Here is a 56,026-nt window from a genome sequence, read left to right as displayed (position 1 = left end):
TAAAGGCGGCGTTGTCGTCGTTGGCGTGCATGGCCTCGTGCTGCGCCTCGAGCAAGGTGCGAGCCGGCGTCTCTTGGCCGGCGCCGACGAGGGCCATCATTGCGTGGGCATCGTTGAAGGCATAGTTGCCGGCGCTGGCCTTGGCCCAGTTGGCGGCGAGTGCCGCCCAGCGGCCGCCGACATCGACGCCGCCGAGATGCAGCCGCCACAGGATAGACGAAGCATCGACCATGTTGAGCGCCAGCGTCGAGCGTTCGCCGTAGATTGGGCCGTCATAGAGCGCCAACGCCTCGTCGGTCTCGCCGAGATCGTAGTGGAACAGCGCCAGATGCCACCAATTATGCACTTTCAGGAAGCTTTCACGCGTCCACGCGTCGGGGTTGGCGCGCATCCAAGCGATGCCATCCCTTTGCCGGCTCTGCATTTCCATGACATGGGCGACGGCGTGCTGCGCCCAGCCGTCGCGCGGCTCGATGTCGACTGCCATGCGGCCAAGCTTTTCGGCGCGCGCATAGTCGCCCATTTCCTCCAGCCCGAACGCCTGCATGCCGAGTATGGCGTGGTAGCCCGGCATGCCGCTCTGCCACGACGGCAGCGCGCGGCCGATGCGGTCGCGCAGCATGCGGGCATTGCCGGTGAAGAAATCGATCTGGTGCCCGGTCTGCAGCGCCAGCGCATCGAGCGGAAACTCGATGGCGATATCCTCGAGCAGACGAGCGGCTTCATGCCAGCGTCCTGCGGCAAGATGGCCAAGTGCTGCGACATGCGCCTGCTCGCGCGGCGTGGCGGCAAGCGGCAGTGCCGCCTCGTGGCATGTCCTGGCCACGGCTGCCGCCTCGCGCTCGGTGGCGAGGCCGAAGAGATAGCCCTTGAACACATGCGCCATGACGAAGCCGGGATCCTCGGCGATGGCGCGATCGACCGAGCCGACCGGGTCGCCGATGAAGCATTGCAGTTCGCGCACGGCCTGGCTGTAAGGCGAGAACCCGGCCTCCGTCGCGCCAGAAAATGTCAGCCCGAATGCGTCCCTGACTGCCACGTCATGTCCTCAATTGCCCGAGCGCATCGCCACTGTGGCGATGCCGGCGCCGACCAGCAGCGTGCCGCCGGTGCGGTTGAAGATGCGGATCGCCTTCGGGTTGCGAACGACGTTGCGTGCCCTTGCGGCGATCAGCGCGTAACCGAAGGCATTGGCGAAGGCGAGCGCCAGGAAAGTCGTCTCGAAGATCACCATCTGCGTCCAGAAATCGGCATGCCGGTCGAGGAACTGCGGCAGGAAGGCGACGAAGAAGGTGATGCTTTTCGGATTGAGCGCGGTGACGAGCCAGGCATGCGCCATCATCTTGGCCGAGGACACCGCGTCCAGGCGCGGCTCGGCCTTGAGCGTGCCGCCGGCGCGAAACAGCTTTATGCCGAGATAGATCAGATAGCCGGCGCCGACCACCTTCAGCACCGTGAACACGGTGGCCGACGCCGCCAGCAGCGCGCCGATGCCCAGCATCGACAGCGTCATCGCCGTAAAATCGCCAAATGCCACGCCAACCGCCATCGGCAGCGCGGTGCGCCAGCCCTGGCCGAGCGCATAGGATACGACCAGAAGGATGGTCGGGCCGGGAATGACAAGAAGGATCGTCGAGGCGGCGGCAAAGGCGGCCCAGTTTTCGAAGGACATGTTCGTCTCCTTGAGCTCAAAGAAGAGGATAAATCCTTGGGCTCACAAAGATGTAAAGGGGCAAAAATCGAAAATGCCCCTGGTTAACATCAGGCGACGGTTCTTCACGCTTTTTCAACCATGATTGGTGAAAATGCACTCTATCCGGCCGGACCGTGTTTCCCGCCGACAGCGTAGGGTTTGGGTAGATGCGCGAGTTGCCGCAAGGTCTGACGCCGCCGCACAATGGCGACGAAATCGAAATTTCCGAAATCCAGCTTTCCCGCCGCGCAGTGTTGTCCGGCGCCGGTGCGCTGGGGCTGCTCGGCGTCGCCGGCTGCAGCCAGACGCTCGACCTGTCGGCGCTGCAACTCGACGGCGTCACCACCGGCGCGATCACCCCTGTCCGCCCGAGCATCAGCGTCGACAAGAACATCACCAGCCCTGGTGTGATGTATGCCTCCGTCACCGACGGCGGCTTCACGCTGCCGGAAGTGCCCTACCTCAAGGTCAAGCCGGAGTTCCGCCGCCAGATCGTCGTCGACCCGACTGGCGAGCAGCCCGGCACCATCGTCGTCCATTCGCAGGAGCGGCTGCTCTACTTGGTGCAGCCCGGCGGTGACGCTATCCGTTACGGCGTCGGTATCGGCAAGGAAGGCTTTCGCTGGTCCGGCCGCGCCAACATCCAGTACGGCAAGGAATGGCCGACCTGGAGGCCGCCGGCCGAGATGATCGCCCGCAAGCCGGAACTGGTGAAATGGCAGGCCGGGCAGCCCGGCGGCCTCGACAACCCGCTCGGCGCGCGTGCGCTGTACATCTACCAGAACGGCCAGGACACCGGCTACCGCATCCACGGTTCGCCCGAATGGTGGAGCATCGGCCAGGCGATGTCGTCGGGCTGCGTTCGCCTGATCAACCAGGACATCATCGACCTCTACAGCCGCGTCTCCAGGAAGAACCCGGTCGTCGTCGTCTGACCCTCCCGGTCATCGTCTGAACTCGAGGCGGCTGACGCGGCCGCTCGACTCTCCCGTTGCGCGATCTCGCAAGACAGGCGAATGTGACTTGCAAAGCCACTGCTCGGGAGACGTGAAGCATGTCCGGAACTTTTGTCATCGCGCAAGGCGGCGGCCCGACCGCCGTCATCAACCAGACGGTGGTGGGCGCCGCGCTCGAGATCCGCAAGCGGCATCCCGGCGCCAAGGTGTTGGGCTCCATCCATGGCGTGCGCGGCATCCGCGACGGCAACTATGTCGATCTTTCGGCTATCCCTGAGGACCGGTTGCGGTTGATTGCGGCGACGCCGAGCGCCGCGCTTGGCTCGACGCGCGACAAGCCGGACGAGGCCTATTGCGAGATCATCCTCAACGGCCTGAAGAAGGCGGGCGCCGATGCCTTCATCTACATCGGCGGCAACGACACGTCCGGCACGCAGCAGATCCTGACCGACGCCGCCGGCGGCAAGATGGCTTTCGTCCATGCGCCGAAAACCATCGACAACGATCTCGAGGAGAACGACCACACGCCGGGCTTCATTTCGGCAGCCGAGTTCGTCGCCGGCGCTTTTCTCTCAGTCGACCTCGATTTCCGTGCTCTGCCGGGCATCTATGTCGGCATCGTCATGGGCCGGCACGCCGGTTTCCTCACCGCCGCCGCCGCCGCATGGCAGCTTGATCCCGACAGCGGCCCGCATCTCGTTTATGTGCCGGAGCGTCCGTTCTCGGCTGCAGCCTTCATCGACGACGTGCGCGCCACGCTCGATCGCCACAAGCGCTGCATCGTCGCAGTCTCCGAAGGCGTCAGCACCGCCGACGGCAAGGCGCTGGTCGAAAGTCTTGTCCCGCCGGACAAACTGGAGCGCGATGCGCATGGCAACGTCAAGCTGTCGGGCAGCGACCTGCCGGCCGCCCTCGAGCGCGCGCTGGCCGAAGGATTGCCGGGCAAGCGGGCGCGCGTCGATGCGCTCGGCTACATGCCGCGCGGCTATGTCGGCGCCATCAACCCCGTCGATGCGCAGGAAGCCTTCGATGCCGGCGTCTTTGCGGTCGCTGTCGCCGAACAGGGCGGCGGCTCGGTGGCACTGCAATATGACGGCGAGAAAACCGTGCTGAAGAAGGTGCCGCTGAAAAACGTTGCCGGCAAGACCCGTCACATGCCCGACGATTTCATGCTGCCGGATACCAACCAGCTCTCCGACGCAGGAATGGCCTATCTGAAGCGGCTGGTTCCCGAAAAGTACAAGGTCGGAAAGCCGTTCGTCTGATGCCGGCTTTTGCCTGATGCTTGACTGGTTCAGCAGAACAGCAGTTGACGCCGCTACAACAATGCTGACCGAGCCGTTCGTGCATGATTTCGTGCGCGCCAACATTTGGCATTTGCGCGGCCGCGACGTCGACCTGCTTGTCGACACCGGCATGGGGATTTGCCCGCTGGCGCCGGAGATCGACACACCTGATGGCAAGCCGCTGCTCGTCGTCGCCACCCACATCCACCTCGACCATGTCGGTTCGCTGCACGAATTCCCGCTGCGGGCGGGACCGAGGATGAGTGCCGCGCAATTCGACAGCATGGACGACGCCGTCACCTACGCCCACATGTTTCATGATCTCGACGGCGCCGTCTCGAAGCTGCCGGCGCCGGGCTGGAAAGCGGCCGAATACAGAATCCCGCCAGCGCCGCTGACGCGGACGCTTGACGAGGGCGATCTGGTCGACCTTGGCGACCGGCAATTCCGCGTGCTGCATCTGCCCGGCCATTCGCCGGATTCGATCGCGCTGTTCGATGAGGCCGACGGCCTGTTCTTCGCCGGCGACGCCATCTACGACGCCATGCTGATCGACGACCTGCCGGACTCCGACCGATCAGCCTATCGCCGAACAATGCAGCGGCTGCTCGATCTGCCTGTCAGCATCGGCCATGGCGGCCATGGACCAAGCTTCGACGGCAACCGGATGCGCGAGATCGCCACCGGTTATCTCAGGCGAACAGACGGCGCATAAGCCAAGAATCTGGTTGCCCGCCAGAATATCTTTGACAACATTGGTGAAGGCCGACAGGCGGCCTGATGCAAACGGATTGTCTCGATGATCACCCGCGGCTTCTCTTCAGGACGAAAGCCCCCGACGGATGCGGATGCGCGTATCCCGCCGGGGCAGTATCTCGAGCAAGGGTTTCCGGTGCTGTCGGCCGGGCCGACGCCGCGTGTGCGTACCGAGGACTGGTCGTTCACGCTCAAGCACGGACCGCGGCCGATCAAGACGTGGAACTGGACAGAGTTCAACGCGCTGCCTTTGACCAAGATGACGCGCGACATCCATTGCGTCACCGCGTGGACCAAGTTCGACACGGCGTGGCAGGGTGTGCTGGTCGACGATATTCTGGCGGATGCCGGCATCGAGCCACCGACGGCCTTCACGCTGGCGCTGTCCTTCGACGGCTATACAACCAACGTGCCGACGCAGGATCTCACTGCCGGCAAGGCGATGGTGGCGTTGCTTTACGAAGGCAGGCCGATCACGCCGGACCACGGGGGCCCGGCGCGGCTGCTGGTTCCGCATCTCTATTTCTGGAAGTCGGCCAAATGGCTGAATGGGCTGCAGTTCACCGAGCGTGACGAGCCCGGCTTCTGGGAGCTGCGCGGCTATCACATCTATGGCGACCCGTGGCGCGAGCAGCGCTATACGGGCGATCCATGAGCGACGGGCCGGCGGCGCAGTCGCCCTGGCAGACGGTGACCATCGCCCGCATCGAAAAGCGCACGCCGCGCGTCACCAGCTTTTTCCTCCAGCCGTCGCGGCCCTTCGCCTATCGTGCCGGGCAGCACGTCGATGTCAGGCTGACGGCGCCGGACGGCTATCAGGCGCGCCGCTCCTACTCCATCGCCTCGGCGCCGGAAGCCGGCGAGACGATCGAACTGGCGATCGAAAGGCTCGATGATGGCGAGGTCTCCCCCTTCTTCCACGATATCGCGGCGGTCGGCGACGAGGTCGAGTTGCGCGGACCGCTCGGCGGCCACTTCGTCTGGTCCGACAGCGACGGCGGCCCGCTTCTGCTGGTCGGCGGCGGGTCCGGCGTGGTGCCGCTGATGGCGATGATCCGCCATCGTGCCGCACGCAAATCGGTGGTGCCCGCGGCGTTGGTGTTTTCTTCAAGGGTTTGGGACGAGGTGATCTTTCGCGATGAGCTGATCGACTTCCACGATCGCCGGGACGGCTTCGATCTGGTGCTGACGCTGACCCGCGAGCCCGCCCGGCGCCCGGCGGACTATTCACGGCGGATCGACGTTGCGATGATGGAGCAATCGATGGTGCGGCTGCCCGCACCGCCAAGGTTCGCCTTTGTCTGCGGCTCGAATGCCTTCGTGTCGGCCGCCGCCCAGGCGCTGATCGATGCCGGCGTTCCGGCAAGCCTCATCCGCACCGAGCGCTACGGGGTTTAAGCTCCCCGGTCAGGCGTCGATCTCGAGCGCCGTCAGCGGCTTCGAACAGCAGGCCAGGATGAAGCCGTCGTCGATCTCGTGATCGAGGATGCCGCCATTGTGGCTCATCTCGACTGTGCCCGAGACCTTTTTCACCTTGCAGGTTCCGCACAGGCCGAACTCGCAGGCTGCGGGAATTCGTACGCCCGAAGCGCGCGCCGTCTGCAGCACGGTCTGGCCGGCAACGCAGTCGGCATCGATATCCGAAAGCGAAAAGCGGATCGGCGTTGCGGCCTCGGCAGGTACCTCGACCCCACCCTTTGCCGGCCCACCCTCTGGCGGCGAACCGAACGGGGCCGGTATTTCCTCCACCGCCGGGGCCGCAAAGCTCTCCTGATGGTAGTTGGCCATGTCGAAGCCGGCCGCCTCCAGCATCTGCCGCACGGCGCGCATGAACGGGTCGGGGCCGCAGCAGAAAATTTCGCGCTCGCGAAAATCGGGCGCCAGCAGCGGCAGCCTTATCGCGTCGATCCGGCCCATATGGCCGAACCAGCCCTCACGGCTGGACCGCTCCTCGATCATGAAGCCGAGCGTCAGGCCCGGCATGCGGCTGCCGAGCAGCTCGAGTTCCTTGCGGAAGATGATCTCCTCGGGCTTTCGCGCGCAGTTGACGAAGCCGACATCGGTCCATGGCGCGCAGTCGTTCAGCCAGCGCAGCATCGACATCATCGGCGTCACGCCGGAGCCGGCCGAAATGAACAGATACTTGGCCGCGGGATGGCTGTGCAGCGAAAAGTCGCCCGCCGGCCCATAGGCCTTCACGTGAACGCCGGGCTTCAGATTGTCGAACATCCAGCGGGTGCCGAGGCTGCCGGCCTGCGCTTTCACCGTCACCGCGATCGAGAACGGCCGCGACGGCGAGGACGACAGCGTATAGGTCCGCATCAGCGGGCCCTCGGTGGTCGGCAGTTCCAGCGTCACGAACTGCCCCGGTCTGTAGCGGAACCAGGTCTGGTTGTCAGAGCGGAAGGTGAAGGTCTTCACGTCAGGCGCCTCGTCGCTGACGCCGATGACTTCCAGCACCTGGAGCCTGTCGTTCCAGGGCGCCATCTCGTCGAGATGGCGGTAGAGGCCAAGGTCCGTCATCGCATTCATCCCCTTGACCCCGTTCAGGCGACGCTGCGCAGCGCCGGCCGCCCGGCCTCGGCAAGGCGCGGCCCGATGAAGGAGGCGTACCATTCGACGAACTGGATGACGCCGCCCTCATGCAGTTCCGAATAGGGGCCGGGCTCATAGGCCGGCGACAGGATGCCGAAGGCGTTTTCCTCGACGATGCGACGGTCCTGGTCGTTGGTCTCGGTCCAGACATGGGTGAGTTCGGCGAGGTCGTAATCGACGCCTTCGACCGCGTCCTTGTGGACAAGCCATTTGGTGGTGACGGCCGTTTCCGTGGCACTGATCGGCAGCACGCGGAAGGTGACGGCATGATCGCCGAGGATATGGTTCCAGGTCGTCGGATAGTGATAGAGCAGCAGCGAGCCGATACGGTCGGTGGAAACGCTGTCGGAAAGGTTCTTCTTCACCGCGCGTCTTCCCGTCATCGTGTAGCTGACGGCGTCGCGCAGCAGCGGCGCGCGGGTGGCGCGATACTGCCCGGCCGGATCGATGCGGAACTTGCTCGGCAGGCCTGCCGCCTCGCATTTCGCCCAGTGCGCGAGCATCTCCGGATCGCTGTCGGCGCCCTGCACGCCGGTGACGGTCGGCGCTTCCGGGAATGTCTTGCAGAGTTCCGGATGGTTGCCGGCGCAATGATAGCACTCGCGGTTGTTCTCCCAGACGAGCTTCCAGTTGCCCTTCTCGACGATGGTCGATTCGAAGGCGATTTTTGCCTCGCGCAGCCGGTGCGGCAGGAGGTAAGGCTCGATCATGGCGCGCATCGGCGCGAAGTCGGCCGGCTCGTTGGCCAGGCAGATGAAGATGTAGCCGCCAACGCTTTCGCACGCCACCGGCTTCAGGCTGAACTGGCTCTTGTCGAAGCCGTCTGCCATCTGGCGAGCAAACAACAGCCGGCCGTCCAGCTCGTAGGTCCACTGGTGATAGGGGCAGACCAGCTTCGCCGCAGTGCCCTTGTCGGCATTGCAGACACGGCTGCCGCGATGCCGGCAGGAATTGTGGAAGGCATTGATCTTGCCTTGCTGGTCGCGGACCAGCACGACCGGATAGTCGCCGATCTGGGCGGTGATATAGCTGCCAGCTTTCGGCAACTCGCAATCGTGGCCGATGAACAGCCAGTCGCGATACCAGATCAGCTCCATGTCGAGCTTGAAGAAATCTGGATCGGTGTAGAAGGGCTGCTCGAGCGAATAGCCTTGCCTGCGGCCGTGCAAGAGCCTCAGCATGTCGTTGCGCGCGTCCATGTCCTGTCCTCGTGTAAGGACTGAACTGGTGGTGATGGAGGGAGGACCGTTTGCACGCCGGCAAAAGGGCCGGACGTGCATCATCCACCTCTTGACCGCCCACCGCGATCAGTCGAGTCTGAAAATCTCGGGCTGGTTTCCGGGCTCTGGAGTGTCCTTGCGGACTCGTCGCGACACCTTCCCAGGCTTGTGGCCCAGTGGTCTCCCGTTGCGACTTGAACTCCACCACCGTTGCGGGGGCAGCGCCGGGTTCTGACCGGCTTCCCAATTCTCCGCTTCGTCGTCACCAAGCGGCACCTGAGATGGCGTGATCTAATCATGCCGGCCGGCTGACTGCCGGCATGAAAGCGACATCGTATCCATGCGGCGCGACACCGCCGGCGAAACCTGCAGGTTTATATCTGCAGGGCTGAAACCCGCTTTGTCGGCGGCCATTGTCGGCTGCCGTGACATCGAATCCGACCCGCGGCGGAGACCAGGAAGGTTAACAGTTTACAAAAGTGACTATTAGCCGCTTCTAAAATCGAACCGAACGGTTCGTTTCTGTTGACAATGCGTGCAGCACGCAGTGAACGCAGATCCGCCAATCCGTCAAATCGTCGAGCGGCAAATTTGGCATAAGATATTGAAAACGAACCATAAAACCATAGTGGTAGATGCCTCTGGTACAATTTCAAGGTGTAGATTCTTGGTCCACACGGAACAACTTCGTGATTGGAATCCGCCGAATGGCCTTCCCACATCGGGGCTATCCGAACGACGCGCGCATCCTCCCAAGACACGCCGCTAGACGGACTGAAGACCAAGATACTGGAGTACTAAAATGAAAAAGATCGCTCTTACTGCCGCCGCCGCTCTGGCCATCACCGGCAGCGCCTTTGCCGGCAGCGACCATTATGGGTCCAACGCCGCCAACCAGCCGGCCGTCGCGGTCGACAGCTCGTATACGGCCTCTGTCCAGATGCCGGCTCACGCTGAAAAGCAGCCCGTTGGCCAGGGCGCCGACCGCAACCTTTTCGGCAACAATTAACAGCTGGTCCCAAACAGCAAAGTGGCGGTCCGCCGCTCGGGATCTGAGGAACTCAGGAGTATTTGAAATGAAGAAGCTCATTCTTGCCACCGCCGCCATTGTGGCCATCTCCGGCAGCGCTTTTGCCGGCAGCGACAACTTTGGATCGAACGGCGCCAACCAGCCGGCCGCTGCGGTCGACAGCAACTCGTACACGGCTTCGATTCGGAATTCGGCTTCGGCGCAGAATCCGGTTCCGGCTGACGAGAAACCCGTCAACGGCAGCGACCGTAACCTGTTCGGCAACAACTAACAGTTCGTTCCAACAGCGGCGGCGGCATTTGCCCGCCGGGCTGGCGGAACCAAGAAAATCCAGGAGTTTTGAAAATGAAGAAGATCGTTCTTACCGCCGCCGCGCTTTTGATTGCTGCGGGCGGCGCTTTTGCCGGTAGCGACAACTTTGGCAGAACCGACATCAACAAGCAGGCGACCATCAACGTCGACAACACGCAGACTTCTTCGGTACGCAATACCGGCTCGCCGGTCTACAAGCTGCTCAACTCGTCGGGCGACGTACAGAAGTCCGCCCCGCAGGGCAGCGACCGGAACCTGTTCGGCCGCTAGCGCATCGGCCCGAAAATCGGTTCCGATTTTCGGAAAGCACGATGTGCAGGGTTAAAGTGTTGGAGCGTACCTTTGTGCGTCCACTTGGACGCACGTCGCTCTAACAGCGACCGGAACGCACAAGAGTGGCGGCTTTGCCCGCCGCTCTCGTTTTTGGGTCACCAAACATCCATCAGTTCGGCTGCTGCTCTCAGGCTGCCTTTGCTTCCGCTTTGTGGAGCGTGAATGAATGTCCGTCGGCATCGAAAATATGCAGGTCGCCGGCATCGGCATTCAACCGCAGCGCAGCGCCGCGCTTGACCCCGACATTGCCTGGCAGCTTGGTGACCAGCGGCAGGTCGGCGCGGCCGATGTCGACATAGACGAGCTGGACCTCGCCGAGTTGCTCGACATAATCCACCGTTCCCTCGAAAAGATAATCCGCACCGGTGGCGATCGTCAGATCTTCCGGCCGCACGCCGAAGCTCACCGAAGCGCCCTTCACCGACGCCGGCGTGGCGATCGGCACCGTCGCCTTGCGCCCGCCGACATGACTGACGATGGTCGGGTCGCCTGATTTGTCGATCGTCGCCGGCAGGATGTTCATGGCCGGCGAGCCGATGAACTGGGCGACGAACAGATTGCCGGGTCTCTTGTAGAGCTCCATCGGCGTGCCGACCTGCTCGATATGGCCCTCCTTGAGCACCACGATGCGGTCGGCCAGCGTCATCGCCTCGACCTGGTCGTGGGTGACGTAGATCATCGTTGTAGCAGGCATCGATTCCTTGAGCTTGGCGATCTCGATGCGGGTGGCGACGCGCAGCGCCGCGTCGAGGTTCGACAGCGGCTCGTCGAACAGGAAGACCTTGGGGTTGCGCACGATGGCGCGGCCGATGGCGACGCGCTGGCGCTGGCCGCCCGACATCGCCTTGGGCAGGCGGTCGAGATATTTGGTCAGCTGCAGGATTTCCGCCGCCTGGCGCACCCGCTTGTCGATCTCGGCCTTGCTCTCCTTGCCGATCTTCATCGAGAACGCCATGTTGTCGTAGACAGTCATGTGCGGATAGAGCGCATAGGACTGGAACACCATGGCGATGCCGCGCTTCGACGGCGGCACGTCGTTCACCACCTCGCCGTCGATCTTGAGCTCGCCGGAGGTGATTTCCTCAAGCCCAGCGATCGACCGCAGCAAGGTCGACTTGCCACAGCCCGAAGGGCCGACGAAGACGATGAACTCGCCCGACTTTATGTCGAGGTCGATGCCATGGAGAATGTTGAGATTGCCGTATGATTTCTTCACTTGCCTTAGCGTGACATCGGCCATGGGTTCCCTCCAGTGAATTGCAAATTCAGTCGATACGCCCGAACCAGGCGCCGTAGCCGCCGAGGCGGATAAAGCCGGCGTCAGTCTGTCCCGAAAACCCGTGCCCCGGCAAGGGCTGCAGCGAGCGTCCGCCGAGATTGACTTCGGCCGGTCGGCTGCCGAGATTGAAGGCGCAGACGATCTGCTCATTGCCCTCGCGGCGCGTGAAGGCGACCGTATCGCCCTGGCTTTCGATGAACTCGATCTCGCCCTTGGCCAGCGCCGGATACAGGTGGCGGAAAGCGAGAAAGCGCCGGTAGTGTTCGAGCAGCGAGTTGTCGTCGCCCTGCTGCACATCGACCGCCTGCGAAAGGTGCTTGGCAGGCACGGGCAGCCAGGGCTTTGCCGTGGAGAAGCCGCCATTGCCGTCGGCGCCATTCCAGACCATCGGCGTGCGGCAGCCGTCGCGGCCCTTGAATTCCGGCCAGAACCGGATGCCGTAGGGGTCCTGCAGATCCTCGAATTGCAATTCCGCTTCGCCAAGACCGAGTTCCTCGCCCTGGTAGATGCAGACCGAGCCGCGCAGCGACATCAGCAGCGCCGAGATCACCTTGAGATAAGCGGTCTGGTCGGCCTCGCCGGCCGCCCAGCGCGAGGCAGTGCGCATCACGTCGTGGTTGGAGAAGGCCCAACACGACCAGCCGTCGCTGGCGACCTCGCCAAAGGCTTCCAGCACCGAACGCACCTTTGCCGCGCTGATCTTTTCGGGCGCCAGGAAGTCGAATGAATAGCACATGTGCACGCGCTTGCTGCCGGCGGTATAGGCCGCCACCACCTCCAGTCCGCGCTGCGAATCGCCGACTTCGCCAACCGCCGCCGTCGCCGGATATTCGTCGAGCAGGGCGCGGAAGCGTTCGAGGAAGCCAAGGTTTTCGGGGCGGCTCTTGTCGTAGAGATGGTCCTGGTAGTTGTAGGGGTTGACGGAAGGAGCGGTCTGGTCGTTGCGCTGTTCGGGCGGCAGCGGCGGATTGTCCTCGAGGCCCTGGCTGTGGAAGTAGAAATTGATGGTGTCGAGGCGGAAACCGTCGACGCCGCGCTCCAGCCAGAAGCGGGTGACATCGAGCAGCGCGTCCTGGACTGCGCGGCTGTGGAAGTTGAGATCGGGCTGCTCGGCCAGGAAATTATGCAGGTAATATTGCTGGCGGCTGGTGTCCCACTGCCAGGCCGAACCGCCGAAGATCGACAGCCAGTTGTTGGGTGGCGTGCCGTCGGGCCTGGCGTCGCCCCAGACATACCAGTCGGCCTTCGGATTGGTGCGGCTCGAGCGGCTTTCCTTGAACCACGGATGGATGTCGGCGGTATGCGACAGCACCTCGTCGATCATCACCTTGAGCCCGAGCCTGTGCGCCTCGGCGGTCAGAGCGTCGAAATCGGCCAGCGTGCCGAACATCGGATCGACGTCGCAATAGTCGGACACGTCGTAGCCGAAATCCTTCATCGGCGACTTGAAGAACGGCGAGATCCAGATGGCATCGACGCCGAGCGCCGCGATATAGGGCAGCCTGCCGATGATGCCCCTGAGGTCGCCGATGCCGTCGCCGTTCGAGTCCTGATAGCTGCGCGGATAGATCTGGTAGATCACGGCACCTCGCCACCAGTCGCGGTCGACGGCGAAGTCGGGACTCAACGTCGCTTTCACAGCGGATTGCATGATCTCAGCCTCCCTTCACCGAGCCGGCGAGCAGCCCGCGGACGAAATAGCGCTGCAGCGAGAAGAACACGATCAGCGGCACGACAATGGTGATGAAGGCCGATGTCGTCAGGATCTCCCAGTCGCCGCCGCGCGAGCCGAGCAACGCGTTGAGCTTGGCGGTCAGCACGATCTGGTCGCCCTCGGTGCCGAGGAAAACCATCGCGACCAGCAGATCGTTCCACACCCACAGGAACTGGAAGATGGCGAAAGAGGCCAGCACCGGGAACGACAGCGGCAGCACGATCTTGACGAAGATCTCGAAATCGCTGGCGCCGTCGATGCGCGCCGATTCCATGATTTCTCGTGGCAGGCCGGCAATGTAGCTTCTCAAGAGATAGATGGCGAAGGGCAGGCCGAAGCCGGTATGCGCCAGCCAGATGCCGAGATAGGTTTTCGACGGCACGCCGAAGAAGCTGCCGACGCCGTTGTAAAGCTTCAGCAGCGGGATCAGCGACATCTGCAGCGGCACGACCAGGAGCCCGATGATCACCGCGATGAGCAACGCCCGGCCGGGAAAGCGCATCCAGGCCAGCGCATAGGCCGCGAACGCCGCGATCAGGATCGGGATGACGGTCGCCGGAATGGTGACGGTCAGCGAATTCATGAAGGAGCGGCCGATGCCTTCCGAAAACAGCACCGTATTGTAATTGTCGGTGGTGAATTTCGGCGGCGCCGACGAGGCGTAGTAGACGCGCTGGCCACGCTCGCCCTCGAACGGCTTGGTCGAGGTCATGACGAAACTGCCGTCGGGGTTGAGTTGCAAGGTCTCGCCGTCACCGAGATCGGCTGTGGTGCCGGCGGGATATTGCGTCGGCGCCGACGACTTGACGCCAAAGGCGCTGATGTCGCGGGCCGGATCATCGCCGAAGATGTTGCCCTCGAGGACGAACTTGCCGTCCTTCTCGACTTGCGCCGAGGCGGGTGGCAGCCGCCCCGCTTCCGTCTGCGTGGAACTGGCGAACGAGTTCCACCAGCCCGAGGCGATGATCTGGTCCTTGTCGCGCAGCGACGAGACGAGAATGCCGAGCGTCGGGATCGTCCAGATCGCGACGAAGAGGAAGACCGCGATATGGACGCCGAAACGGCTGGCAAAGGACTTTCCGGTCGAGACGGCCATCTCAATGTCCTCCCGTCTCTTTGTTGGCCTGGCGGATGTTCCAGATCATGATCGGAATGACCGCGATCATGATGATGATGGCGATGGTGGCGCCACGGCCGAAATCGCCGCCGCCGCGGAACATCCAGTCGAACATCAGATTGGCCAGCACCTGGCTGTTCCATTGGCCGTTGGTCATCGTCAGCACGATGTCGAAAACCTTCAGCACCAAGATGGTGATGGTGGTCCAGACGACGGCGATCGTTCCCCAGATCTGCGGCACCATGATCTTCCAGAAGATCTGGAACGGATTGGCGCCGTCGATGACGGCCGCCTCCAGCGTCTCCTCGGGAATGCCCCGCAAGGCAGAGGACAGGATGACCATGGCAAAGCCGGTCTGGATCCAGATCAGGATGATCATCAGGAAGAAATTGTTCCAGAACGGCAGCGATATCCAGACCTGCGGCTGGCCGCCGAAATATTGGATGATGGCGTTGAGCAGGCCGATCTGCGTCTGGCCAGCACCACGATACTCGTAGATGAACTTCCAGATGACGCTGGCGCCGACGAACGAGATGGCCAGCGGCAGGAAGATGAGGCTCTTGGCGATGGTGCCCCACCAGATCTTGTCGGTGAGGACGGCGATGATCAGCCCGAGGAAGGTGCAGGCGGCAGGCACGACCGCCAGCCAGATGATGTTGTTGAGGATGGAGGTGCGGAATTCGCGGTCGCCGAAGGCCCATTCATAATTGGCGAAGCCGACGAAATTGGCGCCACCGCGATCGAGGAACGACAGCCTCAGCGTCTCCACGACCGGGTAGATCAGGTAGATGGTGAGGATGATCATGGCCGGGCCGACGAACAGCCACGGCCGGATCATCCCCTGCCGGCGCAGATTGTCGATGGCCGCCGCACCTGCAACGCCGCGCGACGGGAAGATGATGTCCACCAGCTTGTTGGCGCCCCAGAAATAGGCGACGCAGCCGCCGACGCCGACGACGATGACGAATATGGCCGAGAAAATCTGAGCCGCCACGGGTCCCTCCCTCTGCGCATGATCCGCCAGTCGGGAATGACTTTGGCGATGCGATCACAGGCCGATTCAGTTATTTGGAACGCGATCGGATGCAAGGCAGGGTTTTGCACTTGCTGGTCGCGCGTCATGCCGGAATGTGCTCATAAAAATTGCTGCTGTGCGGGCCGCCGGTCGGATCCGGGCCATCGAGGCCCGGATCCATGCAGGATCGGACGTTCAGCCGGGACCGCCTACTTGATCGCGTCCCAGCTCTTCTGGATGTCGGTGGCGACATCCTGGGCGGACTTGCCGCCGACGAGATCGATCATGCCGGTCCAGAAGGCGCCGGCGCCGATCTTGCCCGGCATCAGGTCGGACCCGTCGAAGCGGAAGGTCGAGGCCTCGGCGAGGATTTCGCCCTGCTTCTTCAGCGCGTCGCTGGCATAGGCGTCCTTGTTGACCGACTTGAACGGCGTCACGAAGCCGCCCTGGGCCATCCAGATCTCATGGGCGAGCGGCATCTTCAGGAATTCGATGAACGCGCGGGCACTCTTGCTATCCTTGGTGATCATGGCCAGCGTGCCGGCGCCGAGAACCGGGGTGCCGAGGTCGGGCTTGGCAGCGTAAGGTGGGAAGTAGAAGAAGTCGGCGTCCTGGCCGATCTCGGTGCCTTCCGGGAAGAAGGTTGGGATGAACGACGCCTGGTGGTGCAAATAGCATTTCGGCGGCACCGAGAACAGGCCTTTCGGGCTGTCGCGAAAATCGGTCGCCGCCACCGCCTTGGCGCCGCCGTCGACCATCTCGTCGTCGGTCGCGATCTTGCCGAAAATGTCGATGGCGTTGACCACCGCGGGGTCGTTGAACGGAATCTCGTTCTTCACCCACTTGTCGTAGGTCTCGGGCGTCTGGGTGCGCAGCATGATGTCCTCGACCCAGTCGGTCGCCGGCCAGCCGGTGGCGCCGCCAGAACCGAGCCCGATGCACCATGGCGTGCCGCCGTCGGCGATGATCTGCTTTTCGAGCTCGGCGAGCTCTTCCTGCGTCTTCGGCACCTCGTAGTCGGCTTCCTCGAAATTGTCCGGCGAGTACCAGACCAGCGATTTCACGTCGGCCTTGTAGGGGAAGGCGAAAAAGCCCGGCTTGCCATCCTTGTCCTTGAAGGTGCCGAGATCGACCCATGACTGGCCAGCGCCGTAATTGTCCTTGATCCAGTTGGCGGTGTCGTCGCCGAGCGGCGTCAGCAGGCCCTTGGACGCCAGATCCTGGATCAGGCCCGGCTGCGGCAGCACGGCGATGTTGGGCGGGCTGCCGGCCTGCGTGTCGATGACGATCTGCTGTTCGTAATTTTCCGACGAGGAGTATTTGACCTCGGCGCCGGTGGCTTCCGAGAAATAGTCGAGAACGGTGCGGATGAGGCCCTCGTCCTCGCCGCGCCATGGCCCGAAGATCGACAGCGTCTCGCCCTTGAGGTCGACTTTCTTGAGCTCTTCGTAATTCGCCCAGTTGAAGCGGGGGTCTTCGCCCGGCTTGAACTTCAGTTCGGCTTGCGCCGGTGCGCCCAGGGCGAGCGCGACAAAGGCGGCGCTCAGCAGAAGCATTTTCCTCATTGGTATTCCCTCCCAGTGGTGACAGGCACCGGACGGAACCTCCATTCCGTCCGCCGACGCAGCAGGACTGTGACTCACTCGGAAAGGAACCGCAACCTTTCGAAGAGTCTTCCAAAGCGCTTTGGTCTTTGCAATCACGCCACTGAATTATTCAGAAGTCAAGAGCCTGGTAAACTAATCGATTTAATTTCACGGCCACAAGAGCAAACAAAGTGCGCTGCAGCACCATTTTGGGCGCTGCAACAGCAAATTTTGCTTCAAACCGGTTACAAAGGGTGCTTATGATCTTCGCATCGGTAGCGCTTGCCGCCGTGGCGCGAGCGACCCAAAGTTAAAGCGCTTTGAGGCTTGGAGGCCTCCGGTGAACCTCAAACAGCTTTCCCACATGCTGGCGCTTTCGCAGACGACGGTAAGCCGCGCGCTGAACGGCTACCCGGAAGTCAACGAGGAAACGCGCCGGCGGGTGATCGACGCCGCCAAGCGCCACGGCTATCGCCCCAACCCGAGCGCGCGTCGGCTGGCTACCGGCAAGACCGGGATGATCGGTTATGTCTTGCCGACCGGGGCGGCCGTCGACATCGACCCGCATTTCGTCGAATTCCTCTCCGGTCTCGGCGACTACGCCCGTTCGCACGAACTCGACCTGGTGCTGTCCCCCGCCGATGCCGACGATCAGGAGACGACCTATCGGCGCATCGTCGCAAACCGGCAGGTCGACGCCGTCTACATCTCCTCGCCGAGGCCGGCCGACCGGCGGGTGGCGCTGGTCAGCACGCTCGGCATCCCCTTTATCGTCCATGGCCGCAGTGAAGGGCTCGATTTCGATTACCCTTTCACCGACATCGACAATGAGGGCGCCTTCCACGAGGCGGCACGGTTGCTCGTCCAACTCGGTCACCGGCGGCTGGCGCTGATCAACGGCGACGGCCGCGAGACCTTCGCCATTCACCGCGAGCGTGGTGTGCGCCGAGCGCTGGCGGCAAGCGGTCTGGCGCTTGGCGAAGGCGATGTCTGTTCCCTCGCCATGACCGAGGAGAACGGCTACCGCGCCGCCAGCCGCTTACTTGAGCAAAGCGATGCGCCGACCGCGATCGCCTGCTCCAGCCTGATCATGGCGCTCGGCGTCGTGCGAGCGGTGCGCGATCTCGGCCTGACCATTCCGGGCGACCTGTCGCTGATCGCCCATGACGACGTCTTCCCTTGGCTGAAGCCGGAGAATTTTTCGGTGCCGTTGTCGACGACGCGTTCGTCGATCCGTTTGGCCGGCGCTCGTATCGCCGAGCGGCTGGCGGCGCGGATTTCGGGGTTGGAGGAGGGCGCCCGCGGCGAAGTCTGGCCGGTCGACCTGGTCATCAGGGGATCGGTCGCCGGCGCACCTGGCTAAGGATCACTCGATCGACTGAGTTCGACCCTTTGGGACCTGCGCGGTCTTGCGGGAGTATGACAAGGTCGCTCGCGAATGCGCGCGACGGCGTCGATCTTCCCGCTATCTGCCTCGCCTGGTCGAACTGGAACTGATCGACCGCGATCGCCGTGTAGTCGAGAGACGCATCAGAAAGGCCCGGGAAATGCGCTGCGGTTGACAGCTTCCGTGAGCCGCATCATTGTTGGCGTTGCGCATCCCGATCCTCGATAGGGTCACGTCCTACGCGTTGCCTGTCTGCAACAGCGGTTCGAACTGCGCCTCACCCCTACACCGCAAAGTTGTTTCACCGAGAAAGACGGAGGATTCTCAATGGCCGATGCCCAATGCGTATGCGGCGCACTCAGACTTATGATGCGAGAGCCAACAAAATTGGTTGCCGCGTGTCATTGTTTAGCTTGCCAACGGCGAACCGGTACATCATTCAGCGTCAACGCGTTCTATGCGACTGATACCGTCGCGATTTCGGGAGCTGCAAGGGAGTTCATTCGCGTTGCCGATAGCGGCCGCAATGTACGCATGTATTTTTGCCCGACCTGTGGTTCGACAGTCTATTGGAAGCCTGATGCTCTGCCTACGATGATCGGCGTAGCCGTTGGCGCATTGGCCGATCCAAACTTCCCGGCCCCAACCGTGTCGATCTTCGAGCGATATCAACATCATTGGGTAACTCTTGCGGAAGAGGTCGAGCGCTTCCAGGCAAGTCTGATACAAGAGTACTCGCCTGATATCTGACGCCCGCGGCGAAGCCTGGCCGGTCGATCTGGTGGTCAGGGGATCGGTCGCCGGCGCACCGGCCTAGTGGTCAAACTCAATCACTCTGAGCGACCGAGTTCGACCCGGTTGCGGACCTTCCGACGATTACCAGCAGTTGCTAACCTTGCTTGCCAGCATTACTAACTATTCCGAAATCGCCGGCGCCGACCAGGGCGCGGACTTCGGACGTCGCGGCGATCCAGTCGATGGCGATCGCCGGAAGGTGTTCCCGGCCGGGTTAGAATTCCATCCGGTCACGAATTCGGCGAGGCTGGAAGATGGAACGTGGGTGGACAAATCGGCCACCTACCAGGGCGTCCCGATCGATCCCACCCACCTGCCCACGAAGATAAAGGTGGGAGGGGGGAAGATCATGCCGGCGGACCTGATGATGCACAACTCCTTCTTCGTCAGTGGCAAATTCCGTGAGGTGGTCGAGAAACTGGAGCCCGGCCTGCATCAATTCGTTCCAGTCGAGCTGCTGTGGAAGGACGGCAGCCATGCCGCCCCCTATTTCTGGTTTTACCCATGCAACCGCATCGACGGCATGGATAGAGAGCAAACGACGCACGAGTTCCGCGAAAAGTCGGGACTCTGGATGAACAGACCCGGTGGTTCCTATGTCGTCAATCTGCAGCGGGTCGGCGGGCGCAACGTCTGGATCGACCCGCGCATGAGCGGGTTTGATCTTCCTTTCGTGTCAGAAACCTTCAAGCTGGCAATGTCAGAGGCCGGTGTCAGAGGCATCGGCTAACACGCGATGGAGACGACATAGCGCAAGGCCGCACTCCACCCATCTCGGTCATTTGCGGCAACCGGCTGATTGAGTTTTGACCCCAATATCTGTTGCCGAAAATCATGCAGCGGCTTCCGGAGAACGGCATACACAAAAGCAGAAGCGTTTAAGCTTTGGACCTATTCTTTCGCCGCCTCGGCCGCCTCTGCGGCCTCGATATCCAGCAGACCATAGCCGAAATCATTGTCTCGTCCCTTGGGGCCGAGATCCCTTGCCGTGGCGGCCAGCGCTTTCTCGACCCAGTCGGCGGAACGGTCGGGTGCGGTATGCAGCAGATTGGCGATCGCGCCGGTGACGATCGCTGCGGCAAACGAGGTGCCGGTGACGACATCCGAACCGGCGCCGCTCGGCGCCACCATCTCGACGCCGGGAGCGGAGAGGAAGACGTAGGCGCCGCGATTGGCCTGCTGCATCAGCCCGTCCTTGGCATCGGTGGCGGTCACCGCGATGACGCCGTCGAAGGCGGCCGGATAGCCGTAGGGCGCCTTCGGTCCGTTGTTGCCGGCGGCGGCGACCAGCACGATGCCCAAGGAGCGAGCATTGCGGCAGGCGACGCCGAGCAGGTCGTTCTTCGGGCCGACGAAGCTCATATTGATGATGCGGACGTCCTGCTCCGCCGCCCAGTCGAGCGCCGCAAGGATGACGTCCATCGTCGATTTGCCGCCCTCGAAGGCGCGGGCGTGGTAGATCCTGGCGCCCGGCGCCATGCCTTTGAGCGCGCCGACGCCGGCGATCAGGCCGTCGATCGAGGTGCCGTGATCGCGCGCCTCGATCGGCACGTCGGGCATGGCGTCGAACTGATCGGCGATGACGCCGCTTAGAGCCGGGTTGGTGTCGTCGATGGCGGTGTCGACGACGGCAATCCGCACGTTCTCGCCGCTCGCCCCTTTCGCATCGAGCGCAATGCGCTCGAAGGCATAGTTGACGATGGTGGCTGCCTGCTGCAGCGAGTAGATATGGTTGGGCTCGCGCCGCAAAGTACGGCCGTCGGCGGCAAGCTGCGCCAGCACGACGCCGAGCGGGCGGCCATCGGGAATGCCGAAGCGCACCAGCGTGGAGCCGAGCAACTGAGACTGGCGCTGCGAGCGCACCTCGAGGCCAAAGGAGGCGGCGATCTGCTGGACGGCATCGCCCTCCACCGTCACCAGCACCTCGTCCGGCACGAAATCACCGACGACGGCGCGCGGCGGCTCGGCCGCGACGAGATCGCTGGGCGAAACGATCGGGCCGCCCGCCGCAGCGGCTTGTATCGCTGTCGCACCGGCAGGCGGGACCGGCGGCGGCAACGCACCGCTGGTCGGATCGCGGCGCGGATCGGGCGTCGGCAGCGGCGCTTGGCCGCCGCCGATCGGATTGGGGAACAGGTCGACGATCAGCGCGGGAAGAAGCACCGCATTTGTCGCGGCAGGACCTGCGCCGGGTCTTTCGCCGCTGTTACCCCCAGGCCTTTCGCCGCCGGTGTCGCGCTTGATGCAGTCGGCCGCCGTCGCCCCTCGGTTGAGGCAGTCGATTTCAGTCTGCGTAAGGTTCGGATCATTGGTCTGCGCCAGGGCAGGCGCAGCGCCGATCATCATCGCCGCCACAAGCAGCGCCGCAAATCGGATGACCGCCTTAGCCGCCATCGACCGGTTTCCTTCCCTCGACCACAGCCTCCGCAAATGGCTGGGCGGCAATCAGGCTGAGCACTTTTTCATAGTCGGCTGCGGTCGTGGCCGGGATGCCGAGGCGGAACACCCCCTCGGCGGTCGGGCCGCCGGCAATCTTCAGCTGGTGCTCGCCAAGAAAAGCGACAATGTCGGCCATCTTCGCATCCGGCTTGAACGTGACCAGCGCGAACGGCATTTTCGCAAGATCGCCTTGCTGGCCGGCAATTTCGAAATCGCTGTCGATGCCGCCGGGCTGCTCAAACGACTGCACCACAACAAGCGCCAGCAGAGCCGCGGCCGCAGCCCAGGCGACGCCGGCGGGCACCGCCGTGAAGCGGCCCCACGCTTGCGCCAGCCAGGACGACGCTGCCGGCGCACGCGCTGGGCCGGCCTCGGCGTCGAGCGCCCGGGCGAAGCGGCTGAGCGCATCGGCCGGCGGACGGATCGCTTCATTGGATGCAGCGGTGCTGGAGAATTCGGCTTCGGCCTCGCCGAGTGCGGCAAGCGCTGCCGGGTCGGTCGCCAGCCATTCCTCGACGGCTTCGAGCTCTGCACCTTCCAGCGAGCCATTCAAATAGAACGGCAGCAGCGTTTCCATTTCATCGCGGCGCGACATCTTTTCAGCGGCGCTCATGGCCACCCCCTGTCGTAACCGGCCGCCTTGAGGGCCTCGCCGAGTTTCTTGCGGGCGTAGAACATTCTGGTCTTGACGGTGGCGACCGGGATACCGAGCACCTCGCCGATCTCGCTCACCGACTGTCCGTGGTAGTAGGCAAGGTCGATCACCGTTCGGTGTTCTTCCGGCAAGGCATCGATGAAGCGCCGCAACGCGGCGCCCTTGTCTTCCTTCATGGTGACGACTTCCGGAGAGTCGGCGCCGTCGGCGACCTGGGCCGCGTCATCGTCGTCGATCCAGTCTTCCTTTTTCTTGCGCAGCGACGACAGCGCCTTGAAGCGGGCGATACCGAGCAGCCATGTCGAGACTTCCGAGCGCCCCTCGAAGCCGGGCGCCTGGCGCCAGAGTTCGAGAAACACCTCGTTGGCGATATCGTCGGCCATCATTTCCGATCCCGTCTGGCGCACCACGAAGCGGTAGACCCGCGCGTGGTGGCGCATGAACAGGAGCCGCACGGCGGCACGGTCGCCTTTGGCGACCCGGCCGACAAGCGCGCGATCGGTTTCCGCGGCTGCCGTCATGGCCGGTCGAGCCGCCTGGCTCCTTTCTGCTCTGTCGCTGATCGGCCCAAAAAGGTTCACCGCTATCGCCCGGATTATCCTGAAAGCTAGCCGAAGAGCGGCAGCGTTGCCAGAGGGAGCTTCTTCCCTTCTCCCCCCTGTGGGAGAAGCTGGCCGAGCGAAGCTCGGTCGGATGACGGGTGCTGAACGGATCGCTACACCGAAGAAATAAGCGCTTCAAATCCCTCAATATTTTCACGCCGAGTTTCTTCCAACACCCCTCGTCCGTCTTGTCGCTTCGCGCCAATCCACCTTCTCCCACAGCGGGAGAAGGGAAGACGCGTGTTCAGTCCAGGAACGGCCTGGCCTTCATCGTCGCGGGCACCGCCACGCCGAGGCGCGCAAGCACCGTAGGCGCAAGCTGCAACTGGTCTAACAGAGCGTCGGCCTCCGGCCCCATGCCGGGCCCGAAGTAGTAAAGCGCGAAATCCTGCATCTCGTCGTTATGGCCGCCATGATGGCCGCGATCGGTCTGGCCGTGATCGGCGGTGACGATCACCTCGTAGCCGGCTTCCCGCCAGCGCGGCAGGAAGGTGGCCAGCATGCCGTCCATCGCATAGACGGCATTGTCCATCTCATGGCAGTCGTGGCCGAAGCGGTGGCCCATCGAGTCCAGCGTGCAGGTGTGCAGGATGCCGTAGTCGATGCCGTGGCGCCTGGTCAGCATCGTCAGCGTCGCGAACAGGTCGACGTCGCTCGGCGTCATCTGATTGCGGGCGTTGTAGCCGGTCATGGTGTGGAACCGGCCATGCGTGATCGGCCCGCCGGGCTCATCGAACTCCATGTCCTCGACCAGATCGAACGGATAGGCCCGGAAGAATTCGGACCAGTAGGAATGAGTGACCGCGCCGGTCTTGCCACCGGCTTTGCTGACCTCGGAGAATATGTCGGGTTGCTCAACGCGGAACCGGTTCTCGTTGGTCAGGATGCCGTGCACTTGCGGCGCCACGCCAGTATGGATCGACGCATAGCAGCAGGCCGAGGTCGACGGCAGCACGGAGCGCATCTTCCAGACGCGAGCTTCGCCCGATTGCACCCAGCCTTCGAGATTGCCCATCAGCCGGCGCCAATTGCGATAAGGCACGCCGTCGAGGATGATCAGCAGAAGTTTTGTCTCGAGCGCCACCGGGGTGTCTAATTGCCGGCGCTGGCCATGCGTCGTCCCTTGATCGCCTTCTCCAGCCAGCCGATCTCCATTTCGGGGACTGAGGACAAGAGAAGGTCGGTATAGGCGTCGAAGGGCGGCGCCAACACCTGGCTCTTGGCACCGTAGCGCACCACCTCGCCGCGATACATCACCGCGATCGAATCGGCGATCGACTTCACCGTGGCGAGATCGTGGGTGATGAACAGATAGGCGACGTTTTCCTCCTTCTGCAGCTCGAGCAGCAGCTTCAGGATGCCGTTGGCGACCAGCGGGTCGAGCGCCGAGGTCACCTCGTCGCAGATGATCAGCTTCGGCTTGGCGGCGAGCGAGCGGGCGATGCAGACGCGCTGCTTCTGGCCGCCGGAAAGCTCGGCCGGGTAGCGGTCGATGAAACCCTTGCCCATCTCGATCTTGTCGAGCAGTTCGGCGACGCGCTTGTCGCGCTCGCGGCCGCGCAGACCAAAATAGAATTCGAGCGGCCGGCCGATGATGGTGCCGACGGTCTGGCGCGGGTTCATCGCCACGTCGGCCATCTGGTAGATCATCTGCAACTGGCGCAGATCCTCTTTCGGCCGATCGGCAAGCCGGTTGGCGAGCGGCCGCCCGTCGAAGGTGACGGTGCCTTGTTCGGGCGGCAACAGGCCGGTGATGGCGCGCGCCAGCGTCGACTTGCCCGAGCCGGACTCGCCGACCACCGCCAGCGTCTGGCCCGGATAGATGTCGACCGAGACGTTCTTCAGCACCTTGATATGGCTGCGGCCATAGGCGGCGGTGATGTTCTTGACCGACAGGAACGGCGTCGTGCCGGGCTTTTGCTCCTGGTGCTCGATCTCATGCACCGAGACCAGCGCATTGGTGTATTCCTGGCGCGGTTCCTTGATGATCTGGCGGGTGCCGCCCCATTCGACCAGCCGGCCATGGCGCAGGACCATGATCTCGTCCGAGACCTGAGCGACGACGGCAAGGTCATGGGTGATGTACAGCGCCGCGACATGCGTGTCGCGGATGGCGTCCTTGATCGCCGCCAGCACGTCGATCTGCGTCGTCACGTCAAGCGCCGTGGTAGGCTCGTCGAAGACGATCAGGTCGGGCTCGGAACACAGCGCCATCGCCGTCATCACACGCTGCAGCTGGCCGCCGGACACCTGGTGCGGAAAGCGCTCGCCAATGCTTTCGGGGTTCGGAAGGCTGAGCTTCTTGAACAACGCGATGGCGCGTTTTTCGGACGCGGCCCGCGTTGCCGTGCCATGCAGCAGCGTCGCCTCGACCACCTGGTCCATCAGTCTGTGCGCCGGGTTGAAGGCGGCGGCAGCCGATTGCGCGACATAGCAGACCTCGCGGCCGCGCAGCTTGCGAAAGCCCTCCTTGCCGCCTTTGAGGATGTCGCGGCCGTTGAGGATGACTTCGCCGCCGGTGATGCGCACGCCGCCGCGGCCATAGCCCATCGACGCCAGGCCGATGGTCGACTTGCCGGCTCCAGACTCGCCGATCAGGCCGAGCACCTTGCCCTTCTCGAGCGACAGCGAGACGTCGTGGACCAGCACGATGTTCTTCGGCGCTTCGCCCGGCGGGAACACGGTGGCCTCGATGCGCAGATTGCGGATATCGAGCAGCACGGACTTAGCTCGCTGGTCAGCCATTACCCGCGCCCTCCCTTCAGGCTCGTCGTGCGGTTGAGCACCCAGTCGGCGACAAGGTTGACGGAAATCGCCAGCATGGCGATCGCCGCGGCAGGGATGAGCGCCGCCGCGATGCCGAAGACGATGCCGTCCTTGTTTTCCTTGACCATGCCGCCCCAGTCGGCGCTAGGCGGCTGCACGCCGAGGCCGAGGAAGGACAGTGTCGACAGGAACAGCACGGCATAGATGAAGCGCAGGCCGAGTTCCGAAACCAGCGGCGACAACGCATTGGGCAGGATCTCGCGGAAGATGATCCACACGCTGCCTTCGCCGCGCAGCTTGGCCGCCTCGACGAAATCCATGACGTTGATGTCGACGGCGACCGCCCGCGACAGGCGGTAGACGCGGGTCGAGTCGAGGATGCCCATGACCAGGATCAGCGTCACCAGATTGGTTGGCAGCACGGAGAGCACGACGAGGCCCATGATCAGCGTCGGGATAGACATCAGGAGATCGACAAGGCGCGACATAAGCGTGTCGAACCAGCCGCCGAAAACCGCCGCCGAGAAGCCAAGGATGGCGCCGAGCGAGAAGGACAGCGCGGTGGCCAGCACCGCGATGAACAGCGTGACGCGCGCGCCGTAGATCATGCGCGAAAGAAGGTCGCGGCCGAGATTGTCGGTGCCCAGCAAATGTGTCGCCGACATCGGTGCCCAGACGTCGCCGACGATCTCGCCATTGCCGTAAGGCGCGATCCAGGGCGCGAAGATCGCCGCCAGCACGAACAATGCCGTCAGCACCAGGCCGATCAGCGCAGGGATGGGGATGCGTTTTATGTCGAGCACAGCGCCGCCCCTCACTTCGGATGTCTGAGACGCGGATTGGCGACGATCGCCGCTATGTCCGCAATGATGTTGAGGCTGATATAAACCGCGGCGAAGATCAGGCCGACCGCCTGCACCACCGGTACGTCACGCTTGGTGACGTGGTCGACGAGATACTGCCCCATGCCCGGATAGACGAAGATCACTTCGACAACGACGACGCCGACGATCAGGTAGGCGAGGTTGAGCATGACGACGTTGATGATCGGCGCAATCGCATTGGGGAAGGCATGCCTGCGAATGACGGCGAATGCCGAAAGCCCCTTGAGCTCCGCCGTCTCGACATAAGCCGATTGCATGACATTGAGGATCGCGGCGCGCGTCATGCGCATCATGTGGGCGAGCACCACCAGCGTCAGTGCCGCCGCCGGCAGCATGATCGCCTGCATGCGCTCGCCGAACGGCATCCCGTCATAGACCGTCGAGATGCCGGGGAAGATCTGGTATTTCACGGCAAAGAAATAGACGAGCACATAGCCGATGAAGAATTCGGGAAACGAGGTCGAGGCAAGCGCCAGTCCGGAGATCAGCTTGTCGACCCAGCCATTGCGGTAACGCACCGCAATCAGGCCGAGGATGATCGCCAGCGGCACGGCAACGACCGCCGCCCAGAAGGCGAGGAACAGCGTGTTCCACAACCGCCCCTTGATCGACGTCGCAATATCCTGCCCGCTGGACATGGCGGTGCCGAGATCACCGGTCACGACGCCGCCGAGCCAGCGGAAATAGCGGATAAAGGCCGGATCGTTGAGGCCGAGCTGCTCGCGAAGATTGGCAAGCGACTCCGGTGTCGCCGACTGTCCGAGGATGGCTTGCGCGACGTCGCCGGGCAGGATCTGGGTGCCGGCGAAGATCAGGACCGATACGGCCAACAGCAGGAGGATGCCCAGCGCAATGCGCTGGGCCACCAGTTTCACGATGGGTGAGGACATATCCGCAAGGCCGGGCTCAGGCTTCGAGCCAGCATTTTGCCAGAGCGTACCCGTTCATCAGCTCCTGATGCGGATCGTCGACCCAGCCGGCGACCTTGGCGCCCGTCGCGTCGATGAACTGATTGAACATCGGCAGGATCAGGCCACCTTCGTCGCGGACGAGCATCGCCATGTCGCGATACATCGCCTTGCGCTTGGCTTCGTCGAGCTCGGCACGCGCCGCCAGCACCATCTTGTCGAACTCGGGACGCTTGAAACGCGTGTCGTTCCAGTCGGCCGTCGACAGGTACGCAGTCGAGTACATCTGGTCCTGCGTCGAGCGTCCGCCCCAGTAGGAGGCGCAGAAGGGCTGCTTGTTCCATACTTCCGACCAGTAGCCGTCGCCCGGCTCGCGCTTGATCTCCAGCGTGATGCCGGCCTTGGCCGCGCTTTGCTGGAACAGCTGCGCGGCATCGACGGCGCCGGGGAAGGCGACGTCCGATGTCCTGAGCAGGACGGCGCCGTCATGGCCCGACTTCTTGAAATGAAACTTGGCCTTGTCGGGATCGTATTTGCGCTGCTCGATGTCCTCGGAAAACAGCGGATAGGCCGAGTTGATCGGGAAGTCGTTGCCGAGCGAGCCATAGCCTCTGAGGATCTTGTCGAGCATCTCCTCGCGGTCGATCGCCAGCTTCAGCGCCATGCGCAAATCGTTGTTGTCGAACGGCGCCGTGTTGCAATGCATGATGAAGACGTAGTGGCCAGGACCCGCATGGTTGCGGATGGTGACGCCGGGCAGCCGCTTGATCAGGTCGACGATCTTCGGCTCGACGCGGTTGATCATGTTGACCTGGCCGCCCTGCAAGGCCGAAGTGCGCGCCGTGGCGTCGTTGATGACGATAATCTCGATCTGGTCGGCATGGCCCATCTTGTCGGCCTGCCAGTAATTGGCGAACCGCTCGCCGCCATGGCGCACGCCGGGCTCGTTGGTGGTGATCTTGTAGGGTCCGGCCGAGATGCCGGCGTCGGCCTTGTCCTTGCCGCCATTGGGCTGGATGATCAAATGGTAATCGCTAAGCAGATAGGGCAGGTCGGCATTGGCTTCCTTCAGCGTCAGCACGACTTCCTTGCCGCTGGCCTTGATGCTCTCGATGCCTTTCATGTAGCCGAGCGCGCCCGACTTCGACTTCTCGTCCGAATGGCGTTCGAGTGTGGCGGCGACGTCCTCGGCGGTTACCGTCTTGCCGTTATGGAATTCGACGCCGTCGCGAATCTTCAGCGTCCAGACCTTGGCGTCGTCAGACGAGCCGATCTCCTCGGCGATGCGGTTCTCGAGCGTGCCTTCCGGGGAAAGCTCGACGATCAGTTCGCCCCACATCTTGCCGAAGGCGAACGGCACCTGCGTCATGAACAGGGCCGGATCGAGGCTGTTGGTGGACTCGCCGCCGACCAAGCCGGCCTTCAGCGTGCCCCCCTTGACCGGACCCGCGGCGCGCGCCGCACTCGAAAGCAGCGAGTTGGCGAAGGTCGCGGTGACGCCGAGCGCTGCCGCCCGGCCGAGAAAATCACGACGGCTCAGTTTGCCGGACGCGACGCGCCGGCTGAGAAATTCCAGTTCGTTTGACATGTTGAGTTCCTCACTCTGTTGGTTCGACCTTGTGGTCGTTTTTTATCATTTCTTGTGAGGAGAATAATGACCGCAAGGGAACGCCGTAAGCAAGACCGAATGCGACATGCCGTGGCGTAAATCGTACGTCGCAATTGGACCAACCCGCGTAAGCGCTCAAAGCAGCGCGCGCGGGATTTTCTCTTCGAAATTGCGCTCGAAAACCAGTTCCTCGCCTTCATAGGCTTCGATTCTGGCGCTAACCATGAAGCTTTGCGCGTCGGACCGCATTTCGGCTGACGTTTCGGTGCGCACCGACCATCCATTTCGCGACAGCGTCTGCGTCCAGTGCGTCTTGCCCGACGCTGACAGCGGATTGTCAGGATGGATCGCCCATGTCTCGCGGGCGACGCTGCCATTGGCGAGGCCATGCTCCAGGTCGCGCACCTCGCCGAAATCGTCGACAATGGAAAGCGTGACGATTCCGGTCTTCTCGTCGCGATCAACATGACGCTCGGAATTGGCGGCACGGACCGTTTCGGTTGCCCAGGGCACGGCTGCCTCGGACGTAGGGAACGTGACTTCGTCGCCTTGCGCCGGCGGACGCAGCGGCAGCTTCAGCGTAGCCGCCGACAGGTCGAGCCGAACCGGTTCCGGCGATGGCCAGATCATCGGCCAGTAGGCGTTCGAAACGGCAATACGCAGGCGATGGCCTGATGGCACGCGATAGGCGCATTGGTCGAGCACCACCCGCGCCAAAACGGTCTCTTCCGGCACCAGCGCCTCGGGGAATTCATGCGAGTTGCGGTGCGTCAGGTTGAGCACGCCGTAGGAGATCAATTCGGATGCGCCGTCAGGATGCACGTCGCACAGCCGCACCGCGATGTTCGCCTGCGGTCGATCCGAGGCGACCTGGATCAAAACCTCCGGCGCGCCGACAATGTCGATCGCCTCGCCGAGCGGGGGCTGGTCGAAACACACCGACAGCGCATCGTCGGGGCGCTGGTCGCCGGGCAGTTCCGGCCCGAAGGTGAAGGGGAAATATTCGCCGCCGGCGAGGCCGCAGCTTTGTGGCGAAGCCACGATTGCAGGCCTGGCGCCTTCCGGGATCAGTTCGATCGCCTCAGCCTTGATGTTGGGCGATGGCCAGTCTGCTTCGGCAACCCAGCGGCCGGGCCGCTCGGGATGCCAACGCGCGGGGCGCACGCTGTCCATCACATAGGCGCGGTAGGCCGGGTCGGCCTCGACGCCGGTGTCGATGCCTTTCAACCAGCGGTCCCACCAGCGCAAGGCCTCCTGCAGGAAGCCGACCGCTGGTTTCGGTGCGGCGTAATGCGGGTACTTGTGGATCCACGGGCCGACGATGCCCTTGACCGGCGCCTCGATATTGGCCGCGAGGTAGGAAATCGTATTGCGATAGCCGTCATGCCAGCCGCCGATCGACAGCACGGCGGCTTGGATGGCGGAATAGTCCTCGCAGATCGAACCGCGCTTCCAATAGGCGTCGCGGTGCTGGTGTCTCAGCCACAGCGGCGCCAGGAAGGGCTGGTTCTCCAGCCGGGTCAGCCATAGGTCGCGCCATCTGTTGTCGCCGGCCAGCAGCGGGTCCGGTGGCCGCGACGAATAGGACAGCATGGTCGAGGCCCAGCCGAAATTCTCGATCAGCAGGCAGCCGCCCTTGTAGTGGATGTCGTCGGCATAGCGGTCGACGGTCGAGCACAGGCTGATGACTGCCTTCAACGCCGGCGGCTGCTTGGCTGCAACCTGCAGGCAGTTGAAGCCGCCCCAGGAGATGCCCATCATGCCGACATTGCCGTTGCACCAGGGCTGGGCGGCCGCCCAGGCGATCACATCGCAGGCGTCCTGCAATTCCTGCTCGGAATATTCGTCGTCCATCAGCCCTTCGGAATCGCCATTGCCGCGCATGTCGACGCGGATCGATGCATAGCCATAGCCGGCGAAATAGGGATGCGTCAGCTGATCGCGAAAGATCGTGCCGTCGCGCTTGCGGTAGGGCAGGTGCTCGAGGATCGCCGGCACCGGATCGTCGGCGGCATCGGCCGGCATCCACACCCGCGCCGACAGCCGGCAGCCATCCGGCATGACGATGCCCATGTCCGGAAACTCGACGACCTTGCGGGGAAATTCAGTGACGGTTTTCATGCGGGCGACTCCAGGACGGCCAAATGATGGAGCCCGTGGGACGTCGTCGTGGGCCAGCCAACGAATTCGGCTGGTCAATCCGCGTCAACTCAACGGAATGTCGTTTTCGTCCTTGCTCACCTGATAGGCGCTGGACAATTCGTCATAGCGTGCGGAGATTTTGCCGATCCGCGGTTCCAGTCGCAGCCGCTCGGTCTCGGGCAGCGAACACACCAGTTTTCGGATCGAAAAACTCTTCCAGTAGGCGTTCTCGGCATTGTAGCCGCCGGGGTCGAGGGTGAAGACCTCCTTCAGGATCTTCAGGTCGTGCGGGATGGCGAAGCTGTCGCGCGAATCCTCATGCGAAAACAAATAGTAGAAATTGTCGAAGCCGGTCCAGGTGATCGCCGACAGGCAGAGCGAGCAGGGTTCATGCGTGGCGAGAAAAATCGCGTCCCTGGTGTCGACGCGCTCAGCCTTGGGCATTTCGTAGAACCGCTTCAGGCAGTGAACTTCGCCATGCCAGAGCGGGTTCTCAGTCTCGTTGTTGGTCTCGGCGAGCACCAGCGAGCGGTCGTCCTTGCGCAAGATCGCCGCGCCGAAAAGCTTGTTGCCATGGGCGACGCCTTCGGCCGTCTTCGGCACGATGTCATGCTCGATGACGTCGAGCAGGCGGTCGATCAGCGAGACGTCGGCCATCACTGGCTCCCATCGGGAAGATGGATCTCGTAAGCGTGCGAGAAATGGCACTCGTCGAGGTTGGCGCCGTCGCCACCGCGGTCGACGACGAGGAAATCCTGGGCCTCGCCGATCGGCGTCAGCACGCCGTGCCAGCGATTGCGCGGATAATTGACGCCCTGCCCGGGCGCGGTGAGGAAGGCATGCGGCTCGCCCGGGCCGTCGTCGCCATCATGGCAGACGACGACCAGGAACGGCCGTGGCGACAGCGGGATGAAAGCCTGGCTGCCGAACGGGTGACGCTCGACCATGGTGAGCTTCAGCGGAAAATCGTAAGGCGTGCCGCGCACCATGGAGATCAGCACGTGCCCATTCGGTCCCTGCGCTTCGGCGGTGGCGAGATCGTGATAGCGCTCGGCCTTGCCGCCATTGATCGGGTAGTGATTGCCGCCGCCCATATCGATGACGTCGCCGAACTCGGCAAAATTTTCACGGGTCAGCGGCCGCGCCACGATGCGGGTCATGGCGCGCGCCTCCCCACGCCGGCGCCACCAAGCTTGGCGTGCCGGTTGACATCCTTGTAGAGCAAATAGCGGAATTTTCCGGGGCCGCCAGCATAGCAGGCCTGCGGACAGAAGGCGCGCAGCCACATATAGTCGCCGGCCTCGACCTCGACCCAGTCCTGGTTGAGGCGGTAGACGGCCTTGCCCTCCAGCACGTAGAGACCGTGCTCCATGACATGCGTCTCGGCGAAGGGGATGACCGCACCCGGTTCGAGCGTGACGATGGTGACATGCATGTCGTGGCGCATGTCTTCAGGGTCGACGAAGCGCGTCGTCGCCCAACGGCCCTCGGTGCCGGGCATCGGCGTCGGCGCAATGTCCTGTTCGTTGGCAAAGAAGGCTTGCGGGACATCAATGCCTTCGACGGCGTCGTAAGCCTTGCGGATCCAGTGGAAGCGGACAGCAGCGCCGCTCTCGTTGCGAACAGTCCATCCGCTGGCCGGTGGCAGGAAAGCAAAGCCGCCCGGCTGCAGGACATGTTTCTCGCCAGCCAGCAAGACGCTCAGCTCGCCCTCGACCACGAACAGGGCGCCCTCGGCGCTGGCATCCGGTTCCGGCCGGCTGCTGCCGCCATCGGGCGCGACCTCGACAATGTATTGCGAAAACGTCTCGGCAAAGCCCGACAGCGGGCGCGACAGCACCCAGACGCGGGTCTTGTCCCAGAATGGCAAGGCGCTGGTGACGATGTCCTGCATCACCCCCCGGGGAATGACGGCGTAGGCCTCGGTGAAGACAGCGCGGCCGGTCAGCAGTTCGCTCTGGCCGGGGTGGCCGCCCTGCGGCGCGTAATAGGATCGGTCGGCCATTTTCATCGTATCCATCAGTTCAGAGCCTATTGCGGAAGCCAATGCCTATTGCGGAAGCCAGCCCTATTGCGGAAGCATGTCCTTGAGGCGGAGCAGTGCGATGCGCTCGACCTGTTTGCAGGCGGTTTCGAATTCAACGCCGCGGCTGTTGCCGATGCGCGCCTCGAACTCCGCCAGGATTTCTTCCTTGGTCTTGCCTTTCACCGCGATGATGAAGGGGAAGCCGAAACTGGCGACGTAAGCCGCATTGAACTTTGAGAACAGCTCGCGCTCCTTGTCGGTCAGCGCGTCGAGCCCGGCGGAAGCCTGTTCCCTGGCCGATTCCGTTGTCAGCCGCTTGGCCTGCGCCAGTTTTCCGGCGAGGTCGGGATGGGCGTTGAGCACGGAGAGCCGCTCGGCCTCGCTGGCGCCGCGAAAGACACGGCACAGCGCACTGTGCAGGCCGCCGGCACTGTCATGCGCCGGGCCGAGTTCCAGCCCATAGGCACGCTCGGCGATCCACGGCGAATGCTCGAACACTTCGCCGAAAGCCTGAACGAAGGCCTCGAACTCCATTTTTGACGGGCGCAGCGCCAGCGGCCGGAACGGATGGGTTTTTTGCCAGTGCCTGGCGATGTCGATGCGTCGCGCCAGCCAGACCCTGTCGTGCGATTTGACGTAGTCGACGAAGCGCTTCAGCGCCGCGACCCGGCCCGGCCGGCCGATGAGACGGCAGTGCAGGCCGATATTCATCATGCGCGGCCGCCCTGCCTTGCCCTCGGCATAGAGCGTATCGAAACTGTCCCTGAGATAGGCGAAGAACTGGTCGCCAGAGTTAAAACCCTGCGGCGTGGCGAAACGCATATCGTTGGCGTCGAGCGTGTAGGGGATGATGAGCTGCGGTTTTGTCGACCCGTCCGGCCCACCATGCTCGAACCAGTACGGCAGTTCGTCGTCATAGGTGTCGGACACATAGTCGAAGCCGCCTTCTTCCGCCGCCAGCCGCACAGTGTTGATCGAAGTGCGGCCGGTGTACCAGCCGGTCGGCCGCGCCCCGGTCACCTCGTAGTGCAAGCTAACAGCCGCTTCCATATCGCGGCGCTCGTCCTCCGGCGTATGGTCGCGGTAATCGATCCATTTCAGCCCATGCGAGGCGATTTCCCAGCCGGCCTCCTGCATCGCCGCGACCTGGTCGGGCGAGCGCGCCAGCGCTGTGGCGACACCGTAACAGGTGACCGGCACCTCGGCTTCGCTGAACAGGCGCAGCAATCGCCAGAAGCCGGCGCGCGCGCCATATTCGTAGATCGATTCCATGTTCCAGTGGCGCTGGCCGGGCCAGGGCGCAGCACCGACGATCTCGGACAGGAAGGCTTCCGAAGCCTTGTCGCCGTGCAGGACGCAGTTCTCGCCGCCTTCCTCGTAATTGACGACGAACTGCACCGCGACATGCGCCCCACCAGGCCATTTCGGATCCGGCGGATTGGCGCCGTAGCCGCGCATGTCTCGTTCGTAACGCATTGTCGCTCCTGCCAGATAGTGTGATCAGGATAGTCGAAAGGATTGCTTGCGCATTCCCCCGAAAATTTTTGAAAGTGTTTTTGCAGCACTTGGCTCGACCGGGACTTATGCATTGCCTTTAAATGGCGCACAATTCTTCAAATATGTTCGACCGTACCGGAATGGGAGCAGCCAGTGGCGGAAACGTCGATAGCCGAAGGCGGACGTCTGACGACCCATGTCCTCGACACCGCAACCGGCCGGCCGGCGGCCGGCCTGTCGATCGAGCTTTACCGCATCAACGACGACATGCGGACGCATCTGAAGACAGCGGTCACCAATGCCGACGGCCGCTGTGACGCGCCGCTGCTTGCCGATGCGGAATTCCGCACCGGCGAATACGAGCTGGTCTTCGCTGCCGGCGACTATCTGCGCCGGCAGGGGTTGAGACTGCCGGAACCGGCCTTCCTCGACAGCGTGCCGATCCGCTTCGGCATGGCCGAGCCGGTGCACTATCATGTGCCGCTGCTTATATCCCCCTACGGCTATTCGACCTATCGGGGGAGCTGAGACATGAGGAGGCTCAAAACACGCAGCGAGATACGCTTCATCCTCAATGGCGAGAAGGTTGCGTTGACCAAGGTTGCGCCCGACGAGACCTTGCTCGACTGGCTGCGGCTCGAGCGCTCGCTGCGCGGCACCAAGGAAGGTTGCGCCGAGGGCGATTGCGGCGCCTGCACCGTGCTGGTCGGAAGGCTCTCAGGCGGCCGGCTGGTCTATGAAAGCGTCAATGCCTGCATCCGCTTCCTTGGCTCGCTCGACGGTACGCATGTTGTGACCATCGAGCACCTGCGCGGCGACGGCGAAAAACTGCATCCGGTGCAGCAGGCGATGGTCGATTTCCACGGCTCGCAATGCGGCTTCTGCACGCCCGGCTTCGTCATGTCGCTTTATGCCCTGTGGATGCGGTCGCCTGAGCCTTCGGATGCAGCCATAGAAAAGGCGCTGCAGGGCAATCTCTGCCGCTGCACCGGCTACGAGGCGATCGTCCGCGCCGCGCGAGCCGTCTCCAGCTACGGCAAGGCGGCAAAGGATCCGCTGGCGGCGGAGCGCAAGGCCATCGCCGAGAAGCTTGCGGCCATGAAAGACGGTGCGCGCATCGAGATCGGCGCCGGCAAGCAGCGGCTGGTCGTGCCGGCCGATGCCGACGACCTCGCCGCCGTGCTCGACAAGGAGCCGGGCGCCACCATCGTTGCCGGTTCGACCGATGTCGGCCTGTGGGTGACCAAGCACATGCGCGAGATTGCGCCGGCGATCTTCATCGGCAATCTCGACGGGCTGTGCATGATTTCCGAGGACGAGGGCATCATATCGATGGGCGCTGGTGTCACCTACACCGAGGCTTTCTCGACGCTGGCGAAACGCATCCCGGCGCTGGGCCCGCTGTTCGATCGCATTGGCGGCGACCAGGTGCGCAATATGGGCACGATCGGTGGCAACATCGCCAATGGCTCGCCGATCGGCGACACGCCGCCGCCGCTGATCGCTTTGGGTGCGCGGCTGACGCTGCGCCGCGGCAACAAGCGGCGGACGATCCCCCTCCAAGATTTCTTCATCGCCTATGGCAAGCAGGATCGGCAGCCGGGCGAGTTCGTCGAGGCGGTGCATGTCCCGGTGCCAGGCCGGGACATGAAATTCGCCGTCTACAAGATCACCAAGCGCCGCGACGAGGACATCACGGCAGCACTTGGCGCATTCCTGCTGACCCTGGCTAAGGACGGCGCGGTGGCGGAGGTGCGCATTGCCTATGGCGGCATGGCGGCAACGCCGAAGCGGGCTTTCAGCGTGGAAAAGGCGTTGCTCGGCAAGCCTTGGACGGAGGCGACGGTCGAGGCGGCCATGGCCGAGTACGCCAGGGACTTTACGCCGCTGACCGACATGCGGGCGAGCGCCGAATACCGGGCGCTGGCGGCGAAGAACCTGCTGCTGCGCTTCTTCGCCGAGACCAGCGGCACCAAGGCGCCGATTCAGATATCGCGCCACGAGGCGGCGTGAGATGGCGACGTCGATTATGAAGGCCGAACACCGCCTTACCGAGGTTGTTCAATGACCAAACACGCTCCCAACCTTAGGGCACAGAAAATCGCTGGTGGCGTTGCCACCGACCAGCACCATGATTCCGCGCACAAGCACGTCCGCGGCACGGCCGTCTATATCGACGACATGCCGGAATCATCAGGCACGCTGCATGGCTGCCTTGGGCTTTCGACGGCAACGCACGCCACAATCACCAGCATGGACCTGTCGGCGGTGCGCGCCGCACCCGGCGTTGTCGACGTGCTGACGGCCAGCGACGTGCCGGGCGAGAACGATATTTCGCCGACCGGCCGCCACGATGAACCAGTGCTGGCCGATAGTGAGGTGCAATTCTTCGGCCAGCCGATCTTCTGCGTCATTGCCGAAACCCGCGAGCAGGCGCGCCGCGCCACTACGCTGGCCAAGATCGAATACAAGCAATTGCCCTTTGTCATCGACATCGGCGTCCTCGATCCCAGGAAGGACAAGCTGGTCACGCCGCCGCTGACCTTGAGGCGCGGCGATGCAGCGGCTGCGATCAGCGCGGCGCCGCGCCGGCTGAAGGGAAAAATGCGCATCGGCGGCCAGGACCATTTTTATCTCGAAGGCCAGATCGCCATGGCCGTTCCCGGCGAGGATCAGGACGTCACGATTTATTCGTCGACTCAGCATCCGAGCGAAATCCAGCACATGGTCAGCCATGCGCTCGGCGTGCCGAGCCATGCCGTCACGGTCGAGATTCGCCGCATGGGTGGCGGCTTTGGCGGCAAGGAAACGCAAGGCAACCAGTTCGCCGCGCTGGCGGCGATCGCTGCGAAAAAACACCATCGCGCGGTGAAAATCCGGCCCGACCGTGACGACGACATGATCGCCACCGGCAAGCGCCATGACTTTCTGGTCGACTACGAGGTCGGCTTTGACGACGACGGCAATATTCTCGGCGTCGATTTCATGTTCGCGGCGCGTTGCGGCTTCTCGGCGGACCTCTCAGGACCAGTGACCGACCGCGCGCTGTTCCACTGCGACAACACCTATTTCTGGCCGGCGGTGCATGCGCAGTCGGCGCCGCTCTACACCAACACCGTGTCGAACACCGCCTTCCGCGGCTTCGGCGGTCCGCAAGGCATGGTCGGCGCCGAGCGCGTCATCGAGGAGGTCGCCTTTGCCGTCGGCAAGGATCCGCTCGAGATCCGTAAGAAGAACTTTTATGGCACCAGCGACCGCAACATCACGCCCTATCACCAGACGGTCGAAGACAACATCATCCACCGCATCGTCGCCGAGCTGGAGGCGAGTTGCGACTATGCGAGGCGCCGCCGCACGGTTCGTGCCTTCAACGCCAACAGTCGCTTCATCAAGCGTGGATTGGCGCTGACGCCGGTCAAGTTCGGCATCTCGTTCACTGCCACCCACTACAATCAGGCCGGCGCGCTGGTGCATGTCTACACCGACGGTTCGGTGCATCTGAACCATGGCGGCACCGAAATGGGGCAGGGCCTCTACGTCAAGGTGGCGCAGGTGGTGGCGGAAGAATTCCAGATCGACCTCGACCAGGTAAAGATCACCGCGACGACGACCGGCAAGGTGCCGAACACCTCGGCGACCGCCGCATCGTCCGGTTCCGACCTCAACGGTATGGCGGCGCAGAACGCGGCCCGGCAGATCAAGGAGCGGTTGACCAACTTCGCTGCCGAAAAATACCAGGTGCCGCGCGACCAGGTGCTGTTCCTGCCCAACCGGGTGCGCATCGGCAACCAGGAGATCGCCTTCGCCGATCTCGTCAGGCAGGCTTATATGGCGCGCATCCAGCTTTCGGCGGCGGGCTTCTACAAGACGCCAAAAATCCACTGGGACCGTGACAAGGGCGAGGGTCGCCCCTTCTATTATTTCGCGTATGGCGCCGCGTGCTCGGAAGTCTCGGTCGACACGCTGACCGGCGAATATGTCGTCGAGCGCACCGACATCCTGCACGAGACCGGCCGCTCGCTGAACCGCGCCATCGACCTTGGCCAGGTCGAGGGCGGCTTCATCCAGGGCATGGGCTGGCTGACGACGGAGGAGCTTTGGTGGGACGAAAAGGGCCGGCTGCGCACCCATGCGCCGTCGACCTACAAGATTCCGCTCGCCTCGGACCGACCGAAGATCTTCAACGTGACGCTGGCCGATTGGCCGGAAGCGAGCGAGCCGACGGTGCACCGCTCCAAGGCGGTCGGCGAGCCGCCGCTGCCGCTCGGCATCTCGGTGCTGCATGCGCTGTCGGATGCGGTGGCAAGCGTTGCCGATCACCGGATCTGCCCGCGCCTCGACCCACCGGCGACGCCGGAGCGAGTGCTGATGGCGATCGAACGGCTGAAGGAGGAGGCCAAGACCGGTGCTTGAATCCGGTCCCGGGGTCGTACAAGGCGTGCAATCCGGGCCGAAAAACCCTATGTTTCCAAATAGGGAAAGCAAAGACATGACCTCGAAAGTGCAAAGCCTGAAAGCATTTCTGGGCGGCGCCGGCCGGATTGCCCTGGTCGAGGTGGCCGGGACCAAAGGCTCGACGCCCCGCGAGAAGGGCGCCTTCATGCTCGTCTCGGGCGCGGCGATTTTTGGCACGATCGGCGGCGGTCAGCTCGAATATATGGCGATCGACAAAGCGCGGCAGCTGCTTCTCTCCCTTGAGGGGGAGATGGCCGCGGCGCGGCCAGAGGGGGTTGTCTCAGAAGGCACCGCCAGAGCGTCGAGCACTGCCGCGGCGACCCCACCCGACGGCTTCGCCGCCACCCTCCCCTCAAGGGGGAGGGAGACCCGCGCCACGCTCGATGTCCCGCTCGGGCCCGAGATCGGCCAGTGCTGCGGCGGCAGGGTCGAGGTGCTGATCCGGCTGGTCGACACGGCGTTGGCGCAAGAGCTGGTCGCGGCGGCGGACGCCGAGCAGGCACAGCTGCCGCATGTCTACATCTGCGGCGGAGGCCATGTCGGCAAGGCGCTTGCCTCGGCGGTGGCCTTGCTGCCTGTGCATGTCGTCGTTGTCGAGACACGGGCCGAGGCGCTGGAGGGCATGCCGGACGCGGTCGAAACAAGGCTGACGCCGATGCCCGAGGCATTGGTGCGCAAAGCTCCGGCTGGCGCCGCGTTCGTCGTCCTCACTCACGACCACGCGCTGGATTTCCTGATTGTCGCCGAGGCGCTGAAACGCCGGGATGCCGCCTATGTCGGCATGATCGGCTCGAAGACCAAGAGGGCGACATTCAGGAACTGGTTCCTGAAGTCGGCGGACGGCAGCGAGGCGGAATTTGCTCGCCTCGTCTCACCGATAGGCGGCGATGCGGTCAAGGACAAACGCCCGCAGGTGATCGCGGCACTTGCCGCCGCCGAGATCATGACGGCGCTGGTGAAGGCCGGCCAGCGGCAATCGACTGGGCGCGTCCCACTACCGGAGTTCGCCACTGGGCGGGCGCGATGACTCGCAAAACGACCTTGATGTTGTGGGCGGGATCGATCCTGTATTTCGTCGGCTTGTCGACGATCACTCAGCTCCTCGTCTGGTATGCGCCGGGACGTATCTCAAATCCGGATCGACTGGTCATATTTCTTCTGGTCAGCCCGTTCATTGTAACGCTTTGGACCAGCTTCATTATCTTTTATTCCGTGCTTGCCTGGCCCCTGCTCGCGGCAAGCCCAAAGTCATGGCTGGATAAGCAGAGTGGGGGTCTGCTCTACAATCTGCTCTGGCGGGAATTGCGGGACAAGGTAGACGATGCACCATCTCGCTAAAGCGGCACAAGCTACGCGCCGCTGCGCTGGCATATCGTAAGGAGCCCTGAACCAACGAAACGGCGAGATGCATCGTGGACGCCGTTGCCACCATCGTTCGAGCCACGCGTCACTTGCCGGCCAGAATATCCTTGATCAGCCGTTGGCAGCGCTCAGCCATAAAGTCGAGCAGCAGCCGCACCTTCGGGTCCTGCAGCTTCTTGTGCGGGTAGACGGCGGCGAACTGGACCGGCGTCGGTGGCGTGTCGGGCAGGATCACCTTCAGCCGCCGGTCGCGGATGAACGGCTCGACCTCGAAGCGCGGCTTGTTGATGATGCCGCGGCCCGACAGCGCCCAGCCGGTCAGCACGTCGCCATCGTCGGTGTCATAGGGTCCGTGCACTTCGAATTTCCGCGGACCGTCGGCCGTCTGCAGCGTCCACACATATTCGCGCGCGCCGGCGTAGCGCAGCATCAGGCAGTCGTGTTTGCTGGCGATCAGTTCCTGCGGCTCGCTCGGTTCGCCGCGCGTCTCCAGATATTTCGGCGCCGCCACCAGCACCCGCTCGCACTCCATGATGCCGCGCATTCTCAGGCTGGAATCCTCGATGATGCCGAGCCGGAAGGCAACGTCGATGCCTTCCTTCATGATGTCGACATTGTGGTCCGAAAGCCTCAGCCGCACCTCGATGTCAGGATATTTGTCGTGGAAGTCAGGGATTCCCGACGCCACCAGTCGCCGGCCGAGGCCAAGCGGCGCTGTCACCTTGATGGTGCCGCGCGGCTGGCCGGAAAGCGCCGAGACGGCGGCTTCGGCCTCGGTGATCGCCTCCAGTACCTGCTTGGCGCCGGAGTAGAACACGGTGCCGTGCTCGGTCGGCATCAACTGCCGCGTGGTGCGATTGAAGAGCCTGACACCAAGGTGTTTCTCGAGCTCCTTGATGCGATTGGAAGCGACCGCCGGCGAGATGCGCATGTCGCGGCCCGCCGCCGACAGATTGCCGAGCTCGACGACGCGAACGAAGACGGCGATGTTGTCGAGATAGGCCATGCGGCTTTAGGGCTCTCATGCTGCTGCGTAGGGATAACCCTAGTGCATGACCCCGAAAAATCGATTTTCGGAAAGGATCATGCACCAGATAAAAGTTCTACAGCGTCCTTTGCGCGTCCAAGGGACGCGCGGCGCTGTAGTATTTTCCAATTTTTTTTGAAAGTCATCGTGCAGCTCGGCCCTTTCCGTTTACGCTCCAGTCCGTAAAGTCACCCAATCGGCAGGGACGACTTTTCAATGATGGATTTCGCGATTTTCTGGGACTGGCTGAGTTTCGCCGTGCGCTGGCTGCATGTCGTCACCAGCATAGCCTGGATCGGCTCGTCCTTCTATTTCGTCGCCCTCGATCTCGGCTTGCGCCAGCGTTCGGGCATGCCTGTCGGCGCCTTCGGCGAGGAATGGCAGGTGCATGGCGGCGGCTTCTACCACATCCAGAAATATCTGGTGGCGCCGGCCGAAATGCCTGAGCACCTGACCTGGTTCAAATGGGAATCCTACGCCACCTGGCTGTCGGGCTTTGCCATGCTGTGCGTCGTCTACTATGCCGGGGCGGACCTCTTCCTGATCGATCCCAACGTGCTGGCCATGTCGGTGCCTACAGGCATCTTGCTGTCGCTGGCGACGATCGGCGTTGGCTGGGTGGTCTACGATCTCTTATGCCGGTCGCCGCTTGGCAGGAGCGACACCGGCCTGATGCTGGTGCTCTATGGCGTGCTGGTGTTCATCGCCTGGGGTCTTACCCATCTGTTCACCGGCCGCGCCGCTTTCCTGCATCTTGGCGCCATCACCGCGACGATCATGTCGGCCAATGTCTTCATGGTCATCATCCCGAACCAGAAGATCGTCGTCGCCGACCTGATCGCCGGCAGGAAGCCAGATCCGAAATACGGCAAGATCGCCAAGCAGCGCTCGCTGCACAACAATTACCTGACGCTGCCCGTTCTGTTCCTGATGCTGTCGAACCACTACCCGCTGGCGTTCGGCACAGAATTCAACTGGGTGATCGCGTCGCTGGTGTTCGGCATCGGCGTGCTGATCCGGCACTATTTCAACACCATGCATGCGCGCAAGGGCAACCCGACCTGGACCTGGCTGGGGGCGGCCGTGCTGTTCGTCGTCATTATCTGGCTGTCGACGGCGCCGAAAGTGCTGACCGGCGAACTCAAGGCGTCCTCGACGGCACAGGTCTACATCGCCTCGGCGCATTTTCCCGCAGTGCGCGACACGGTGCTTGGCCGCTGCTCGATGTGCCATGCGCAGGAGCCATCCTACGAAGGCATCTATCACGCGCCGAAAGGTGTGATGCTTGACACGGACGCCGGTATCGCCGAGCAAGCCCGCGAGATCTACCTGCAGGCCGGCCGCAGCCACGCCATGCCGCCCGCCAATGTCACCCATATCACCGACAAGGAGCGGGCGCTGTTGGCGGCTTGGTTCGAGGAGGCAGGGAAATAAGCATGACCAGCACGCTCCTGCGCGGCCGCACGCTGTCCTTCCTGCGCTGGCCAGAAACCGTCGACGACCATTCCGCCTGGCGCTACGAGGACGATGGCGGCCTGCTGCTTCGCAACGGCAGGATCGTTGCCGCGGGCGCCTATGCCGACGCCGAGAAAAAGGCTGATGAAGGCGTAAAAAAGATCGACCACCGCCCGCATTTGCTGCTGCCTGGCTTCATCGACCCGCATGCGCATTTTCCGCAGATGCAGATCATCGCCTCCTACGGCGCCGAGTTGCTCGACTGGCTGAACACTTACACCTTTCCCGAGGAAACCAAATTCCAGAACGCCCAGCATGGCCGCCGCATCGCCAGGCTGTTCCTCGACGAAATGCTGCGCCACGGCACGACGACAGTCGCCGCCTATTGCTCGGTGCACAAGGAATCGGCCGAGGCGTTCTTCGCCGAGTCGCATCATCGCAACATGCTCAACATCGGCGGCAAGGTGATGATGGATCGCAACGCGCCGGAGGGCGTGCTGGACACGCCGCAATCGGCCTATGACGACAGCAAGGCGCTGATCGCCGAGTGGCACGGCAAGGGCCGCCAGCACTATGCCATCACACCGCGCTTCGCCATCACCTCGTCACCCGAGCAGTTGGAAATGGCGGGCGCGCTGTGCCGCGAACATCCTGATCTGCACATGCAGACGCATCTGTCGGAAAACCACGCCGAGATCGCCTTTACGCTGCAACTCTATCCAAAGGCCCGCGACTATACCGATGTCTACGAGCACCATGGGCTGCTCGGGCGCAAAAGTCTGTTCGGCCACAGCATCCATCTTTCGGAACGCGAGGCGGATGCGCTATCGGAGACGGGCTCGGTCGCCGTGTTCTGTCCGACCTCGAACCTGTTCCTCGGCTCCGGCCTGTTCGACTATCAGCGCTACCGCACGCGTGACAAAGCCCTCCGCATCGCGGTCGCCACCGATGTCGGCGGCGGCACCAATTACTCGATGCTGCGCACCATGGACGAGGGCTACAAGGTGATCGCGCTGAACGGCGAGAAGCTCAATCCGTTCCAGTCGTTCTGGCAGCTCACCCGCGGCAATGCCGAGGCGCTGTCGATCGTGGAAAGGATCGGCACGCTCGACCAGGGCAGCGATGCCGACATCGTCGTCCTCGATGCCCGCGCCACGCCGGCGATGCGGCTGCGGATGGAGACGGCGGACACGCTGGCGGAGGAGCTGTTTCTGCTGCAGACGCTGGGCGATGATCGCGCCGTGCGCGAGGTCTACGTCGCCGGACGGGCGGTCAAGACGGATATGGCGGTTTAGCTATCCCCCACATCCCGCTTGACCCAGCGGCAGCCATCGGTCAAAGCGTGCCGCGACGTTGATAGGGGAACGACATGGCCGTTGCGGACGATATCGCTCTGATCCAGAAACAGGAAGCCGAGCTTGTCTTCTCGGTCTTCGACGAAGCTGTCGCCTTCAAGATCGGCTCGACGATCCGCGACCGGGCACTGGCCCAGGGCCTGCCGATCATCGTCGACATCAGGACCTTCGACCGGCCGCTGTTCTATGCGGCAATGCCGGGCTCGAATGCCTCCAATCCGGACTGGGCGCGGCGCAAGACCAACGTCGTGCAGCGGTTCCTGAAAAGCACCTACCGCATGGTGCTGGAGCAGCAGCGTCCCGACCGCAGCTTCAAGCCGGGCGAGGGCCTCGACATATCGGACTATGTGCTGGCCGGCGGCGGCTTTCCGGTCACGGTCAAGGGCGCCGGTGTGATCGGTGTGATCGCGGTCTCGGGCCTGCCGGAACGCGAGGATCACGGCGTCGTCGTCGATGCGCTGTGCAGCCACCTCGGCGTCGACGGGCGCGAGCTGGCACTGCCGCCGGAAGCAAAATGACAGAGATCGATCCCAAGACCTTCCTCGCCACCATCTTCAATGCTGCCGTTGCCGCCGCGGATCCCCAGAGGACGATCAGGGATCATCTGCCGGCAATGCCGAAGGGGCGCACCATCGTCATCGGTGCAGGAAAAGGCTCGGCGCAGATGGCGGCGGCCTTCGAAAAAGTGTGGGATGGGCCGATAGATGGGCTGGTCGCCACCCGTTACGGCTATGGCGCGACCTGCCAGCGCATCGAGATCATCGAGGCGGCGCATCCGGTGCCGGATGCCGCCGGTCTCGAAGCGTCGCGCCGGCTGCTCGAAAAGGTGCAGGGCCTGACCGCGGACGATCTGGTCGTGGCGCTCATCTCAGGCGGCGGCTCGGCGCTGCTGCCGGCGCCCGCCGAAGGTCTGACGCTGGCCGACGAGATCGCCGTTAACGAGGCGCTGCTCGCCTCCGGCGCGCCGATTGCCGCCATGAACACCATCCGCAAGCATGTTTCCACGATCAAGGGCGGCAGGCTGGCGGCCGCTGCCTATCCGGCAAAGCTGGTGTCGCTGGTCGTCTCCGACATTCCCGGAGACAACCCGGCGCTGGTGGCTTCCGGCCCCACCGTTCCCGATTCGGGCAACCGCCAAGAGGCGCTGGCATCGATCGCCGCCTATGGCATGAAACTGCCGGCCTCTGTCATGGCGCATATCAATTCGCCGGCCGCCGATGCGCCGCGCGCCGACGATCCGCGTTTTTCGCGCAACGAAGTGCATCTGATCGCCTCGGCCGGCGTCTCGCTGGAAGCGGCCGCAGCCGAAGCCAGCCGCCATGGCATCGCGGCGGTTATCCTCTCCGATTCCATCGAGGGCGAAGCGCGCGAAGTTGGGGGTATCCATGCGGCAATCGCCCGTGAAGTCGCGACGCGCAACCGGCCTTTCACGAAGCCCGTGCTGATCCTGTCAGGCGGCGAGACGACGGTGACCGTGCGGGCGAAGGGCAAGGGCGGTCGTAACACCGAGTTTCTGCTCGCCTTCGCCATCGGCATCAGCGGCATGGAAGGCGTCCATGCACTGGCCGCTGACACCGATGGCATCGACGGTTCGGAGGACAATGCCGGCGCCTTTGCCGACGGCTCGACGGTGTCGCGAATGCGGGCCGTGAGCGTCGATGCCAAGGCGATGCTTGCCGGCAACAATGCCTGGACGGCATTCAACGCCATCGGCGATCTCTTCGTGCCCGGCCCGACCGGGACGAACGTCAATGATTTGAGGGCAATCCTGGTCAGATAGGGGTCAGGCGGCCATCAGCTTTTTCACCGCCTTCATGTCCTGCAGGAACCGCTCGCGTTCGGCCTGTTTGTCCGCCGGCTCGCGAATGCGCAGGATGAAGGACGGATGGATGGTGACGAACACAGGCAAGCCGTCGTCCCGTGTCACAACCTCGCCGCGCATCTTCATGATCGGAGCGACCTTGCCGAGCAGCGACTGCGCCGCCGTCGCGCCGAGCGCCACCGCCAGATTGGGCTTGATCAGATCGAGTTCCTTGTCGAGCCACCAGCGGCAGGCCTGCACCTCGCCGGCATTCGGCTTCGAGTGGATGCGCCGCTTCCCGCGCGGCTCGAACTTGAAATGCTTGACCGCGTTGGTGACATAGACTTTCAGCCGGTCGACGCCGGCATCGTCCAGGATAGCGTCGAAGACTTTTCCGGCCGGGCCGACGAAAGGTTTGCCGGCCAGATCCTCCTGGTCGCCTGGCTGTTCACCGACGAAAACCACCTTGGCCCCGTCAGGCCCTTCGCCGAACACGGTCTGCGTTGCGTTGCGCCACAGCGGACAGCGGCGACAGGCCTTCGCCACTTCGCTGAGTTCGGGAATGGTGCTTGCGCCATCGTCTTGCGCCGTCTCCGGCAATTCAGGCTTGGGCCAGCGTCTTGCCTGCACCTTGGCGTGGTGTGGAGAATTTGTCTGCATCCTGGCGATCATGGCTGATGCGGCCTTGCCCGCTGCTGCGATCAGATGCGGAATGAGCGAAGCCCCGGAAAGGTTCCTTCAAATAGCCGAGACCTGGCTATCGCCGGGCGAATGACCGGCGATGCGATCGCCTCACACCTCGTGCAGATAGAGGTGATAATCCAGTTCGCTGACCGTGCGCGCCACCCGCAGATATTCGGATTGCTTGATCGCCACGAAGGTCCGGTGCAGGTCTTCCCCCAGCGCCCCTTTGAGGAACGTCGAGGCCCTTGCCGCCTCGATCGCGGCGCGCCAGTCCACCGGCATGGTGGTGCGCGAGATTGCTGATTCGTAGCCATTGCCGGTGGTTTCGGGGCCTGGATCGAGGCCCTCATCGAGACCTTTGACGATGCCGGCCAGCACGGTTGCCGCCACCAGATAAGGGTTGGCGTCGACGCCGGACGGCCGGTGCTCGATGCGCCGGTTTTTCGCATCGCCCGCCGGCACGCGCAGCGCCACCGAGCGGTTGTTGACGCCCCAGGTCGGCGCCACCGGGGCATAGGATTGCGAAACGAAACGCCGCCATGAATTGGCGTGCGGTGCAAACACCAGCATCGATTCGGCCATGGTCTGGATCAGGCCGCCCAGTCCGCGCAGCAGCGGCAAGGACCAGGTCTCGCCGCTGGCCTCAGTGAAGACGTTGTTGCCGGCCCTGTCCTGTAGCGAGACATGGAAATGCATGCCGGAGCCGGCGTATTTCTCGATCGGCTTGGCCATGAAGCAGGCAGTGACGCCGTGGCGGCGCGCCTGCGTCCGCACCAGCCGCTTCAGCATGACGAGATCGTCGGCGGCCCGCATCACGTCCTTGCGATAGTTCAGCGTCAGTTCGTATTGGCCGGGCGCATATTCGGAAATGACCGTCTCGGCCGGGATGCCTTGCACCCTGGCCGCGGCATAGATGTCGGAAAACAGCGGCTCCATGCCGTGCAGATGGTCGACGGAATAGACCTCTGTCTTGGCCGAGCGGCGGCCGTCGAGCACCGCGTGCGCCGGCTGCACCTTGCCGTCGGCGTCGCGCTCGTTGGCGAGCAGGAAGAATTCGAGCTCGAAGGCGCCGGCCGGATGCAGGCCCTTGGCCGCCAATATCTCCACCTGCCGGCCCAGCGCCAGGCGCGGGTCGGAGGACATCGGCTGACTATCGAGATGGTACATCGCCATCAGCACCTGGCCGCGCGGCGGCTGTGTGCCGAACAGCGGCACCAGTGTGCCGGGGATCGGCCATGCCCGCAGGTCGCCGTCGCCCGTCGCCCAGATCAATCCGGTCTCGTGCACGTCCTCGCCGGTGATGTCGAGGCCGAGGATCGAGATCGGCATATGCCTGCCGCCCTCGAAGATGCTCATCAACTCGTGCCGGCGCACGATCTTGCCACGACCAACGCCATTGGCGTCGGTCAGCACGATGTCGAACGCTTCGATCTCGGGATGCGCGTCGAGAAAGGTTTGCGCCTCGGCGGGCGTCGAGCCCGAAGGCGAGGCGATGATGGCGTTCAAAGTTTGCTTGTGCGCTTCTCTCATGTGCAAGCTTGTCTCATGCCGCGAGCCTTGCCGCAACCGCGCCGAAGGCGGTGATCAGGCGGTTCACCTGGGCAGCGCTGGTCGCCGGCGAGATCAGCATCATGTTGTGGAACGGCGCGATCAGCACGCCGCGATTGACCAGCGCGACATGGATAGCCGCTTCGAGCGCCGGCGCGTGCGCCGTTTCCGCCTCGCCGCCATTCCTCAGCGGGCCGGGTGCGCAGATGAACTCGACGCGGGCGCCGACTCGGGCAACATGCCAGGGCAGGCGGTAACGGTCGATGACGGCGGTCAGCCCGGCGTCGAGCCGCCGCGCCAGATGGTCCATATGGCTATAGTTCTCGTCGGTCATCACCTCTTCGAGCGTGGCGCGCATCGCTGCGAACTGCAGCGGATTGGCCGAGAGCGTCGTGCCCATGCCGGAATAGCCTGGTTCCTTGGTTCTGACATAGTCGGCGTAGCGGGTGGCGACGTCTTCGCTCATCCCCCACACACTGGCCGGCACACCGCCGGCGATCGACTTGCCGAGCACGAACAAGTCCGGCTCCAGGCCGCGTTTCCTGGTGTAGCCGCCGGGACCGGTCGAGATCGTGTGCGTCTCGTCGATCAGCAGCAGGCTGCCGGCAGCGCGGGTGAGACGCCGCAGCGCCTCGTGGAAGCCGGGGTCGGGCAGCACCATGCAGGAATTGGTCAGCACCGGCTCGGTGACGACACAGGCGATTTGCTGGTCCCGGAGTGCTGTCTCAAGCGCCGACAAATCGTTGAACTCGACGACATCGGTCGCCCGGGTCAGGTCGCGGAATTCGCCGGCCAGTCCCGGTCGGTTGGCCGGTTTGCCGTCGACCAGCCGCACCATCGTCTCGTCGACCGAGCCGTGATAGCAGCCGTTGAAGACCAGGATCTTTTCCCGGCCGGTGATGGCGCGGGCGACGCGCAGCGCGAAGCGGTTGGCATCGGTCGCCGTTGTCGCGATCTGCCAGAACGGCAGGCCGAAGCGCTGTTGCAGCAACGGGCCGATAGCGACCGCATCTTCTGAAGGCAGCATGTAGGTCAGGCCGCGCCCGGCCTGCCTACGGATGGCGAGGGCGACCGGCGGCGGCGAGTGGCCGAACATCGAGCCGGTGTCGCCGAGGCAGAAATCGTCGAGCCGATTGCCGTCGATGTCAGTGATAGTGGCGCCTCTGGCGCTGTCGACCAGTAGCGGGAACGGCGTCGGCCAGTCGTTCATCCAGTGCATCGGCACGCCGCCGAAGAAGCCCGGCAGGCCGTTGCCGACCTTGGCTGCCGATTTCGGCCTTGCCTTGCGGAAGGCTTCTGCTTCGGTCTCACGCAGATCGGCGATGCGGGCAGGGCCGATGCCACTGATGGCCGTCTTTGAATGGTCGATTGTATGCATGAAGGCCCCTCTCGCAGATCACTCTAGCCAATCGGCGTCCGGAACCGCAATTGGCCGCGCGGCCGCCCTGTATTGGTTCAGCGGCCGCGGTGAAGAGGACCGGAGCTTGACCTGAGGGCATCCTCCAGCATCAATGCGGACAGGGTTGCGGCTTGGGGGAAGAAAAGATGCGGACGACCTTGTGTGTAACGGCGCTGCTGTTGTCGGCCAGCTCGGCGTTCGCCACCGGCGGCATCTGGTGCTCGACCGAGGATGCGGCGGTGAATTTCCAGGTCGAAGCTGGCGTCACCAGAGGCATGGGCGGTCCAACGTTCAATTTCCGCGGCGATCTCGAAATTCTCGGCAGGCCCGTCGGCGACGATTTGCGCAAGACAGTGTTCGAGGATTCCAACCTCACGCAATACTGGCTCGACGACGAGGAACTGCGGCTGTTGTTCTATCGCGAACAGGAAGTCGCCAACACCTACAGCTCTGTCGAATTGACGATCCTGACCAAAGCCGGCGAAGAGGGCGTCTATGACGGGCGTTATTCACTCGCCATCTACGAGGGCACGGCTGACGCCGGTGGCGACGGCATGCCTGCCGCGTTGACCGGCAAAGTCTCCTGCGGGGCCGAGTAGCGACCTCCGTCTATGCGCCGAGTAGCGACCTCCGTCTATGCGGAGATATCGATGACGCCGCAGTCGCCGGCGGCGCTGCCGAAGGCGACGCGGCGTTCTTGCTTGTCCCACATCATCGAGGTAATGGCGCCCTTGCCCGGTCGGCGCAGAAGCACCTCCTTGGCGTCGGCGAAACGCACCGCCATCACCATGCCGTCGTCATAGCCGACGGCGACGACATCCTGGCTTGGATGGCATGCGACCGAGGTCACCATGGCGTTGCCGCGCGTGCCGAGTTCCAGCGGCGCCTTGCCCATCGGCCCGTCCTTGCCCGAAAACGGCCAGACGATCGCCGCCGGGGCTCCGGAACTGGCCAGCCATTTTCCCTTGGGCGCCCACGACAGGCTTTTGACTTTGCCGGGATAGCCGCTCATCCGCATGTGCTTGCCGTCGGCGAGCTTCCAGCCATGCAGCGCGTTCTCCTGCATGGTGGTGACGAGGAAGGCGCCATCCGGCGAGAAGGTGATGCCGGTATGGGCGCCGGCCCATTCCAGTTCGACCGGCTTGCCGTTCGCCGCCGGGAAATGCAGCGTCGCGCCATTGTAGCGGGCGACGCCGAAGCGCATGCCCTTGGGCGAGAACGCCAGCCCCTCGACCGAACGCGGATGCAAGAATTCCTTGGTCTTGCCGTCGGCGAAACGCACGATCGCGATCTTGCCCGAGGCATAGGCGACAGCGCCTTGTGGTCCGGCGGCGACGCTGGTGATCCATTTCTTCCCGGCGTTGGCCAATTCTGTCGCATTGCCGCCGGCGGTAACGGAAAAAATCTTGCCGTCCTCGCCGCCGGTGATCAGCCGGTCGTTGGCCGCATCGTGGAAGGCGGCGAGCAGCCCGTCATTGGCCTGCGCCGTCTTGTGGCCATGGTCCAGCCGATGGATCGTGCCGTCGGCCAGCGCGAAATGCGGCACGTCGCCAAGAAAGACGGCGGCGATGCAATGTCCCTGGAGATCAAGCGGGGCGACTGTCGGCATGGGAGATTCCATTCGAGATTTCGGCTGGTGCTGGACGGAGTGCCGTCGTTGCCAAGCTGGAACACCCTCATCCGACCGAGCTTCGCTCGGCCACCTTCTCCCACAAGGGGAGAAGGAAAGAACGTGCAGCGCTAGCGTTATAGAGCCTGAAAATCAAGCTGCCTGGCAGGCATCAAAACTCTTCTTCAGCCGCTCGGCGTCGAGTTCGCGGCCGATGAAGACCAGCCGGCTCTCGTGCTTCTCGCCGTCCTTCCAGGCGCGCTGGTGGTCGCCCTCGATGATCATGTGCACGCCCTGGATGACGTAGCGCTCGTCATCGCCTTTAAGCGCGATAATCCCTTTCAGGCGCAGGATGTTCGGGCCTTCCATCTGGGTGATCTTCTCGATCCAGGGGAAGAATTTTTTCGGGTCCATCTCGCCGCCCCGCAACGACACCGACTGCACCGTCACGTCGTGGATATCGGACGGGTGCGCGTGATCATGGTGGTCATGCCCGTCATGATCGTGATGATCATGGTCATGATGGTCGTGGTCGTCACGCGCCTCGAGGAAGTGCGGATCGTTCTCCAGCGCTCGGGAAAGGTCGAAGGCGCCGCGGTCGAGCACCTCGGACAGCGCCACGCCGGCGCGCGTGGCGCGGTGGATCCGGGCCGCCGGGTTGATCGCGCGGATCGTCGCCTCGACCTTGCTCAGTTCCTCCGGCGTGACGAGATCGGTCTTGTTGAGCACGACGACATCGGCAAAGGCGATCTGATCCTCGGCTTCGCGGGAATCCTTCAACCGCAACGGCAGGTGCTTGGCGTCGACCAGCGCCACCACCGCGTCGAGCCTGGTCTTGGAGCGCACGTCGTCGTCCATGAAGAAGGTCTGTGCCACCGGCACCGGATCGGCGAGTCCGGTCGTCTCGATCACGATGGCGTCGAAGCGGCCTGGCCGGCGCATCAGGCCCTCGACGACGCGGATCAGGTCGCCGCGCACCGTGCAGCAGACGCAACCATTGTTCATCTCGTAGATTTCCTCGTCGGATTCCACGATCAGCTCGTTATCGATGCCGATCTCACCGAACTCATTGACGATGACGGCGTAGCGCTTGCCGTGGTTTTCCGAAAGGATGCGGTTTAGCAGCGTCGTCTTGCCGGCGCCAAGATAGCCGGTGAGAACGGTTACGGGGATTTGTGTCGTCTGTGCATCGCTCATGATGGGCCTCGAAAAGGATTGTTGGCCCCATATAGGATGCACGCCGTGCTTTTGCACGTGGCAACCGATGGGCCAAACAGGTCGACAACATTGCCGGACTTTCCCGACATTGCCGGGTTATCATTGGCGTTGGCTGGTTTCGCTGCCTAGATAAGACCAAGGCAGCTTGCTCGAAAGAAAACCAAAAGAGGCGCCGGATGTCCGATAAACCGTCCTCCTTGCCATTGAGCCGGCGCCAAGCGCTTGGCCTCATTGCCGTTAGCGCGGGCGGCGGTGTTTTTCTGCCGGCCATCGCGCTGGCGCAGCAGGCCTCGCCTTATGCCGGGCTTGCCCTGTTCGATAGCGGCGCCGGGGTCTGCGCGATCACACCGGAAGCGACCGAGGGCCCGTTCTATTTCGACCCGAAGCTCGAGCGCGCCGATATCACCGAAGGCAAAGCGGGCGTTGCACTCAATCTGCGGTTGCAGGTCGTCGACGCAGGCTGCCGGCCGCTTGCCGGTGCGCGGGTCGATATCTGGCATTGCGACGCCCAAGGCCATTATTCAGGCTATCCGGGACAAGGCGACGGCCAGGATGTCGATACGTCAGGCCAGAGTTTTCTGCGCGGTTGGCAAAAGACCGATGACAGCGGCATCGTCTCGTTCGCCACCATCTATCCCGGCTGGTATCGGGGCCGCACCACCCACATCCATTTCAAAGCCTTCCCCAGCGACAGTTCGGTGATGACCGGCCAGCTGTTTTTCCCCGACGGCCTGAGCGAACAGATATTCACTACCGTCGCGCCCTACACCGACCGGTCCGGCAAGCGGGATACGTCGAACGCCAGGGACGGTATCGCACGGCGCGCCGGGCCGCTTTCGCAGGCGGCGCTGCGTGAGGTGGCGGACGCCTACCAGGCCCTGATGATCGTCGCGGTGAAGGCTGACTAGAGTCCCGCATCGGGTGTGCGGCGCTCCTGCCGAACCGTCCACCTCAGCCGAAAAATCGTTTGTCATCTAACTGAAATAATCATCTGGCATTAGCCACGGCGGACACCGCATTGCTTGCCGGCAAAGCTGTTTTGCAAAGCCGGATCTTTTTGACTCGTCGATTGCCAACCGGGCGGCTGGCTCTATGCTGTTCGTACCGGTTCGGCTGAAGAGGGATGACCATGGCCAAGGCGGACAAGACTGCGACAATGAGCCGGCTGCATTCGGCGGCGCGGCTGGCGCGTACGGCACTCGCCGCGCGGCTTTTGGCGCACGGCTTCTATGCCGGCCAGGACCAGATCATGCTGGCGCTCGACCGTGAGGACGGGCAGACGCCCGGCAATCTTGCCGGTCGCCTCGGTGTTCGCCCGCCGACCATCACCAAGACCATCAACCGGCTGCAGGCGCAGGGTTTTCTGGAAAAACGCGCTTCTTCCGCCGATGCCCGCCAGGCGCATATCTTTCTGACCGACACTGGCCGCGAAATCATTCATGCCATCGAGAAATCGGTGAAGAAGACCGAGAAGCAGGCGTTGAAGGGGCTCGATAAAAAGGACCAGAAGGCGCTGTTCAAGCTGCTCGCCCGCGTTGAGGCGAACCTCTCGAATGGAGAGATGGTTCTCGTCGATGATGAGATCGACGCCGACGAATGATCCGCGGCCGACGCCGTCAGGCAGCGGCTGCTGACGATCCATGGACCAATGCCGACCAGCGGCCCGGCGTGATTCCGAACGCCTTCTTGAAGTGCCTGCTGAAATGACTTTGGTCGTTGAAACCGGCCGCTATTGCGATCTCAGCCAATGACTGGCTCGCCTTTATCATTCGGCGTGCTCGCTGAAGCCGGCGCATCAAGAGAAAGCGGTGCGGACTGGTGAAGAAAGCGGCACGGAAATGCCGCGACAGGGCGTAGCGATCGAGCCCGGTGATCGCCTCCAGTTCCTCGGAACGGACGGTACGGAAAACATTTTCTTCCAGATAGTCGCGTGCCAGGCTGACAGCCCGCCACGCTGTCCTTGCGATCGGTTTCGCCGGCAGGCCTGAATGCCGTGCCAGGCTTTGCATCAATTGCGCAACGAAGTCGGCGACAAACAGATCATCCAGCTTCTGGTCCAACGGCCCCAGCGCCGAAAGCAGCCGCGTGCGGAAAACAGGATCCGTCACCACGGCATTCCTGACGAAAGGCAGCGACGCGCCTGGCTGATCGAGGCAGTCCAGCACGATCGACGGCTCCAGATAAAGCATCCTGTAACGCAAACCGTCTTCAGTGCCGGCGCCGCCATCGTGCAATTCGTCGGGATGGAGCACGATGATCTGGCCGGGCAGGCTGTGATGCGTAGCGCCGCGATACCGGAAGGTCTGGACGCCATGCAGCGTCACGCCGATGGCGTAGGTATCGTGACGATGGAGATCGAAGGCGCTGCCGTGGAACCGGGCCTCGATACGCTCCATTCCGACGCAATCGGGTGCCGAGATGACGCAGTTCTCAGCCGCGTCAACGCACAAACGTCCAAGACCCTGAAAGGCCTCGCCATCTAGATCGTGCGACATCGCTTCATTCACAAACCTCGAATGGCAAATGTCTCATGTTCGACACGAAATTTGCAATCGTGCTGCAGGACGATCTTCCCGTCTGGCAAAAGCTCAACGTCACCGCGTTCCTGACCAGCGGCATCGTCGCGCAGTATAGCGATATCATCGGCGAACCCTATCGCGACCGCGCCGGCAATATCTACAATCCGCTCTCGATCCAGCCGATCATCGTGCTTTCGGCCGATCGCTCGACGCTCAGTGCGATCCACCGGCGGGCGCTGGAGCGCGGTGTGAAGACCTCGCTCTACGTCGAGGAAATGTTTTCGACCGGCCACGACGCGGCGAACCGCGCCGTCTTTGCCGAATTCGCACCCGACGACGCCAAGGTCGTCGGCATCGCGCTGCGCGCTGAAAAGAAGCTTGTCGATAAGATCACCAAGGGTGCCCGAATGCATCCCTGATGCATATCGACACTGGTTCAACCTGTTGATGCTTGGTGTCCTCGGCGCTGCCGTCATCGTCGCCAGCGGCTTTTGTATCGCTCATCGCGAGCACCGGCTTCGCGTGCGCAACCGCGCTGCCATCGACGTCGAGGTGGAGGCGCTGGCAAAAAAACTTTGATTTGTTTCGGAAGGGTGGCATAAGGCCGCGTTTAAACTGTTTAGATCATGATTCCGAAAACGGGCATCCGGCTTTCGCTGGAGATCATGGATCAGCTCTAGATCGTCGGGGGAGCGCAAGGCGCTGGCACAGAAGATCAAGCTTTCGACGATCGCGGATGCGCTCGGTGTGTCCACGGCCACGGTCTCGCTGGCCCTGCGCGACAGCCCGCTGGTTGCTGGACTCACCCGCGACCGCATCAAGGAACATGCCCGCGCCATCGGCTATATCTACAATCGCCGCGCCGCCAGTCTGCGCACCTCGCGTTCGGGCATCGTCGGCGTCGTCGTCCACGATATCATGAATCCCTTCTTCGCCGAGATCCTGCGCTCGATCGAAAGCGAGCTCGACCGCAGCCGGCAGACCTTCATCCT

General features: G+C 63.3%; 54 protein-coding genes, 1 pseudogene and 1 riboswitch (2 of these 56 running past the window's edge). Of the genes and pseudogenes, 26 read left to right on the top strand and 29 right to left on the bottom strand.

All coding sequences use genetic code 11. The annotated features are described in order from the left end of the window. Both AC0L28_RS07325 and AC0L28_RS07320 read right to left on the bottom strand, forming a co-directional pair. Positions 1–1,039, bottom strand: partial view of a tetratricopeptide repeat protein gene (locus AC0L28_RS07325; protein WP_287063969.1) — the 5' portion only. It extends 284 nt beyond the left edge of the window; 1,039 of the gene's 1,323 nt are visible here — the first part of the coding sequence; it begins with the start codon at positions 1,037–1,039; its stop codon lies beyond the left edge, outside the window. A 9-nt stretch (positions 1,040–1,048) separates the two neighbouring features. Next, positions 1,049–1,672, bottom strand: a complete 624-nt coding sequence (locus AC0L28_RS07320; RefSeq protein WP_287063966.1) for a LysE family translocator — start codon at positions 1,670–1,672, stop codon at positions 1,049–1,051. A gap of 188 nt (positions 1,673–1,860) precedes the next feature. On the opposite strand from AC0L28_RS07320, the gene AC0L28_RS07315 reads away from it, so the two are divergent. The 5 genes from AC0L28_RS07315 to AC0L28_RS07295 all read left to right on the top strand — a co-directional run bounded on the left by AC0L28_RS07315 (position 1,861) and on the right by AC0L28_RS07295 (position 6,089). Next, positions 1,861–2,628 (top strand): L,D-transpeptidase, encoded by a 768-nt coding sequence (locus AC0L28_RS07315; protein ID WP_027151997.1) that lies wholly within the window; start codon positions 1,861–1,863, stop codon positions 2,626–2,628. A 119-nt stretch (positions 2,629–2,747) separates the two neighbouring features. Then, positions 2,748–3,914: a diphosphate--fructose-6-phosphate 1-phosphotransferase gene (locus tag AC0L28_RS07310; protein ID WP_287051528.1), complete on the top strand. Its 1,167-nt coding sequence runs from the start codon at positions 2,748–2,750 to the stop codon at positions 3,912–3,914. A gap of 16 nt (positions 3,915–3,930) precedes the next feature. Next, entirely contained in the window at positions 3,931–4,650 is a 720-nt protein-coding gene (locus tag AC0L28_RS07305; protein WP_236377940.1) for an MBL fold metallo-hydrolase, read from the top strand. An 84-nt stretch (positions 4,651–4,734) separates the two neighbouring features. Next, a complete protein-coding gene (locus tag AC0L28_RS07300) occupies positions 4,735–5,346 on the top strand; it encodes a molybdopterin-dependent oxidoreductase (protein WP_287051530.1) in 612 nt (203 codons plus the stop codon). Beyond that, positions 5,343–6,089, top strand: a complete 747-nt coding sequence (locus AC0L28_RS07295; protein ID WP_287226675.1) for an FAD-binding oxidoreductase — start codon at positions 5,343–5,345, stop codon at positions 6,087–6,089. The genes AC0L28_RS07300 and AC0L28_RS07295 overlap by 4 nt, the downstream gene beginning before the upstream one ends. A 9-nt stretch (positions 6,090–6,098) precedes the next feature. Here the strand turns inward: AC0L28_RS07295 and AC0L28_RS07290 are convergent, their stop codons facing one another. Further along, positions 6,099–7,214 carry an FAD-binding oxidoreductase gene (locus AC0L28_RS07290; RefSeq protein WP_287063957.1) on the bottom strand — a complete coding sequence of 372 codons (1,116 nt, stop codon included), beginning with the start codon at positions 7,212–7,214 and terminating at the stop codon, positions 6,099–6,101. Between the two features lie 23 nt (positions 7,215–7,237). Continuing rightward, positions 7,238–8,485: an aromatic ring-hydroxylating oxygenase subunit alpha gene (locus AC0L28_RS07285; protein ID WP_287226680.1), complete on the bottom strand. Its 1,248-nt coding sequence runs from the start codon at positions 8,483–8,485 to the stop codon at positions 7,238–7,240. Between the two features lie 113 nt (positions 8,486–8,598). Further along, a riboswitch (cobalamin riboswitch) is annotated at positions 8,599–8,801 on the bottom strand. Between the two features lie 507 nt (positions 8,802–9,308). Here AC0L28_RS07285 and AC0L28_RS07280 point away from each other — a divergent pair. The 3 genes from AC0L28_RS07280 (at position 9,309) to AC0L28_RS07270 (ending at position 10,118) form a co-directional block, all read left to right on the top strand. Continuing rightward, positions 9,309–9,515, top strand: a complete 207-nt coding sequence (locus AC0L28_RS07280; RefSeq protein ID WP_473476491.1) for a DUF680 domain-containing protein — start codon at positions 9,309–9,311, stop codon at positions 9,513–9,515. Positions 9,516–9,582: 67 nt separating this feature from the next. Next, a complete protein-coding gene (locus AC0L28_RS07275) occupies positions 9,583–9,807 on the top strand; it encodes a DUF680 domain-containing protein (RefSeq protein WP_023796853.1) in 225 nt (74 codons plus the stop codon). A gap of 74 nt (positions 9,808–9,881) precedes the next feature. Further along, positions 9,882–10,118: a DUF680 domain-containing protein gene (locus tag AC0L28_RS07270; RefSeq protein WP_023796852.1), complete on the top strand. Its 237-nt coding sequence runs from the start codon at positions 9,882–9,884 to the stop codon at positions 10,116–10,118. A 190-nt stretch (positions 10,119–10,308) separates the two neighbouring features. Here AC0L28_RS07270 and AC0L28_RS07265 read toward each other — a convergent pair whose 3' ends face one another. The 5 genes from AC0L28_RS07265 to AC0L28_RS07245 all read right to left on the bottom strand — a co-directional run bounded on the left by AC0L28_RS07265 (position 10,309) and on the right by AC0L28_RS07245 (position 16,871). Continuing rightward, the gene (locus AC0L28_RS07265) at positions 10,309–11,421 is read right to left on the bottom strand and encodes an ABC transporter ATP-binding protein (RefSeq protein WP_023796851.1); all 1,113 of its coding nucleotides are present in this window, start codon (positions 11,419–11,421) and stop codon (positions 10,309–10,311) included. 25 nt (positions 11,422–11,446) lie between these two features. Further along, the gene (gene bglA, locus AC0L28_RS07260) at positions 11,447–13,111 is read right to left on the bottom strand and encodes a beta-galactosidase BglA (protein WP_473476488.1); all 1,665 of its coding nucleotides are present in this window, start codon (positions 13,109–13,111) and stop codon (positions 11,447–11,449) included. Positions 13,112–13,115: 4 nt separating this feature from the next. Then, a complete protein-coding gene (locus AC0L28_RS07255) occupies positions 13,116–14,270 on the bottom strand; it encodes a carbohydrate ABC transporter permease (protein ID WP_027151438.1) in 1,155 nt (384 codons plus the stop codon). Position 14,271: 1 nt separating this feature from the next. Further along, positions 14,272–15,285, bottom strand: coding sequence for a carbohydrate ABC transporter permease (locus AC0L28_RS07250; protein ID WP_023796848.1), 1,014 nt, complete (start codon positions 15,283–15,285; stop codon positions 14,272–14,274). 230 nt (positions 15,286–15,515) lie between these two features. Beyond that, a complete protein-coding gene (locus tag AC0L28_RS07245; protein WP_473476485.1) occupies positions 15,516–16,871 on the bottom strand; it encodes an ABC transporter substrate-binding protein in 1,356 nt (451 codons plus the stop codon). A gap of 361 nt (positions 16,872–17,232) precedes the next feature. Here AC0L28_RS07245 and AC0L28_RS07240 point away from each other — a divergent pair, with 361 nt between their 5' ends. The 3 genes from AC0L28_RS07240 to AC0L28_RS07230 all read left to right on the top strand — a co-directional run bounded on the left by AC0L28_RS07240 (position 17,233) and on the right by AC0L28_RS07230 (position 19,804). Beyond that, positions 17,233–18,255, top strand: a complete 1,023-nt coding sequence (locus AC0L28_RS07240) for a substrate-binding domain-containing protein (RefSeq protein ID WP_473476483.1) — start codon at positions 17,233–17,235, stop codon at positions 18,253–18,255. Positions 18,256–18,606: 351 nt separating this feature from the next. After that, positions 18,607–19,029 (top strand): GFA family protein, encoded by a 423-nt coding sequence (locus AC0L28_RS07235; protein WP_031254029.1) that lies wholly within the window; start codon positions 18,607–18,609, stop codon positions 19,027–19,029. Positions 19,030–19,174: 145 nt separating this feature from the next. Continuing rightward, positions 19,175–19,804 carry an imm11 family protein gene (locus AC0L28_RS07230; RefSeq protein ID WP_473476480.1) on the top strand — a complete coding sequence of 210 codons (630 nt, stop codon included), beginning with the start codon at positions 19,175–19,177 and terminating at the stop codon, positions 19,802–19,804. A gap of 161 nt (positions 19,805–19,965) precedes the next feature. On the opposite strand, the gene AC0L28_RS07225 is transcribed toward AC0L28_RS07230, so the two are convergent. From AC0L28_RS07225 to puuE, 13 genes are all read right to left on the bottom strand, one after another. Then, positions 19,966–21,468, bottom strand: coding sequence for a S8 family serine peptidase (locus tag AC0L28_RS07225; RefSeq protein ID WP_473476478.1), 1,503 nt, complete (start codon positions 21,466–21,468; stop codon positions 19,966–19,968). After that, entirely contained in the window at positions 21,458–22,126 is a 669-nt protein-coding gene (locus AC0L28_RS07220; protein WP_473476476.1) for an anti-sigma factor, read from the bottom strand. The genes AC0L28_RS07225 and AC0L28_RS07220 overlap by 11 nt, the downstream gene beginning before the upstream one ends. Further along, positions 22,123–22,689: a sigma-70 family RNA polymerase sigma factor gene (locus tag AC0L28_RS07215; protein WP_027151444.1), complete on the bottom strand. Its 567-nt coding sequence runs from the start codon at positions 22,687–22,689 to the stop codon at positions 22,123–22,125. The genes AC0L28_RS07220 and AC0L28_RS07215 overlap by 4 nt, the downstream gene beginning before the upstream one ends. Before the next feature lie 325 nt (positions 22,690–23,014). Then, positions 23,015–23,854 carry an alkaline phosphatase family protein gene (locus AC0L28_RS07210; protein WP_473476473.1) on the bottom strand — a complete coding sequence of 280 codons (840 nt, stop codon included), beginning with the start codon at positions 23,852–23,854 and terminating at the stop codon, positions 23,015–23,017. An 8-nt stretch (positions 23,855–23,862) separates the two neighbouring features. Continuing rightward, positions 23,863–25,515 (bottom strand): ABC transporter ATP-binding protein, encoded by a 1,653-nt coding sequence (locus tag AC0L28_RS07205; RefSeq protein ID WP_473476471.1) that lies wholly within the window; start codon positions 25,513–25,515, stop codon positions 23,863–23,865. Further along, positions 25,515–26,339 (bottom strand): ABC transporter permease, encoded by an 825-nt coding sequence (locus AC0L28_RS07200; RefSeq protein ID WP_128244537.1) that lies wholly within the window; start codon positions 26,337–26,339, stop codon positions 25,515–25,517. The genes AC0L28_RS07205 and AC0L28_RS07200 overlap by 1 nt, the downstream gene beginning before the upstream one ends. 11 nt (positions 26,340–26,350) lie before the next feature. Next, the gene (locus tag AC0L28_RS07195; RefSeq protein ID WP_023796836.1) at positions 26,351–27,310 is read right to left on the bottom strand and encodes an ABC transporter permease; all 960 of its coding nucleotides are present in this window, start codon (positions 27,308–27,310) and stop codon (positions 26,351–26,353) included. Between the two features lie 16 nt (positions 27,311–27,326). Beyond that, positions 27,327–28,916 carry an ABC transporter substrate-binding protein gene (locus tag AC0L28_RS07190; RefSeq protein ID WP_023796835.1) on the bottom strand — a complete coding sequence of 530 codons (1,590 nt, stop codon included), beginning with the start codon at positions 28,914–28,916 and terminating at the stop codon, positions 27,327–27,329. A 156-nt stretch (positions 28,917–29,072) separates the two neighbouring features. Next, positions 29,073–31,058: a CocE/NonD family hydrolase gene (locus AC0L28_RS07185; protein ID WP_473476468.1), complete on the bottom strand. Its 1,986-nt coding sequence runs from the start codon at positions 31,056–31,058 to the stop codon at positions 29,073–29,075. Between the two features lie 84 nt (positions 31,059–31,142). After that, positions 31,143–31,736: a nucleoside deaminase gene (locus tag AC0L28_RS07180; protein ID WP_473476466.1), complete on the bottom strand. Its 594-nt coding sequence runs from the start codon at positions 31,734–31,736 to the stop codon at positions 31,143–31,145. Then, positions 31,736–32,239, bottom strand: coding sequence for an ureidoglycolate lyase (locus tag AC0L28_RS07175; RefSeq protein ID WP_023796832.1), 504 nt, complete (start codon positions 32,237–32,239; stop codon positions 31,736–31,738). The genes AC0L28_RS07180 and AC0L28_RS07175 overlap by 1 nt, the downstream gene beginning before the upstream one ends. After that, complete coding sequence (locus tag AC0L28_RS07170) at positions 32,236–33,084, bottom strand: bifunctional allantoicase/(S)-ureidoglycine aminohydrolase (RefSeq protein WP_473476462.1); 849 nt, start codon at positions 33,082–33,084, stop codon at positions 32,236–32,238. The genes AC0L28_RS07175 and AC0L28_RS07170 overlap by 4 nt, the downstream gene beginning before the upstream one ends. A gap of 63 nt (positions 33,085–33,147) precedes the next feature. After that, on the bottom strand, positions 33,148–34,581 hold the full coding sequence (gene puuE / locus AC0L28_RS07165; RefSeq protein WP_473476459.1) for an allantoinase PuuE: 1,434 nt from the start codon (positions 34,579–34,581) through the stop codon (positions 33,148–33,150). A gap of 174 nt (positions 34,582–34,755) precedes the next feature. On the opposite strand from puuE, the gene uraH reads away from it, so the two are divergent. From uraH to AC0L28_RS07140, 5 genes are all read left to right on the top strand, one after another. Further along, positions 34,756–35,130, top strand: a complete 375-nt coding sequence (gene uraH, locus AC0L28_RS07160; protein ID WP_292405428.1) for a hydroxyisourate hydrolase — start codon at positions 34,756–34,758, stop codon at positions 35,128–35,130. Between the two features lie 3 nt (positions 35,131–35,133). Beyond that, the gene (gene xdhA / locus AC0L28_RS07155) at positions 35,134–36,615 is read left to right on the top strand and encodes a xanthine dehydrogenase small subunit (protein WP_473476457.1); all 1,482 of its coding nucleotides are present in this window, start codon (positions 35,134–35,136) and stop codon (positions 36,613–36,615) included. Positions 36,616–36,666: 51 nt separating this feature from the next. After that, positions 36,667–39,015 carry a xanthine dehydrogenase molybdopterin binding subunit gene (gene xdhB / locus AC0L28_RS07150; RefSeq protein WP_473476454.1) on the top strand — a complete coding sequence of 783 codons (2,349 nt, stop codon included), beginning with the start codon at positions 36,667–36,669 and terminating at the stop codon, positions 39,013–39,015. A gap of 76 nt (positions 39,016–39,091) precedes the next feature. Beyond that, complete coding sequence (gene xdhC / locus AC0L28_RS07145; protein ID WP_473476452.1) at positions 39,092–40,084, top strand: xanthine dehydrogenase accessory protein XdhC; 993 nt, start codon at positions 39,092–39,094, stop codon at positions 40,082–40,084. Further along, on the top strand, positions 40,081–40,395 hold the full coding sequence (locus tag AC0L28_RS07140; protein WP_473476449.1) for a hypothetical protein: 315 nt from the start codon (positions 40,081–40,083) through the stop codon (positions 40,393–40,395). The genes xdhC and AC0L28_RS07140 overlap by 4 nt, the downstream gene beginning before the upstream one ends. 109 nt (positions 40,396–40,504) lie before the next feature. Here AC0L28_RS07140 and AC0L28_RS07135 read toward each other — a convergent pair whose 3' ends face one another. After that, complete coding sequence (locus tag AC0L28_RS07135; RefSeq protein ID WP_473476447.1) at positions 40,505–41,425, bottom strand: LysR family transcriptional regulator; 921 nt, start codon at positions 41,423–41,425, stop codon at positions 40,505–40,507. Between the two features lie 237 nt (positions 41,426–41,662). On the opposite strand from AC0L28_RS07135, the gene AC0L28_RS07130 reads away from it, so the two are divergent. The 4 genes from AC0L28_RS07130 (at position 41,663) to AC0L28_RS07115 (ending at position 46,036) form a co-directional block, all read left to right on the top strand. After that, positions 41,663–42,880 (top strand): urate hydroxylase PuuD, encoded by a 1,218-nt coding sequence (locus AC0L28_RS07130; RefSeq protein WP_473476444.1) that lies wholly within the window; start codon positions 41,663–41,665, stop codon positions 42,878–42,880. Positions 42,881–42,882: 2 nt separating this feature from the next. Then, the gene (guaD, locus tag AC0L28_RS07125) at positions 42,883–44,196 is read left to right on the top strand and encodes a guanine deaminase (protein WP_473476442.1); all 1,314 of its coding nucleotides are present in this window, start codon (positions 42,883–42,885) and stop codon (positions 44,194–44,196) included. Between the two features lie 74 nt (positions 44,197–44,270). Next, the gene (locus tag AC0L28_RS07120; RefSeq protein ID WP_473476439.1) at positions 44,271–44,774 is read left to right on the top strand and encodes a heme-degrading domain-containing protein; all 504 of its coding nucleotides are present in this window, start codon (positions 44,271–44,273) and stop codon (positions 44,772–44,774) included. Further along, positions 44,771–46,036: a glycerate kinase type-2 family protein gene (locus tag AC0L28_RS07115; RefSeq protein ID WP_473476436.1), complete on the top strand. Its 1,266-nt coding sequence runs from the start codon at positions 44,771–44,773 to the stop codon at positions 46,034–46,036. Before AC0L28_RS07120 ends, AC0L28_RS07115 begins: the two co-directional genes overlap by 4 nt. Before the next feature lie 3 nt (positions 46,037–46,039). Here the strand turns inward: AC0L28_RS07115 and AC0L28_RS07110 are convergent, their stop codons facing one another. From AC0L28_RS07110 to AC0L28_RS07100, 3 genes are all read right to left on the bottom strand, one after another. Beyond that, the gene (locus AC0L28_RS07110; RefSeq protein ID WP_473476690.1) at positions 46,040–46,762 is read right to left on the bottom strand and encodes a UdgX family uracil-DNA binding protein; all 723 of its coding nucleotides are present in this window, start codon (positions 46,760–46,762) and stop codon (positions 46,040–46,042) included. Positions 46,763–46,849: 87 nt separating this feature from the next. Beyond that, positions 46,850–48,271, bottom strand: a complete 1,422-nt coding sequence (locus AC0L28_RS07105) for a glutamine synthetase family protein (RefSeq protein ID WP_473476688.1) — start codon at positions 48,269–48,271, stop codon at positions 46,850–46,852. Between the two features lie 13 nt (positions 48,272–48,284). Beyond that, the gene (locus AC0L28_RS07100; RefSeq protein WP_473476434.1) at positions 48,285–49,667 is read right to left on the bottom strand and encodes an aspartate aminotransferase family protein; all 1,383 of its coding nucleotides are present in this window, start codon (positions 49,665–49,667) and stop codon (positions 48,285–48,287) included. Between the two features lie 167 nt (positions 49,668–49,834). On the opposite strand from AC0L28_RS07100, the gene AC0L28_RS07095 reads away from it, so the two are divergent. Next, a complete protein-coding gene (locus AC0L28_RS07095) occupies positions 49,835–50,287 on the top strand; it encodes a hypothetical protein (protein WP_473476432.1) in 453 nt (150 codons plus the stop codon). A gap of 35 nt (positions 50,288–50,322) precedes the next feature. Here the strand turns inward: AC0L28_RS07095 and AC0L28_RS07090 are convergent, their stop codons facing one another. Further along, on the bottom strand, positions 50,323–51,297 hold the full coding sequence (locus AC0L28_RS07090; protein WP_473476429.1) for a WD40 repeat domain-containing protein: 975 nt from the start codon (positions 51,295–51,297) through the stop codon (positions 50,323–50,325). A 153-nt stretch (positions 51,298–51,450) separates the two neighbouring features. Continuing rightward, on the bottom strand, positions 51,451–52,494 hold the full coding sequence (locus AC0L28_RS07085) for a CobW family GTP-binding protein (protein ID WP_473476426.1): 1,044 nt from the start codon (positions 52,492–52,494) through the stop codon (positions 51,451–51,453). Between the two features lie 197 nt (positions 52,495–52,691). Here AC0L28_RS07085 and AC0L28_RS07080 point away from each other — a divergent pair, with 197 nt between their 5' ends. Then, the gene (locus AC0L28_RS07080) at positions 52,692–53,423 is read left to right on the top strand and encodes an intradiol ring-cleavage dioxygenase (protein WP_473476423.1); all 732 of its coding nucleotides are present in this window, start codon (positions 52,692–52,694) and stop codon (positions 53,421–53,423) included. A 221-nt stretch (positions 53,424–53,644) separates the two neighbouring features. Further along, positions 53,645–54,115, top strand: a complete 471-nt coding sequence (locus tag AC0L28_RS07075) for a MarR family winged helix-turn-helix transcriptional regulator (RefSeq protein WP_023796815.1) — start codon at positions 53,645–53,647, stop codon at positions 54,113–54,115. A 16-nt stretch (positions 54,116–54,131) separates the two neighbouring features. On the opposite strand, the gene AC0L28_RS07070 is transcribed toward AC0L28_RS07075, so the two are convergent. Further along, the gene (locus tag AC0L28_RS07070) at positions 54,132–55,010 is read right to left on the bottom strand and encodes an AraC family transcriptional regulator (RefSeq protein ID WP_473476421.1); all 879 of its coding nucleotides are present in this window, start codon (positions 55,008–55,010) and stop codon (positions 54,132–54,134) included. A 35-nt stretch (positions 55,011–55,045) separates the two neighbouring features. Here AC0L28_RS07070 and AC0L28_RS07065 point away from each other — a divergent pair, with 35 nt between their 5' ends. The 3 genes and pseudogenes from AC0L28_RS07065 to AC0L28_RS07055 all read left to right on the top strand — a co-directional run. Next, positions 55,046–55,453, top strand: coding sequence for a DUF2000 family protein (locus tag AC0L28_RS07065; protein WP_473476418.1), 408 nt, complete (start codon positions 55,046–55,048; stop codon positions 55,451–55,453). Between the two features lie 37 nt (positions 55,454–55,490). Beyond that, positions 55,491–55,613, top strand: a pseudogene (locus AC0L28_RS07060) (EamA/RhaT family transporter); the annotation flags it as partial. 123 nt (positions 55,614–55,736) lie between these two features. Further along, positions 55,737–56,026: the beginning of a LacI family DNA-binding transcriptional regulator gene (locus tag AC0L28_RS07055; protein ID WP_287072773.1), read on the top strand. Its footprint extends 733 nt past the window's final position; only the first 290 of its 1,023 coding nucleotides appear in the window; the start codon lies at positions 55,737–55,739; its stop codon lies off the right edge, out of view.

The organism is Mesorhizobium sp. WSM4847, from assembly GCF_055811335.1.
This window is presented reverse-complemented; position numbering and strand designations above follow the sequence as displayed.

What these genes read in the sequence shown, in the direction of transcription:
- xdhB (WP_473476454.1), top strand. Translation starts at nt 36,667, where the DNA reads ATGACCAAACACGCTCCCAACCTTAGGGCACAGAAAATCGCTGGTGGC.
- AC0L28_RS07285 (WP_287226680.1), bottom strand. Translation starts at nt 8,485, where the DNA reads ATGGACGCGCGCAACGACATGCTGAGGCTCTTGCACGGCCGCAGGCAA.
- AC0L28_RS07315 (WP_027151997.1), top strand. Translation starts at nt 1,861, where the DNA reads ATGCGCGAGTTGCCGCAAGGTCTGACGCCGCCGCACAATGGCGACGAA.
- AC0L28_RS07245 (WP_473476485.1), bottom strand. Translation starts at nt 16,871, where the DNA reads ATGAGGAAAATGCTTCTGCTGAGCGCCGCCTTTGTCGCGCTCGCCCTG.
- AC0L28_RS07100 (WP_473476434.1), bottom strand. Translation starts at nt 49,667, where the DNA reads ATGCATACAATCGACCATTCAAAGACGGCCATCAGTGGCATCGGCCCT.
- AC0L28_RS07130 (WP_473476444.1), top strand. Translation starts at nt 41,663, where the DNA reads ATGATGGATTTCGCGATTTTCTGGGACTGGCTGAGTTTCGCCGTGCGC.
- AC0L28_RS07075 (WP_023796815.1), top strand. Translation starts at nt 53,645, where the DNA reads ATGGCCAAGGCGGACAAGACTGCGACAATGAGCCGGCTGCATTCGGCG.
- AC0L28_RS07300 (WP_287051530.1), top strand. Translation starts at nt 4,735, where the DNA reads ATGATCACCCGCGGCTTCTCTTCAGGACGAAAGCCCCCGACGGATGCG.
- AC0L28_RS07140 (WP_473476449.1), top strand. Translation starts at nt 40,081, where the DNA reads ATGACTCGCAAAACGACCTTGATGTTGTGGGCGGGATCGATCCTGTAT.
- AC0L28_RS07255 (WP_027151438.1), bottom strand. Translation starts at nt 14,270, where the DNA reads ATGGCCGTCTCGACCGGAAAGTCCTTTGCCAGCCGTTTCGGCGTCCAT.
- guaD (WP_473476442.1), top strand. Translation starts at nt 42,883, where the DNA reads ATGACCAGCACGCTCCTGCGCGGCCGCACGCTGTCCTTCCTGCGCTGG.
- AC0L28_RS07220 (WP_473476476.1), bottom strand. Translation starts at nt 22,126, where the DNA reads ATGAGCGCCGCTGAAAAGATGTCGCGCCGCGATGAAATGGAAACGCTG.
- AC0L28_RS07235 (WP_031254029.1), top strand. Translation starts at nt 18,607, where the DNA reads ATGGCCGATGCCCAATGCGTATGCGGCGCACTCAGACTTATGATGCGA.
- AC0L28_RS07225 (WP_473476478.1), bottom strand. Translation starts at nt 21,468, where the DNA reads ATGGCGGCTAAGGCGGTCATCCGATTTGCGGCGCTGCTTGTGGCGGCG.
- AC0L28_RS07270 (WP_023796852.1), top strand. Translation starts at nt 9,882, where the DNA reads ATGAAGAAGATCGTTCTTACCGCCGCCGCGCTTTTGATTGCTGCGGGC.
- AC0L28_RS07070 (WP_473476421.1), bottom strand. Translation starts at nt 55,010, where the DNA reads ATGTCGCACGATCTAGATGGCGAGGCCTTTCAGGGTCTTGGACGTTTG.
- AC0L28_RS07310 (WP_287051528.1), top strand. Translation starts at nt 2,748, where the DNA reads ATGTCCGGAACTTTTGTCATCGCGCAAGGCGGCGGCCCGACCGCCGTC.
- AC0L28_RS07090 (WP_473476429.1), bottom strand. Translation starts at nt 51,297, where the DNA reads ATGCCGACAGTCGCCCCGCTTGATCTCCAGGGACATTGCATCGCCGCC.
- puuE (WP_473476459.1), bottom strand. Translation starts at nt 34,581, where the DNA reads ATGCGTTACGAACGAGACATGCGCGGCTACGGCGCCAATCCGCCGGAT.
- AC0L28_RS07085 (WP_473476426.1), bottom strand. Translation starts at nt 52,494, where the DNA reads ATGAGCGATGCACAGACGACACAAATCCCCGTAACCGTTCTCACCGGC.
- AC0L28_RS07115 (WP_473476436.1), top strand. Translation starts at nt 44,771, where the DNA reads ATGACAGAGATCGATCCCAAGACCTTCCTCGCCACCATCTTCAATGCT.
- AC0L28_RS07305 (WP_236377940.1), top strand. Translation starts at nt 3,931, where the DNA reads ATGCTTGACTGGTTCAGCAGAACAGCAGTTGACGCCGCTACAACAATG.
- AC0L28_RS07095 (WP_473476432.1), top strand. Translation starts at nt 49,835, where the DNA reads ATGCGGACGACCTTGTGTGTAACGGCGCTGCTGTTGTCGGCCAGCTCG.
- AC0L28_RS07295 (WP_287226675.1), top strand. Translation starts at nt 5,343, where the DNA reads ATGAGCGACGGGCCGGCGGCGCAGTCGCCCTGGCAGACGGTGACCATC.
- xdhC (WP_473476452.1), top strand. Translation starts at nt 39,092, where the DNA reads ATGACCTCGAAAGTGCAAAGCCTGAAAGCATTTCTGGGCGGCGCCGGC.
- AC0L28_RS07195 (WP_023796836.1), bottom strand. Translation starts at nt 27,310, where the DNA reads ATGTCCTCACCCATCGTGAAACTGGTGGCCCAGCGCATTGCGCTGGGC.
- AC0L28_RS07180 (WP_473476466.1), bottom strand. Translation starts at nt 31,736, where the DNA reads ATGGCCGACGTCTCGCTGATCGACCGCCTGCTCGACGTCATCGAGCAT.
- AC0L28_RS07120 (WP_473476439.1), top strand. Translation starts at nt 44,271, where the DNA reads ATGGCCGTTGCGGACGATATCGCTCTGATCCAGAAACAGGAAGCCGAG.
- AC0L28_RS07215 (WP_027151444.1), bottom strand. Translation starts at nt 22,689, where the DNA reads ATGACGGCAGCCGCGGAAACCGATCGCGCGCTTGTCGGCCGGGTCGCC.
- bglA (WP_473476488.1), bottom strand. Translation starts at nt 13,111, where the DNA reads ATGCAATCCGCTGTGAAAGCGACGTTGAGTCCCGACTTCGCCGTCGAC.
- AC0L28_RS07080 (WP_473476423.1), top strand. Translation starts at nt 52,692, where the DNA reads ATGTCCGATAAACCGTCCTCCTTGCCATTGAGCCGGCGCCAAGCGCTT.
- xdhA (WP_473476457.1), top strand. Translation starts at nt 35,134, where the DNA reads ATGAGGAGGCTCAAAACACGCAGCGAGATACGCTTCATCCTCAATGGC.
- AC0L28_RS07170 (WP_473476462.1), bottom strand. Translation starts at nt 33,084, where the DNA reads ATGGCCGACCGATCCTATTACGCGCCGCAGGGCGGCCACCCCGGCCAG.
- AC0L28_RS07280 (WP_473476491.1), top strand. Translation starts at nt 9,309, where the DNA reads ATGAAAAAGATCGCTCTTACTGCCGCCGCCGCTCTGGCCATCACCGGC.
- AC0L28_RS07205 (WP_473476471.1), bottom strand. Translation starts at nt 25,515, where the DNA reads ATGGCTGACCAGCGAGCTAAGTCCGTGCTGCTCGATATCCGCAATCTG.
- AC0L28_RS07190 (WP_023796835.1), bottom strand. Translation starts at nt 28,916, where the DNA reads ATGTCAAACGAACTGGAATTTCTCAGCCGGCGCGTCGCGTCCGGCAAA.
- AC0L28_RS07320 (WP_287063966.1), bottom strand. Translation starts at nt 1,672, where the DNA reads ATGTCCTTCGAAAACTGGGCCGCCTTTGCCGCCGCCTCGACGATCCTT.
- AC0L28_RS07105 (WP_473476688.1), bottom strand. Translation starts at nt 48,271, where the DNA reads ATGAGAGAAGCGCACAAGCAAACTTTGAACGCCATCATCGCCTCGCCT.
- AC0L28_RS07065 (WP_473476418.1), top strand. Translation starts at nt 55,046, where the DNA reads ATGTTCGACACGAAATTTGCAATCGTGCTGCAGGACGATCTTCCCGTC.
- AC0L28_RS07290 (WP_287063957.1), bottom strand. Translation starts at nt 7,214, where the DNA reads ATGACGGACCTTGGCCTCTACCGCCATCTCGACGAGATGGCGCCCTGG.
- AC0L28_RS07135 (WP_473476447.1), bottom strand. Translation starts at nt 41,425, where the DNA reads ATGGCCTATCTCGACAACATCGCCGTCTTCGTTCGCGTCGTCGAGCTC.
- AC0L28_RS07175 (WP_023796832.1), bottom strand. Translation starts at nt 32,239, where the DNA reads ATGACCCGCATCGTGGCGCGGCCGCTGACCCGTGAAAATTTTGCCGAG.
- AC0L28_RS07265 (WP_023796851.1), bottom strand. Translation starts at nt 11,421, where the DNA reads ATGGCCGATGTCACGCTAAGGCAAGTGAAGAAATCATACGGCAATCTC.
- AC0L28_RS07275 (WP_023796853.1), top strand. Translation starts at nt 9,583, where the DNA reads ATGAAGAAGCTCATTCTTGCCACCGCCGCCATTGTGGCCATCTCCGGC.
- AC0L28_RS07185 (WP_473476468.1), bottom strand. Translation starts at nt 31,058, where the DNA reads ATGAAAACCGTCACTGAATTTCCCCGCAAGGTCGTCGAGTTTCCGGAC.